This is a genomic window from Streptomyces sp. SID5469 (assembly GCF_009862865.1).
In the GTDB taxonomy this organism is placed as follows: Bacteria; Actinomycetota; Actinomycetes; order Streptomycetales; family Streptomycetaceae; genus Streptomyces; species Streptomyces avermitilis.
Map to the genome: position 1 here is coordinate 3,665,714 of NZ_WWIN01000001.1, position 57,671 is coordinate 3,723,384.

General features: G+C 68.4%; 45 protein-coding genes, 4 pseudogenes and 2 riboswitches (2 of these 51 running past the window's edge). Of the genes and pseudogenes, 22 read left to right on the top strand and 27 right to left on the bottom strand.

Annotation, left to right across the window (positions count from 1 at the left end; all coding sequences use genetic code 11):
• The 8 genes from GTY58_RS15370 to dndB all read right to left on the bottom strand — a co-directional run.
• A protein-coding gene (locus GTY58_RS15370) for an AAA family ATPase (protein ID WP_010984358.1) crosses the window boundary here: on the bottom strand, nucleotides 1-1,021 show its 5' portion. It extends 1,034 nt beyond the left edge of the window; 1,021 of the gene's 2,055 nt are visible here — the first part of the coding sequence; its start codon is at nucleotides 1,019-1,021; its stop codon lies off the left edge, out of view.
• Nucleotides 1,018-1,182 (bottom strand): hypothetical protein, encoded by a 165-nt coding sequence (locus GTY58_RS15375; RefSeq protein ID WP_010984359.1) that lies wholly within the window; start codon nucleotides 1,180-1,182, stop codon nucleotides 1,018-1,020. Before GTY58_RS15375 ends, GTY58_RS15370 begins: the two co-directional genes overlap by 4 nt.
• 27 nt (nucleotides 1,183-1,209) lie before the next feature.
• On the bottom strand, nucleotides 1,210-3,354 hold the full coding sequence (locus GTY58_RS15380) for a DNA phosphorothioation system restriction enzyme (protein WP_010984360.1): 2,145 nt from the start codon (nucleotides 3,352-3,354) through the stop codon (nucleotides 1,210-1,212).
• On the bottom strand, nucleotides 3,354-5,243 hold the full coding sequence (locus GTY58_RS39620) for a histone-like nucleoid-structuring protein Lsr2 (protein WP_197586468.1): 1,890 nt from the start codon (nucleotides 5,241-5,243) through the stop codon (nucleotides 3,354-3,356). The genes GTY58_RS15380 and GTY58_RS39620 overlap by 1 nt, the downstream gene beginning before the upstream one ends.
• A 1,509-nt stretch (nucleotides 5,244-6,752) precedes the next feature.
• Nucleotides 6,753-7,133: a DNA sulfur modification protein DndE gene (gene dndE, locus GTY58_RS15390; RefSeq protein WP_037648948.1), complete on the bottom strand. Its 381-nt coding sequence runs from the start codon at nucleotides 7,131-7,133 to the stop codon at nucleotides 6,753-6,755.
• A complete protein-coding gene (gene dndD, locus GTY58_RS15395; RefSeq protein WP_010984362.1) occupies nucleotides 7,123-9,150 on the bottom strand; it encodes a DNA sulfur modification protein DndD in 2,028 nt (675 codons plus the stop codon). The genes dndE and dndD overlap by 11 nt, the downstream gene beginning before the upstream one ends.
• Complete coding sequence (gene dndC / locus GTY58_RS15400) at nucleotides 9,137-10,714, bottom strand: DNA phosphorothioation system sulfurtransferase DndC (RefSeq protein WP_010984363.1); 1,578 nt, start codon at nucleotides 10,712-10,714, stop codon at nucleotides 9,137-9,139. Before dndC ends, dndD begins: the two co-directional genes overlap by 14 nt.
• Entirely contained in the window at nucleotides 10,711-11,850 is a 1,140-nt protein-coding gene (gene dndB / locus GTY58_RS15405) for a DNA sulfur modification protein DndB (RefSeq protein ID WP_010984364.1), read from the bottom strand. Before dndB ends, dndC begins: the two co-directional genes overlap by 4 nt.
• A gap of 244 nt (nucleotides 11,851-12,094) precedes the next feature.
• Here dndB and dndA point away from each other — a divergent pair, with 244 nt between their 5' ends.
• Nucleotides 12,095-13,249, top strand: a complete 1,155-nt coding sequence (gene dndA / locus GTY58_RS15410; protein ID WP_010984365.1) for a cysteine desulfurase DndA — start codon at nucleotides 12,095-12,097, stop codon at nucleotides 13,247-13,249.
• Nucleotides 13,250-13,254: 5 nt separating this feature from the next.
• Here the strand turns inward: dndA and GTY58_RS15415 are convergent, their stop codons facing one another.
• The gene (locus tag GTY58_RS15415) at nucleotides 13,255-14,691 is read right to left on the bottom strand and encodes a DNA phosphorothioation-associated putative methyltransferase (RefSeq protein WP_010984366.1); all 1,437 of its coding nucleotides are present in this window, start codon (nucleotides 14,689-14,691) and stop codon (nucleotides 13,255-13,257) included.
• 15 nt (nucleotides 14,692-14,706) lie between these two features.
• The gene (locus GTY58_RS15420; protein ID WP_137865240.1) at nucleotides 14,707-15,453 is read right to left on the bottom strand and encodes a DUF6308 family protein; all 747 of its coding nucleotides are present in this window, start codon (nucleotides 15,451-15,453) and stop codon (nucleotides 14,707-14,709) included.
• 786 nt (nucleotides 15,454-16,239) lie between these two features.
• On the opposite strand from GTY58_RS15420, the gene GTY58_RS15425 reads away from it, so the two are divergent.
• Both GTY58_RS15425 and GTY58_RS15430 read left to right on the top strand, forming a co-directional pair.
• The gene (locus GTY58_RS15425) at nucleotides 16,240-16,665 is read left to right on the top strand and encodes a hypothetical protein (protein WP_137865239.1); all 426 of its coding nucleotides are present in this window, start codon (nucleotides 16,240-16,242) and stop codon (nucleotides 16,663-16,665) included.
• 899 nt (nucleotides 16,666-17,564) lie between these two features.
• The gene (locus tag GTY58_RS15430) at nucleotides 17,565-17,939 is read left to right on the top strand and encodes a hypothetical protein (protein ID WP_137865238.1); all 375 of its coding nucleotides are present in this window, start codon (nucleotides 17,565-17,567) and stop codon (nucleotides 17,937-17,939) included.
• Nucleotides 17,940-17,977: 38 nt separating this feature from the next.
• Here GTY58_RS15430 and GTY58_RS15435 read toward each other — a convergent pair.
• The 5 genes and pseudogenes from GTY58_RS15435 to GTY58_RS15455 all read right to left on the bottom strand — a co-directional run bounded on the left by GTY58_RS15435 (nucleotide 17,978) and on the right by GTY58_RS15455 (nucleotide 22,422).
• A pseudogene (locus GTY58_RS15435) lies at nucleotides 17,978-19,268 on the bottom strand (site-specific integrase).
• A pseudogene (locus GTY58_RS15440) lies at nucleotides 19,265-19,434 on the bottom strand (helix-turn-helix domain-containing protein). Before GTY58_RS15440 ends, GTY58_RS15435 begins: the two co-directional pseudogenes overlap by 4 nt.
• Nucleotides 19,435-19,445: 11 nt before the next feature.
• A pseudogene (locus GTY58_RS15445) lies at nucleotides 19,446-20,150 on the bottom strand (replication initiator); the annotation flags it as partial.
• A 329-nt stretch (nucleotides 20,151-20,479) separates the two neighbouring features.
• Nucleotides 20,480-21,133: pseudogene (snpA, locus tag GTY58_RS15450) on the bottom strand (snapalysin); the annotation flags it as partial.
• Nucleotides 21,134-21,879: 746 nt separating this feature from the next.
• Nucleotides 21,880-22,422 carry a DUF6882 domain-containing protein gene (locus tag GTY58_RS15455; protein ID WP_037648952.1) on the bottom strand — a complete coding sequence of 181 codons (543 nt, stop codon included), beginning with the start codon at nucleotides 22,420-22,422 and terminating at the stop codon, nucleotides 21,880-21,882.
• Nucleotides 22,423-22,955: 533 nt separating this feature from the next.
• A riboswitch (SAM riboswitch) is annotated at nucleotides 22,956-23,064 on the bottom strand.
• Between the two features lie 86 nt (nucleotides 23,065-23,150).
• Nucleotides 23,151-23,267: riboswitch (SAM riboswitch) on the top strand.
• Nucleotides 23,268-23,312: 45 nt separating this feature from the next.
• On the opposite strand from GTY58_RS15455, the gene GTY58_RS15465 reads away from it, so the two are divergent.
• Both GTY58_RS15465 and GTY58_RS15470 read left to right on the top strand, forming a co-directional pair.
• Entirely contained in the window at nucleotides 23,313-23,810 is a 498-nt protein-coding gene (locus tag GTY58_RS15465) for a DUF3293 domain-containing protein (RefSeq protein WP_010984373.1), read from the top strand.
• Nucleotides 23,811-23,869: 59 nt separating this feature from the next.
• Complete coding sequence (locus GTY58_RS15470; protein WP_010984374.1) at nucleotides 23,870-24,085, top strand: hypothetical protein; 216 nt, start codon at nucleotides 23,870-23,872, stop codon at nucleotides 24,083-24,085.
• A gap of 138 nt (nucleotides 24,086-24,223) precedes the next feature.
• Here the strand turns inward: GTY58_RS15470 and GTY58_RS15475 are convergent, their stop codons facing one another.
• A complete protein-coding gene (locus GTY58_RS15475) occupies nucleotides 24,224-25,762 on the bottom strand; it encodes a hypothetical protein (protein WP_037648955.1) in 1,539 nt (512 codons plus the stop codon).
• 340 nt (nucleotides 25,763-26,102) lie between these two features.
• Here GTY58_RS15475 and GTY58_RS15480 point away from each other — a divergent pair, with 340 nt between their 5' ends.
• Nucleotides 26,103-27,905, top strand: coding sequence for a beta-ketoacyl-[acyl-carrier-protein] synthase family protein (locus GTY58_RS15480; protein WP_037648958.1), 1,803 nt, complete (start codon nucleotides 26,103-26,105; stop codon nucleotides 27,903-27,905).
• Nucleotides 27,906-28,035: 130 nt separating this feature from the next.
• Here the strand turns inward: GTY58_RS15480 and GTY58_RS15485 are convergent, their stop codons facing one another.
• Nucleotides 28,036-29,136 carry a Ku protein gene (locus GTY58_RS15485; protein WP_010984377.1) on the bottom strand — a complete coding sequence of 367 codons (1,101 nt, stop codon included), beginning with the start codon at nucleotides 29,134-29,136 and terminating at the stop codon, nucleotides 28,036-28,038.
• A 42-nt stretch (nucleotides 29,137-29,178) separates the two neighbouring features.
• Here GTY58_RS15485 and ligD point away from each other — a divergent pair, with 42 nt between their 5' ends.
• Nucleotides 29,179-30,060: a non-homologous end-joining DNA ligase gene (ligD, locus tag GTY58_RS15490; protein WP_010984378.1), complete on the top strand. Its 882-nt coding sequence runs from the start codon at nucleotides 29,179-29,181 to the stop codon at nucleotides 30,058-30,060.
• A gap of 81 nt (nucleotides 30,061-30,141) precedes the next feature.
• On the opposite strand, the gene GTY58_RS15495 is transcribed toward ligD, so the two are convergent.
• Entirely contained in the window at nucleotides 30,142-30,945 is an 804-nt protein-coding gene (locus tag GTY58_RS15495; RefSeq protein WP_010984379.1) for a nuclease-related domain-containing protein, read from the bottom strand.
• A 97-nt stretch (nucleotides 30,946-31,042) separates the two neighbouring features.
• Between GTY58_RS15495 and GTY58_RS15500 the strand changes: the two genes are divergently transcribed.
• The 5 genes from GTY58_RS15500 (at nucleotide 31,043) to GTY58_RS15520 (ending at nucleotide 36,793) form a co-directional block, all read left to right on the top strand.
• A complete protein-coding gene (locus GTY58_RS15500) occupies nucleotides 31,043-31,549 on the top strand; it encodes a dual specificity protein phosphatase family protein (protein WP_078234444.1) in 507 nt (168 codons plus the stop codon).
• Nucleotides 31,550-31,729: 180 nt separating this feature from the next.
• On the top strand, nucleotides 31,730-32,620 hold the full coding sequence (locus GTY58_RS15505; RefSeq protein ID WP_010984381.1) for a hypothetical protein: 891 nt from the start codon (nucleotides 31,730-31,732) through the stop codon (nucleotides 32,618-32,620).
• On the top strand, nucleotides 32,617-33,912 hold the full coding sequence (locus GTY58_RS15510; RefSeq protein ID WP_010984382.1) for an ATP-binding protein: 1,296 nt from the start codon (nucleotides 32,617-32,619) through the stop codon (nucleotides 33,910-33,912). The genes GTY58_RS15505 and GTY58_RS15510 overlap by 4 nt, the downstream gene beginning before the upstream one ends.
• 36 nt (nucleotides 33,913-33,948) lie before the next feature.
• The gene (locus GTY58_RS15515) at nucleotides 33,949-35,316 is read left to right on the top strand and encodes an FtsW/RodA/SpoVE family cell cycle protein (protein ID WP_010984383.1); all 1,368 of its coding nucleotides are present in this window, start codon (nucleotides 33,949-33,951) and stop codon (nucleotides 35,314-35,316) included.
• A 19-nt stretch (nucleotides 35,317-35,335) separates the two neighbouring features.
• The gene (locus GTY58_RS15520; protein ID WP_010984384.1) at nucleotides 35,336-36,793 is read left to right on the top strand and encodes a penicillin-binding transpeptidase domain-containing protein; all 1,458 of its coding nucleotides are present in this window, start codon (nucleotides 35,336-35,338) and stop codon (nucleotides 36,791-36,793) included.
• A gap of 75 nt (nucleotides 36,794-36,868) precedes the next feature.
• Here GTY58_RS15520 and GTY58_RS15525 read toward each other — a convergent pair whose 3' ends face one another.
• A complete protein-coding gene (locus GTY58_RS15525; protein WP_010984385.1) occupies nucleotides 36,869-37,975 on the bottom strand; it encodes a ferritin-like domain-containing protein in 1,107 nt (368 codons plus the stop codon).
• A gap of 150 nt (nucleotides 37,976-38,125) precedes the next feature.
• Here GTY58_RS15525 and GTY58_RS15530 point away from each other — a divergent pair, with 150 nt between their 5' ends.
• From GTY58_RS15530 to GTY58_RS15545, 4 genes are all read left to right on the top strand, one after another.
• Nucleotides 38,126-39,061, top strand: coding sequence for a diiron oxygenase (locus tag GTY58_RS15530; RefSeq protein ID WP_010984386.1), 936 nt, complete (start codon nucleotides 38,126-38,128; stop codon nucleotides 39,059-39,061).
• Nucleotides 39,062-39,390: 329 nt separating this feature from the next.
• The gene (locus tag GTY58_RS15535) at nucleotides 39,391-40,116 is read left to right on the top strand and encodes a TetR/AcrR family transcriptional regulator (RefSeq protein ID WP_010984387.1); all 726 of its coding nucleotides are present in this window, start codon (nucleotides 39,391-39,393) and stop codon (nucleotides 40,114-40,116) included.
• A gap of 10 nt (nucleotides 40,117-40,126) precedes the next feature.
• Complete coding sequence (locus tag GTY58_RS15540; RefSeq protein WP_010984388.1) at nucleotides 40,127-40,492, top strand: hypothetical protein; 366 nt, start codon at nucleotides 40,127-40,129, stop codon at nucleotides 40,490-40,492.
• A 142-nt stretch (nucleotides 40,493-40,634) separates the two neighbouring features.
• A complete protein-coding gene (locus tag GTY58_RS15545) occupies nucleotides 40,635-42,011 on the top strand; it encodes a C40 family peptidase (RefSeq protein ID WP_078936673.1) in 1,377 nt (458 codons plus the stop codon).
• Nucleotides 42,012-42,015: 4 nt separating this feature from the next.
• On the opposite strand, the gene GTY58_RS15550 is transcribed toward GTY58_RS15545, so the two are convergent.
• The 5 genes from GTY58_RS15550 to GTY58_RS15570 are packed head-to-tail and all read right to left on the bottom strand — an operon-like array spanning nucleotide 42,016 to nucleotide 47,729.
• Nucleotides 42,016-43,269, bottom strand: a complete 1,254-nt coding sequence (locus tag GTY58_RS15550; protein WP_010984390.1) for a styrene monooxygenase/indole monooxygenase family protein — start codon at nucleotides 43,267-43,269, stop codon at nucleotides 42,016-42,018.
• A 27-nt stretch (nucleotides 43,270-43,296) separates the two neighbouring features.
• Complete coding sequence (locus GTY58_RS15555; protein WP_010984391.1) at nucleotides 43,297-43,923, bottom strand: ATP/GTP-binding protein; 627 nt, start codon at nucleotides 43,921-43,923, stop codon at nucleotides 43,297-43,299.
• Nucleotides 43,904-44,320, bottom strand: coding sequence for a DUF742 domain-containing protein (locus GTY58_RS15560; RefSeq protein WP_010984392.1), 417 nt, complete (start codon nucleotides 44,318-44,320; stop codon nucleotides 43,904-43,906). The genes GTY58_RS15555 and GTY58_RS15560 overlap by 20 nt, the downstream gene beginning before the upstream one ends.
• Nucleotides 44,317-44,820 carry a roadblock/LC7 domain-containing protein gene (locus GTY58_RS15565; protein WP_037648963.1) on the bottom strand — a complete coding sequence of 168 codons (504 nt, stop codon included), beginning with the start codon at nucleotides 44,818-44,820 and terminating at the stop codon, nucleotides 44,317-44,319. The genes GTY58_RS15560 and GTY58_RS15565 overlap by 4 nt, the downstream gene beginning before the upstream one ends.
• Entirely contained in the window at nucleotides 44,817-47,729 is a 2,913-nt protein-coding gene (locus GTY58_RS15570) for a nitrate- and nitrite sensing domain-containing protein (RefSeq protein WP_062804693.1), read from the bottom strand. Before GTY58_RS15570 ends, GTY58_RS15565 begins: the two co-directional genes overlap by 4 nt.
• 372 nt (nucleotides 47,730-48,101) lie before the next feature.
• On the opposite strand from GTY58_RS15570, the gene GTY58_RS15575 reads away from it, so the two are divergent.
• Complete coding sequence (locus GTY58_RS15575; RefSeq protein ID WP_010984395.1) at nucleotides 48,102-48,890, top strand: protein phosphatase 2C domain-containing protein; 789 nt, start codon at nucleotides 48,102-48,104, stop codon at nucleotides 48,888-48,890.
• Nucleotides 48,891-49,205: 315 nt separating this feature from the next.
• Here GTY58_RS15575 and GTY58_RS15580 read toward each other — a convergent pair whose 3' ends face one another.
• The gene (locus GTY58_RS15580; protein WP_255253740.1) at nucleotides 49,206-49,661 is read right to left on the bottom strand and encodes a MarR family transcriptional regulator; all 456 of its coding nucleotides are present in this window, start codon (nucleotides 49,659-49,661) and stop codon (nucleotides 49,206-49,208) included.
• Between the two features lie 328 nt (nucleotides 49,662-49,989).
• Between GTY58_RS15580 and GTY58_RS15585 the strand changes: the two genes are divergently transcribed.
• A complete protein-coding gene (locus GTY58_RS15585; RefSeq protein WP_010984397.1) occupies nucleotides 49,990-50,808 on the top strand; it encodes a lysozyme in 819 nt (272 codons plus the stop codon).
• A gap of 91 nt (nucleotides 50,809-50,899) precedes the next feature.
• On the opposite strand, the gene lon is transcribed toward GTY58_RS15585, so the two are convergent.
• Nucleotides 50,900-53,314: an endopeptidase La gene (gene lon / locus GTY58_RS15590; RefSeq protein WP_042493107.1), complete on the bottom strand. Its 2,415-nt coding sequence runs from the start codon at nucleotides 53,312-53,314 to the stop codon at nucleotides 50,900-50,902.
• A gap of 258 nt (nucleotides 53,315-53,572) precedes the next feature.
• Here lon and GTY58_RS15595 point away from each other — a divergent pair, with 258 nt between their 5' ends.
• Nucleotides 53,573-54,256 carry a GNAT family N-acetyltransferase gene (locus GTY58_RS15595; protein WP_037649055.1) on the top strand — a complete coding sequence of 228 codons (684 nt, stop codon included), beginning with the start codon at nucleotides 53,573-53,575 and terminating at the stop codon, nucleotides 54,254-54,256.
• Nucleotides 54,257-54,347: 91 nt separating this feature from the next.
• Here GTY58_RS15595 and GTY58_RS15600 read toward each other — a convergent pair whose 3' ends face one another.
• On the bottom strand, nucleotides 54,348-55,223 hold the full coding sequence (locus GTY58_RS15600; RefSeq protein ID WP_242432315.1) for a rhomboid-like protein: 876 nt from the start codon (nucleotides 55,221-55,223) through the stop codon (nucleotides 54,348-54,350).
• 161 nt (nucleotides 55,224-55,384) lie between these two features.
• Between GTY58_RS15600 and GTY58_RS15605 the strand changes: the two genes are divergently transcribed.
• The 3 genes from GTY58_RS15605 to GTY58_RS15615 all read left to right on the top strand — a co-directional run.
• Nucleotides 55,385-56,062 (top strand): spermidine synthase, encoded by a 678-nt coding sequence (locus GTY58_RS15605; protein ID WP_010984401.1) that lies wholly within the window; start codon nucleotides 55,385-55,387, stop codon nucleotides 56,060-56,062.
• 113 nt (nucleotides 56,063-56,175) lie between these two features.
• Entirely contained in the window at nucleotides 56,176-56,913 is a 738-nt protein-coding gene (locus GTY58_RS15610; protein ID WP_010984402.1) for a response regulator transcription factor, read from the top strand.
• On the top strand, nucleotides 56,910-57,671 hold the 5' portion of the coding sequence (locus tag GTY58_RS15615; protein WP_010984403.1) for a HAMP domain-containing sensor histidine kinase. The gene runs 345 nt beyond the window's last position; 762 of the gene's 1,107 nt are visible here — the first part of the coding sequence; its start codon is at nucleotides 56,910-56,912; the stop codon falls past the right edge of the window. Before GTY58_RS15610 ends, GTY58_RS15615 begins: the two co-directional genes overlap by 4 nt.

Consider the following 57,671-nt stretch of genomic DNA (forward strand, 5'->3'; position numbering starts at 1 on the left):
TGCCGCACATGCACGTGCCTTCGTCGAGGAGGCCCTCGATGAAGTCGCGTTGGATTCCAGCGGGCAATTGGCGGCGCTCGCGCATGCCCTCTGCCAGCCCGATCACGGTTTCGTCGATGTGCGATGTGAAGGCGAGGAAGCCTCCTTTGGAGAGGACCTCACGCTTGCGTGCGTACCGGTCCTGCAGTTGCCCGCCCATCTCGTTGATTTTCCATTCGAGTTTCTTTCGGGCGTTCTGTAGAGGCTTGGACTCCGAGTGGCTGCGCAGCGCTCTTTCCATCTCCCGGACTTCGCTCTCGTAGCTGCTGATGTCGCGGGAGACTTTCTTCGCACGCCGGTCAGCGTCATCGCGCTGCCGTTCGAGTCCTTCTTGTTGATCACGCAGCTGCTGGAGGCGGCTGTCGCCACCCTTGTCGATCTCCTTGGCGAGGCGTCGTGCGGCTGCGGGAAGGTGCTCGGTGATCGCACGCTCCATCGGTTCAAGATCCATCAGGGTCTTGATGGCGCGTTTGACCTCGTCGTTGTTCTCCTCGCCGGTGAACATCTTCTCCATCCGCTCACCGTTGAAGAAGAAGAAGCGGCGCAAGCCTTCAGGGAGGATCTTCTCGATGCGGTCCTGACCGTTGGCTACGGGCTTGCTCTCGCCGTTTTTTATCTCGTTCAGGGTGAGCTTGGCTGCGACAGCTATCTGCTCGTCGGTGTTCTTGACGGTGGCCACCTCACGCAACACGGTGAAGATCACCCCTGCGTGTTCGAATTTCAGCTCCACCGAGGCGCTGACTGGGGTGCCATGCGGGGTTTCCGCCCATTTGTGGTCATGGATGACGCGCTGCTGTTGCTCGACGTCGGCGGAGAACTTTCCGTACAACGCCCAGGCGAAGGCGTTGAGGAGGGTGGTCTTTCCCGCACCGTTATTGCCGAAGATCAGCACCGCCGGCTTGGAATCGTTGACGGCGAGATCCAGCGTCTGACGGCCGTAGAACGCACGGAAGTTGTCCAGCGTCAGCCTCAGGAGCTTCACTTGATCAGTCCCTTCACGGCCGCCACGATCTCGTTGACCACGGTGGTGGAACTTCTGATGTGCAAGTTTTCACGCTCCAACTCGATGACGCGCCTGGCGAGTTTGACGCCCTCAGGCGACAGCTGACTCAGCACGTCCTGCGCAGTTTTCTTCTCGCTCACGTCTACTCCGTTTGGTGATGCAGTGGATCAAGTGTCGAGCAGGCCATATCGCAGGCGCAGCGGACGAAGGAGGTCGAGGGTCTCGGCTTCGTTGTCCGCCAGTTGTGCGAACTCCGTCACGCGGGCCAGCTCGCGGGCCACCATGCTGCGTTCGGTGCGGTCCTGCAGGTCGGGCATGTTGGTCGGGGGCACCACGATGAAGTCGACGATGTCGGCCATGGTCTTGCCCGGTGCCTGTCGCAGCACTCGGCCGCGGCGTTGAATGAACTGCCGGGGGTTGGAGGAACTGGCCAGCAGGTATGCGGTGCGGGCGGCGGGCACGTCGACACCTTCGTCCAGGCAGCGCATGGAGGCGATGACTTGCAGCTTGCGGTCGGTGAACCGCTGCAAGACCTGGCGACGCTCGGGCCGTTTGGTCTCGGCGGTGTAGCGAGCGGCGGGCATGTGCAAGTGATTGCCGACGAGATCCAGTACTTGATCGATCTGCGCTGGCTCTGCCGCGGCACCGTCTTCGTAGGACAAGGGGTGCTGTCCCTCTGCGCAGTACAGCAGCTGATACCACTCCTCCCTGCGTTGGCTGATCTCCCGTCGCAGCGCGGGAAGTTTGGCGCGGGCATGACCGAGCAGGTTGGCCCGTTTGCGCAGCAGGTGGCCCAGAGGGCTGTTGTCGTCGGCTTGTTCGGAGAACTGCTGCATCGCGAACAGCTTGCCGATCTTTTCGGTGATCTCTATGTAGAGGTCGGTCTCGTCGGCATTCAGTTCCACGATCACGGGCTTATAGGTGTAGCGGCACAGTGCGCCGGCTTTGATGGCGTCGCCGAGTCCGAGCTCGAACACCACCGGGCCGAAGTAGTCGGTGAGTGCGGCGGTGCCTTCGTCGTCAAACCAGCGTTCCGGGGTGGCTGACAGCCCGAGGCGAAACTGCGCGCTGTCAGGCAGCTTGGAGCGGATGTGCCGGGCGCCGAGGTTGTGTGCCTCGTCGGCGATGAGGAGGAGCTGGCCGCGATAGCGCTGAAGGATGCTTTGGAAAGCGGTCTCGCCGAAGGTTTTGTTCGTGGTGATGATGACGCCGCCGCGGGTGGTATGCAGCGCTAGCGCATCCAGCAGTTGGGAGGCGTGGGGGAACCATGCGGCGGTCGACTCGTAGGCGCGCAGGGGGTGCACGCCGAACCACTCGATGTCTTTCGCCCACTGGTCGACCAGGTGCTGGTAGGGGGCGATCACGACGGTGAGCAGTGGTTCGCCGACCTTGTGGAGCATCTTGGTCACCTGCGCGGCCGCGGACAGGGCGGTGAGAGTCTTGCCTGTGCCGGTCGCCATGCGCAGGATGCCGCGGCCTCGCTGCGCGAACCACTGGGTGACGGCTCGCTTTTGGTAGTCGCGCACTTCCAACAGCGGAGGGATGGTCAACATGCCGGCGAGGTCTTCGCGCGCGATAGTGATCGGCGCACCGGACGGGGGGATCGCTGTGTCGTCGCTAGGGTCGACTGCAGCGCGGGTGCTGCGCTCGATGATCTGCTTGGCGGCATCGGTGAAGGGCATGACACGCAGCAGTGGCGTCCTGTCATGCCACAGGTCATCGAAGTCTTTGCTGATACGCAAAGCCCGTTCACGGTCTCGGTCGTCCCAGCTACGGAAGACCTCGATGGATTCGAAGTTGCCAACCAGGCCAGACAGAGTCTCATTCGCGCTGCCTTTGAACGCGACGAGGTCGTGGTCGTCGCGGAAGACGCCGATCTTCTCGTGATACATGCCGACCCGGCTGCCTGCCGTGACGTAGGCGAGCTTCACGTCCAGTCGCCCCTCGGCGATGAGCACGCCGAGCTTGCCTAGTCCGCGCACCGCCCTGGCGTCTTCCGTCGCACGCTCCAGGTCGCGTAGAGCAGCCTTCTCCAGGACGGCGCGAAGTTCGTAGCCGGCTTCGATCTCGGTGATGTCTTCGGCGAGAAGATAGGGCGAGGCCACGATGCGCATCGTCCCGGCGCGCCGGGTGAATTCTTCTATGCCCTCGCCAATGACGGCCAGGACAGAAGCCGTGAAATACCCGACAGCACGGTCGTACGCGGTTGATGCCCGCAGAGCCGGGACGTAGAACTCATCGACAACGTTGCCGCGATCGCTACGGTATTCTCCCCCGAGATCGGCGTGCCGGAGAGCTTCAAGAGCGTGCACTAGAAGTCCAATCCGAGATCCCGAGCAAGCTGAACACCCACCGTTTTATCGGTGGGCTCGTCGGCCCCATGCGTGTCGCGTTGTTCCCCCTTGCTCTCAAGGTCGGTGAGGCGTTGCACTCGTCCCCCGCGAGCAGTGAAGGGAGCGGAGGAGACCACCTGTCGCAGGGTGGACTCTTTGATGGAGAAGGCTTGTGTCAGCGCCTTCACGAGCTCGTCACTTTCTATGCTGCCGCCCGCCTTATCGACTTCTTCTTCCACCAGTTCACGCACACTGGTGTAAGGGCGCAATTGCCATTCGGAAAGCGCCCAGGAGTCGATATCACTGCGCGTAAAGCGCAGGTCAGCAGCAAGTTGCGCCTTCAGGGATCGCTCATTTACAGCGTCGCCCATGCGTGAGGTGAGTTCGCCGGTCGAGAGTGGATGGTCCGCTTCCTGGAGCACGACCCAAGCACGCTGCTTAAGCGTTTTCTGTGCAGGGGCGGCACTATCGCTAGCCTGCGGGACTTCTTCCGCATCCGTGATCCACCCGTTTTCCCCCAGCGTGGCGTTCAGGATACGGTGGACAATAGCCTGTGCCTGCGGCGGAAGTTCTTCTCCGAATCGCAAGAGAAAACCAAATGTCACGCCCTGCTCATCGGGGTTCATCAGACCAGCGAGCAACGCGAACTCTTCGGCAAGCTCGTTATCCAGTGAACGGGAGGGATCAGTACGGGTGAGGGGCAGCGGTGGCGTCTCCCGCGAAGAGGCAGCAGGCAACATGTCGCCGAGTGCCGCAGCATAGGCGTCTTGAACAACCTGCGAAATACGTCCGCGCTCTGCTATGACAAAACCATTGCTGCGTGCCCATGCTCGAATAGTGACGGCATCCGCCTGCGCTGGGGTACGGCTAGCCGAAGTAGGCGACTCCGACTCCCCGTCGTGATCGTGCATGCCCGGCTGTGGTGCACCGTCGAGATTCTTCGCAACTGCCGGGTGATCAGTTGTCACCGACTGGGCGTCCTGCCGCAGAAGATCACCCATCTTGGGGGTGATGGACATGCCACTGAAGTGCAGCTGACCCGATCGGGAAGAAATTCCGCAAAAATCGAGCCAAGCATCGATGTATGACGCAACCCATCCCTGCTGACTCAATATTCTCCGCGCAACGGAGAGCGCCATCACCTCATCCTTTTCAAAATCAAGGATGTGCAGCGTTTTTTTCACTTGCTCAAGCATATTAGGGCGGCATATCCATTGTTCCTGCACTTCGGCATGACGCAAGAAGGACAGCAGCGACACGAAACTCACATCGCTGTCCAGCAAGCAGCTGAAAAGCCACGGGCGGCGCTGCTGGAGCTGTGCCACAGGTGTCGGCGCATAGGTGACATGGTCGAAATCTGCCACAGCTGCCCGCAAAGCGGAGGATGTTGCCATGGCGGCGTCGAGGCGATGGGGTAGCTCGTCACAGAGTTCCTGCAAGCGCTCCAACGGCATGCGTTGCTGCGTTGCCAGCGTGGACAATTCCTGAGGTTCTGGGGCACATCGATACAGGAGCAGCAGGCTTTGCTCTTCGCTGTTCAGCTCACTGAACCACTGTGTTACTGCCATGGCGTGCGAGGTCTCGTTCGGCAGGGCGACCGCACGCATCACAACGCTCAGGAGGGCGGCTACCTCATCCCGCGTCAGGGGAAGGAGCAAATTGAGATCATGCGGTGTCATGTTCCGCATATCGCCCAGCGCGAGAATTCCGGACTCCGCCAATGTTGCGGCAGCACCCCTATTTCCCAGATCGAGGTCTTCAATGACAGTGGAGGCATCCAAAGTCGGAAATAGTGTTTTGCACTCTTCTTCTACGAGGTTCCTGCTAGATAGCAGAATGCTGCCCAGCAGGTCAAAGACTTCTTCCATGGAAGCCCGTCTCATCGACGTCTGCGCCGGACTTTCCTTTCCCCACCAATGGACGGGTCCCCCGAGTCGCTGGAGGTCGATAAGGTCTGGCGCACGGAGATACTCGACCCACGGAAGAACATCAATCCATGTGTCAACATGCTGCGACGACTCCGCTGGAAATGCTGACACTTATGCTCCCACCATGGTTACTTTACTGCCATACCGAATACGAAATCCGCCCGGACGGCAGATCAGCGGACCGGCAAGTCGACCTTCATTTTCAATAAACCCGCGATTTTCATCGCAGGAAGAGATCACCCCTAGGCTTCGCATGCGGTAAATCCCCCCGCCCCGATAGTCCGTTACATCGCCGAGCTCCTCAACGGGCCAGGGTCCGGCTCCCCTTAGCCTTGGTATGCGGGGTGGGTTGTCGCCTACTGTGAGGCAACGACGCGAGTGCGATGGCGGTAGACCGTGCTTATCGCACCGCGCTAGCATGTGCCGGCCATGTTCGGGGTGGCTGGGCGTGGGCAGCCGGGCTGCTACAGCGCAGGCGGAGGTCAAAACCACGCCCACGAGGCAGCACACAACCTGAGGGCGCCCTGCTGGCCGGCCTGTGCCGCCCCTACAGGGCCACCGTCATCGCCGGGTACGGGATGCATGGAAGGCGGCGCGCACGCCCTCTCGGCGGCTCGATCCGCCGGTGTGTGGTGCAGCATGGAGAGTTGAGCCCTGCCCTTTCGCTCGTGCCAATCACCGAAGGCGACGTACCGTCGCTGGTGCGACGAGCCAGCGCGGGCAACGTCACGCTTTGCTCCGTACTTTGCGTCTCGGTAAGGGGAACGTGGCGGTGGGGGGCGTCCACTTTCTGCCCGGCATCGTAGCGGAACGTGCAGGTGGGCGTCTTCTCTTCGATGTATCACGGTTCAACAGCATCCCCCCAGAGGCTGAACCGGGACCTCCTGCGCACCGGGCGCTCGGGATGTGAACGGCGCCGCTGGGGGATCACCCTCAATGACCTGGGCTTCCAAGACGTGGCATACCGGCGTGTTCTCTATGTGGGGCTGACGCCATCCCGTCGCATGGATGACTCCCGGTGGGCCAATAGGTGACACGGACGGAGCGCCATGTGCGTGCAGCCCCCTCGGTGCCTGCACGGAGCCGATGACGCGCTCGGGGACCGAAAAAGGGGCTAAGCAACCGGTATTCACGGGCAGCTTCGCCGCCTGCATGAGCTGCCCGCTGGAGCAAGCTCACGGCAAAGCAGGGCGGTCCCGGTGGCGTCGGCGCCGTGTCCGTGGGTCGGGCAACGTCTTCTCCCTGCTGTGACTGCGCCGGGCGAAGGATGATGCGGAGGCCACCAGGAAGGTGCGGCTCGCCGGACATGCAGCTGTCGGGCATGCGAGGGGTCGCATGCCCGACAGCGTGGGGGATACGGGTCTGTCCTCTCTTTGAGGACAGACTTTGGGGCGTGCCAGGGCGGGGCGATTGTGCGCCCTCGGCAAGCGCGGGGGGTGGGTGAAAGCGTCAGGTGGGCACGACGGCGCCGACCATTCCTTCGACCGTGGCCATCTGCTTGTCGGCACCGAGGTAGCCGATGCCGCGGTGCACGTGGACGGTCAGGACGCGCTGGATGTTCTCGTCATTGGGCTCCTCACCGATGGCGACACAGCGCTGCTTGAGCAGGGCCAGGTAGAGGTCGCCGTACTGGCCGGCGAAGGTCCTCCAGCTCATCTCAACGTTGGAGTCAGTGACGATGTCCTTCACCAGCGGGGTGGAAGGGTCCCTCAGCGACAGCAGCAGCGCCCAGCGGCACAGCACGTTCCACTGAGTGACGCCGGTGGTGCGCTTGAGGTAGGACAGCCGATCCTTGGCCGGCTGAGACAGACGGACGTGGTCAACCGGCATGCGAGGCTCCTGCACTCCACCAGTAGCCTTCGACGACGGCGGTGGTGAATTCGGTGTCGTCGTGGACGAGCGTGTAGGTGTGGGCGACGGACTTCTCCAAGCGGCCCAGCAGATACTCGTCGATCTCCTCGTCGGTGGACAGCAGGAGAACCTGGTCGCTGGCGTTGGGGAAGTAGCGGTCGACGAGGTGCTCGCGGTGACGGCTGTCGAGACGGCCCAGAGGGGTGTCGATGACGCTGGGCAGCCGGTTGCCGGCGACGCGCATCAAACCCCAGAGCAGCGAGACAGCCAGAAGCTGGCGCTCACCCGCACTCAGACGCGCCGGATCGATGGCCTCGCCATCGGCGTCAGCCAGGGTGAGGATGAACTTGTCGGTATCGATGCGCAGGTCGCGCACGAGACCCTGCTTGCGCATGAGGACCTTGAAGCTCTGCAGAACGGCCACTTCGAGCCGACTGATGTGCCGCTCAAGGAGCGCGGAGCCGAAACGCTCGAGAGTGTCGCGGGCCTTCTCCGAGTACTTGATCACCCGCTCGACTTCTTCCGCCTTCACCTTGGTGCGGACGAACTCTTTGTGCGCACGCTCCAGCAGCGTGGTGACGTGTTCACGGCGCCGCTTGAGGTCCTCAAGCTTGGCTGTGGCACGGTCGCGAGTCGTCTCACAGCGGGTTACCTCTACGATCTGCTCGCCCCGGGCCGCCTGGAGGGCTTCGACCTTGTCCTGTGCGGGAACGCCGGCAAGCTGCCGATCCAGCTGGTCCAGATGCTCGGCCAGTTCAGCGGCGCTATGAAGCAGCTGCGCGGAGCGCTGGGTATCCCGCTGGAGCAGTTCGTCGAGGACGGTGAGCTGGGCCAGCGCGTCGTGCGGCAGGCGCAGATCCACCGCCAGCTGCGTCTTGGCGGCGCGCTCGGCGCGGTCGTCGTCCAGCCGCTTGAGGACCTCGGCTCGGGTGGCGTCGGGCATCAACTCCAGCAGCCACCGATCGCGCTCTTCGAGGACCTCGAGGACCTGGGCGGACTGCTGGGCTTCCTGCTCGATTCTGGCTTGCTGCCGGACGTCGTCGAGAAGCGGTGCGACCATCAACAACGGCAGGGGTCCTGCTGCAAGTTGCGTGAGCTCCGTGCGCACCTGGGCCAGGCGGACGAGGGCCTGCTTCCTGTCGTTTTCCAGCTCGACGCGCCGGGTGAACAGATCGCCACCCTCGTCAGCGAACGCCTTCTCCAGGCTGTCCAGCTTGCGCTGCGCCTTGCCGAGTTCGCTGCGGGAGTGGGCCAGTTCCTGGTGCGCGATGTCGTACTGGGACACCACCGCTTCGCGTTCGGCTTCCTGGGCACGGATGTTGTCCAGGAGATGCTGTTCCTCCTCGGACAGCTTCTGGCGCCGCTGGAGGGCCAGAAGATCGTTGCGCAGCTGCTGGACGGTGCTGACGCCCAGCAGGGAGTGCACGGCCGACTCGATGACGGACGCCGCCCGTTCGGGGTTGGCCAGCGACTCAATCTTCTCGCCGTCGAAGAAGGCGAGGGAGGCGATCTCCAACGGCAGCAGCGACTCGACGTGGTCTGCCCAGCCCTCACTGAGGAGGCGGTTGAACTTGCCTTCCGGCTCCGCGCTGCGCTGCGCTTTCACCCGCTCGCCATAGGTCTCGTCGACGTAGACGTTGAGGAACTCTTTGAGGGTCTTACCGCTGATGTGCCAGCTGCGGACGAGACGGTAGTAGTGCTCGTGCCCACCGGTCATGACGGTGAATTCGAGGGTGATGGCAGAACCGCGGCTGGGGTCGGCCTTGCGGTTGATGCTCTCCCGCAGGTACGTCTCGTAGGCCTTGGTGCCACGACCGCTGCAGCGCGCCCGGTTGCCGTAAAGCACCAGCTGGATGGCGTCGAGCAGAGTCGTCTTGCCGCACCCGTTCAACCCGCCGATCAGGATGATCGGCTTGTTCTTCTTGGGGGTAAGGTCGAGAGACTGCTTTCCGCGGTACGCCCCGAATTCTTCGAGGGTGATCTTACGCAGGAGCATCGAGTTCGTTTTCGTCGTCGAAGGTCAGGTTCTCGGCGATGTCGTCTCGCCACTTCTGTTTGCGGGTGGCGAATTCCACGGCGTCTTCGTGGTCTTCGTAGTAGCCCTTCTGCACAGCCTGCTCGAGTGCCTGGAAGAGGCCTGAACGGCGCGCCATGGTGCGGTACTTCCGCTCAACGGCGAGGAGCTCGCGGACCATGTTGTAATGCAGGTCGTCGCCATCGCAGACCTGCTTGAGGACGTCCATCTCGTCGGACCCCATGACGAGTTGCTCGTCGAGCGGGCCACCCGGGAAGGACTCGCCGGTGGCCTCCTGGTAGATCCGCGGCAGGCTGTCTTCGACCTCGTGCTTGTCGAACACCCAGATCCGGCGGATCTCGTGCAGTTCCTCAAGCGTGATCAGCTCGATGTTCTGCACGTGCTCCGGAGCATGGGCACGGATCCAAGTCTGGGCGTCCAGCAGGTCCTTCAACCACTCTTCGCGGAAGGACTGCAGATAAGGCCCGTGGATGGCGTCGTCCTTGAACAGCATGACCTTGCCGTTCATCCGACGGAAGTCGCGAGCCGGCTTGTCAGGCTTAGGATCGCCAACCTTGCGGCCAGCCGGAATTTCCTCGCCCTCTTTCCATTCATCAAATGGGGCGTCGAGCTTATTACGTAGCTCCAACAGAGGGGTCATCCACTCCTTTTCCTCGTCGTTCTGGATCATGGCGGACATGGACTTGTCCTCATCGACGAGGGTGCAGGTCCAGCAGCCGAAACGGCTTGAGCCACAGGAAGGAGTAGTGGAGTCGACCACGAGCGGGCATTCGCCATCACTGGAAGCGCCCTGATACATAGTGAGCAGGTCCTGATTGGTGTAGCCCCAGGGATTGGGCTTTTGCATCAGGAACTCCCACACGTCGTCGTTGGTCCAGTCCTCAACGGGGCTGTAGACGAGGGAGTTGGGCAGGTTTGCGTTGGGTGAGAGGCGGTCGCGGACGCGGCGCTTCTCGTGCTTTTCCATGGCGCGGGCGCGGGCTTGGCTCTCCGTTTTACGGATACCCAGGACCATAATCGCCTCGCCGTGAGCGGCGACCACACTGCGGATGAAGGCGTTCGACGGCTTAATCTTCAGACGTTCGGTGCACCAGCGGAACTTCGGGCGCGGGGCGGGATAGCCCCGGCCAAGCAAGTTCACCCAAAAGGTGTCCTTGATCTCCGGAGTCAGGCGGTGCGGCTCGACCGGCAGACCCTGCGCCTGCGCCGCATCCTGCATGGTGCCCAGCGAGGCGGACACCCAGGCGGCAACGACCGGGTTCTCCACAAGCGTGTCGGTGCTAATGACATGCACAGCCTTGGTGCGTTGCTCGGCAGGCAGGCCCTTGAGAGCCATCCACACCAGCTGCAGGACAGCAGTGGAATCCTTACCCCCGCTGTAGCCGATGACCCAGGGCACCTGGTCGGCGGTGTAGAGCTCCCGGATCTCCTCCGTCAGTTCGTTGACGACCTCCTCCAGGGAGCGTCCACCGAACGGCTTGCGACGTACGGGGGTAAGCCCGAGGTTGAGGGGGATGGTGGTCATGCCTCGCCTCGCAGATATGCGTCTTCCACGCGCCGCTCTTCCGGGCTCAACTCCAGGCCCAGATGCTTACGCAGGTAATTAACGGTCAATGTCACGTTTTGATGGCTTTTGGAAACGCGGCCGCCGACGATGGCACGCCCCTCCCAGTCGATGTTGCCCCGGGTCCAGTCCACATCCGTCAGCGGAACCAACCGCCTCTTCCATGCAGCCTCCTTGACCGACTCCCGCAACAGCGCGTTTCCAACGCGGCCCAGCGCATGCAGGGCGATGCCGTGGCTGTGGATGAAGTCCCGACGCATCTCCTGGGCGGAAAGCTGCTTACCGCGGACCATCGCCCACTCCGGCAGCGCCGTGTCCACGGCTTCCCAGAACGACTGCGTCAGCTTGATCGCCTCGTCCTGCTTGAGGTCGAGGCCTTGAAGGAGGGACTGGTTGCCGTAATACAGGGCGCTAAGAGTGAACAGCTTGCGCGAGCGAGCGGAGAGCGTGCTCTTCTCCATCTCAACAAAGCCCTTGAAGATGGCTGAGCGTTCCGTGAGGGCGCGCGTGATCTGAGCGTTGAGGTCCCGGTGGTCGTACAGGACCCCGATGGAGCGCGCCGGGCGGACGGCATGCCGGTTGAGGTCGGCGAACATCTGCTGGGAGCGAGAGAGGCCAGTGTCATGGAAGAAGACGACAGCGATGGTCTCGTCCCCGAGGTCAGGCTTCTCCTTCAGCGCGAGCTCGATGGCGGCGCGGCGATGCTGTCCGTCGTTGATCAGGAAGCGGGCATCCATGGGGATGCGCAACTGCCCCGTGCGGTGCGCAGAACCCTCTGCGCCCTGACATTCGAAGGCCATATCCCCGTCCACGGACGCGGTCAGGGCACTGAAGACGTAATCGTCGGGATTGTCCAGAATGTAGCGAGCGAGCGCCGGCAGGCGTCCCTTATTAAGCACCCGCTGGGCTCTCAGCTCAGCGGAAAGATCATCTTCGTCGAAGAGGAAGATCTTCGGGATGAGCCGCAGCGGGCACATCGACGCATAGAACTCCCGCCCCGCCTGCACTCCACGGATCGCAGGAAAGGTGTATTCAAAGCCCGTTGACGCTCGCGTGGCAGCCCGCCCCGCAGTCTTGCTCGCCGCTTCAGTCTGCACCCGTGCACTCTAGCGTGTACGTACGTGTCCCGAGAAACGTACGTCACTTCCATCTCAACGTACCCTGGTACGCGGGATGACGTACTACACAGGGGTGGCACAACCGAATCAGCCAGACACATCCAGGAGGAAACCCTCCAGGGGCGGCGCTAGCGGTCCCTGTGTCAACTTCGCGCACCGAGAGTCCACCGTGTACGTTAATCGCTTGACGTACGTCGTGTAGTGGAAGCGTGCAAAGAGGCGGGTGAGCGCCGTGGTGGCGTATCTGGATGTTGCGGCGACGACACGGGTGGATCCCCGGGTAGCCGAGGTCGTCCTGCACTGGATGACAGAGGACTTCGGCAACGCCGGCAGCCGCACCCATGAATACGGCGCCCGCGCCAAGAAGGCTGTCCAGCAAGCCCGTTCCTATCTCGCGGACACCGTAGGCGCGAAGACCGAGGAAGTGATCTTCACCAGCGGGGCGACGGAGTCCAACAACATCGCCCTGCTCGGCCTCGCTCCACATGGCGAGCGGACCGGCAAGAAGCACATCATCACCTCCGCCATCGAACACAAGGCCGTCCTCGAGCCCCTGTTGCACCTCGCGGAAACCCGCGGCTTCACCGTGGACGTTCTTGAGCCGGGTGCGTCAGGCCGAATCACTGTCGAGCAGGTCATGGAGCACGTGCGCCCCGACACACTCGCGGTGTCTCTGATGCACGTCAACAACGAGACCGGAGTCATCCAGCCGGTCGCCGAGCTAGCCGAGCGCCTGCGGTCCACGCCGACCTACCTCCACGTGGACGCCGCCCAGGGATACGGCAAGATCGCCGGCGATCTGACCGCGCCAATCGACCTGATCAGCATCAGCGGCCACAAGATCGGCGCACCGAAGGGGGTCGGAGCGCTCATCACACGACGTCGCGGCTGGGATAAGGCTCCACTGGAGCCGATCATGTTCGGCGGTGGCCAGGAGAGGAAGCTGCGTCCCGGAACTCTGCCGGTCCCGCTGATCATGGGCCTCCACGAGGCCGCGCGGATCTTCCACGAGAGCCGGGATAACTGGGAGCGCGAGGCACGAGCGATGCGTGAGCAGATCTTGGAAGCGCTCGGCAAGACACGCTTCCGGGTCAACGGAGATCAGGCTCACACCGTGCCGCACATCCTCAATGTCTCCTTCGACCAGCTCAACGCTGAAGCCTTGATTGTCCGACTCAAGGATCAGGTCGCCATTGCAACAGGTTCGGCGTGCACCAGCGCCTCCTACACCCCTAGCCACGTGCTCCAGGCTATGGGCCTTCCCGATGACGTGGCTGCCAATGGGCTGCGGTTTTCCTGGTTCCCTCCGCAAGCGAGGGACTTCGACCCTCTTCCCATTGCCGAAACCATTGCCCGCATGCAGCCTCAGGAAGGCTGATCAGCCTACGTCTCCGTGCGACGCACCAGGCGGTGCCCGCGCAGTTGCCGGCCGCATCTGACGAGCTCGGCTTCCCAGCCGTTCTCGGTCCCAATCAGGTGCGGCCGTTTATACAGCCCGGCCCGCATTTCAGACTCGGTCAACCGGCGGTATCGCGGCACGTCCGGATCATCCGGTGCCAGAAACTCATGCTTGCGGTGGAGCAGGGGGCGGTTGGCCGAGTTCTCATAGGAGAGATGGGACGTCTGAAGCGTCTGCAGGTCCACCATGTAGGAGGACCAGATCCGTGGATGCGGGTCTTTGTCAAAGTCTGGGTAGTCCAGCCAAGACACTGCCCTCCCCTGATGCTTGAGCTTTGCCACCGTCCACTGTTCCGGGCGACCAGCAGCGATCGATGCGCAGTGCTCGTACAAACGCAACACCGTCGGGATTCGCCCCAGCGCGCGTCGATGCACATACAGAGCCGTCGGTGTTATCTTACCCGCAGCAGACGCATTCATGGCATTGCGTACATAGCCGTCGTCGCGGAGCTTGAACAACAGCCGATCAGCGCGTTGACACGCCTCTTTGTAGGAACTGAAGAACGTACGCACGTCCTGCTGCAAGCCCACCGGCAGACTCGCGAACGGCCCCCGACCGTTGAACAGTTCCACCGCCAAATAGAGCAAGGTGTTCAGCGTCGATCGCTTAGCCCCCGCATCAGCCCGCTCAGCATCAGCACCGTCCCTCAGCAGGCGCTTGACCTCGCCTGGCCGCAGATGAGCCAACAGCTCTGCAACGGTCCGCGGCATCTCCTCAATACGGGGCGCACGTCCCCGACGTTCGAAGAAGTCCACCACCGCACTCACCGCCGAGGCAGTGTCCTCGGAAGCAAGCCACGCGGCATCCGGGATCACACGCTGTGCCAGATAGCTCAGCCGGGCACCCTCGTCCCGGAACGCGTAGATTACCCCGGGCGCAGCCGCCACCACTCGCGCGCCGGTCACTTGCTCCACGTACTCCCGCAGCTCACTCGTGGCATACAGATGCTGGAACGTCTGCCGGCTCGTCAGCAGCCCGTCACCGAACCCCTCACCGTGAACTTTCGACTTCTCCCATGTCAGGCGCGCTGAGACAACCAGCAGCGTCGAGGTCAGCTCCCACGCCTGCTTCAAGGTCTGCCGACGCTCCGCCGGATCCTCGATCACGTTCAACACGTAGGTCAGCAGCACCACATCGGTGGCGACTAGTTGCGTATCGGTGCGGTAGTACGGATCCCAACCCACCACCTGGCAGTCCAGTTGCTGCAAAGCTCTGACGTCGTCGCCACGGCCACAGCCGTAGTCGAGGATCGTCCGCTCAGCCACCAACTGGCGATCCGCCAAAGCCTGACGCGCGGGCACCGACAAGGCCATCCGCCCGATCGCTGTCCGGCGACGCTCACTACCCCAGATTTGCTGCATCTCAGACACCTGCGTCTAGGTAACGACACCATTCAGCAGGGTAGAAGACGCCCGCCGGGTACACCCACGCAACGGCGAACGTGCCCCCAGTCTCAGCAGAGCACCATCAGGCGTCGCTTCGCTGGCAGTGTGCTCCCAGATAATGATGTCTGCCGCTCGAAGAAGGCTGAGCGGTCTGTCGTCAGGCGTACGGACGGGGGCGATGAGGTCTTGGACCCATTGCTTCTGACGGCGCAGATCTGCTTGCAGGAGCGGCCATAAGCGACGAGGGGTGTCCTTATAAGCGCCGGAAATTGGCTTTTCTCCCAGGTAGAACTGGTAAATATTCCTGTCGAAAATCGGCACAAGATTAGGTCGCTTACGGTGGAGGATTTTTGTGACGGCAACGGCCTTGAGATCGGGCAACCCTGTACCGCCGGCTTCACCTGTAGCAACCAATGCTCGATCGACCAGAGACCAGGGTCCCGTCGACGGATCCAGCGTCACGTCCAAGAAATCCGCTGTCGCACACGCCTGATTCGCAAGCACCGCCTCCATGGCGTGTAGAACTTCAGCCCCCGGGCCGTCGGGGCGGAACAACGGAACCACCTGCCTGTAGCCGATACGAACGCTCAGCAGAGACGGCGCCAAGCAGTCCAACGGGCTCAGTCGTTCCGGATCGCCCTGCCAGTCATACGTACGGAAGGCTCGGGGACCTCGAGGATCTGCGTAGGTCCGCAGGTGCTTCTCCGCGCAACCACGCAGTGTTCCGATGGTGCTCACGTAATCCTCCCCGCGGCCTCACCGATTCGCACCGCAACGCAGCCGCTCTGAACAGAGCAATATTCGTGCGCATGCTACGAGCTGTGGACCATACGTGGACCCGTACTCGCCTAACAGCCTTCCGTAGGGCTGCGACCTGCGATGACGCCTGGCAGTCAAGCCCCCTCCGCAGCCGTGTACGCAGGTTCGAATCCTGCCGGGGGCACCTTGAATTAGGTGCCCAAGGACCCGTCACCAGCGGAAACGCTGAGGCCGGGGTCTTCGCGTATATGCAGGCGTATGCGTCGCCGAGCGGCCCTATGACGGCCCCTGTGGACTATTTGTGGACAGGGCCTAGGGGCGTCCGCCCAGGTCAGCAGACGAGAGGCACCGAGCGCGGCTCTGATACCGGGTAATACCGCACAATGGCGCGCTGCAAATGCAGCCCCCGCAACTCCTCCCGGACGCCGGCAGCGAAGCATGGCAACCAGGTCGCGGCGCCCAGCAACGGTGTCACACAGATAGATCGTCCAGTATCCTCCCGGCGTGCCATATGAGATTAGCCATGCGGAGAGATGGGCGCTCTATACCCTTTGGGGCGAAAGGTGCGTTTGGTGCAACCTTCCTGTTTTCTGGTCTGAATACGAAGTAGAGCACCCCATCCCTAAACACCTGGCTTCACGCGCAAACGAAGCGAAGCGACGCGAGGCACTCGAAAGGCACGGCCTCCCAGCGACTTACGATCTCTACTCGATCGAAAACCTCGCTCCAAGTTGCCGTCCCTGCAACTCAGGGAAAGGCCGAAGGGTGCCTACACTGGCCCCAGCCATCACAGAGTTGCTACGCAAGGCGCAGGAGTTGGCCCCGAAGGTGCGCAAAAAGGCCGCCGCATTCGCCAAGAAGCGCGACACGGAAAAAGCGCTTGCGATGATTATGGCATCAGATGACATCGAGCAGCTAAAAGCCGCCGCCGATTTCATTCAAGGGAAACTCAAGGAGGCTTCCGAGTCCCTGCTGACACGGATGCACCCGGCACTATCCGGCCTGTACGATCCCGAGCGCTGGGATCTGGTTACCCCACTCTCCGCGGAGGTAGCTTTTGTGGCGGACGGGAAGACGGGAGGGGTGACGGGTAAACACATCAGTTGGCAATGCCCCTTCTGCTCATCTTACGGTCCGTGGAACGGGAACAGATGCCTAACCTGCGGACACATGGACGAAGCAGACTGGTGAAGCCGCAGCATGAGGCAGCGAACCCTGAACTCATCAGGGGTTCGCTGCCTCATGCTGCGGCTTCAGTCGTATTGACGCAATAGCTCCTCAATCTTACGGTTGGCGATTTCCTGTCGTCCGTCGATGCACTCGGCGTACCGGCTGAGGAGGACCTCGACGCTGTTGCGGAGATCACAGCCATGCCGCACAGGTGGACTCCTGAGCCGGGCGCTTTCGTCCGTGGTGAGGTCCTCTGGCACGCCCACAACCACTAGGTCAGGAGACGAGTAGCTGGAAGTCCACAGGTGATCACTGCTGGGCCGTCGGTAGGCCGTCCGCGGCCGCTCAGTGGCGACCGGTGACGCCTACTAACGACAGTCGTAGGACCGGTAGCCGCAGGTCACCCAAGTGGATCTACGACACTGGTACGGCCATGCCAAAGCCCGGAGAACTTAGCTGAGGTCGGTTGAGCCCGCGCATCGGGATCCGCCCCGGGTGAGTGTCCAACTGCGTGACAACGGCCGAGAGCGCGGACGTTTGCGGACCGCCAGCGCAGGTGAAGGACACTCCCTCGCTCGCCCAAGTTGCTTCGGGACGAAGAAGTCGCCGCGCTAAAGCTTCGTCACCGCGCTTCTGCCGTCGCTCCTTGCTCTGATCGACGGCGTCAGCAGCGTGGCTGAGACCGGTGGGGGTGCGGCGAGGCACACACGCGCCTGGTCGGTCGGCGCACCCACCATCGTGGCTGACTTTCGTCGGCTGAGGTTCAGGCGGGCGCAAAAGAGTTCGTCTCCGCCTCGGTGTGCGATGTGTCTGCACCAGGTCGGCACAGCTCGACGGGGAGGGGAGACCGGGTTGGTCCAGGGAGGCGTCACCGCGACACGGAACCGTCTACTCCCCCAAGCCCGGGGAATGCGGTGCTCATGACACTGGCGCGCTCACTGCCCGACAATGCCACCGAGTGGTGGATCTTCCTGGGAACGTTCGTCCTCTACGTGCTCGGACGCTGGTTCTTCGCCTGGCAGCGAGCCAGGCGCGAGGGCGACAGCCACCCCATGCGTACCGCGTTCGCCGAAGAAGACGATCCTGCCGCAAGCCACGCGGCCATGGTCGGCGGCTTCCGCTCCTACCGGCAGTTCTTCGGCTTCGTCGGAAGCGCCGTCGCAGTGGTTCTCGTCGCTGCCCTGACCGAAGGCTGGCTGCGCCACGCCCTGCTATGGATCATTGTTCCGCTTCTGGTCATAGCGCTCTCGTACCTCGACTTCCGCCAGGCCCTGAAAGCGCGCTCAGAAGCCTGACAGGGACGCGGGCAAGCGACAAGGCACACCGCCCGGCCTCACTCATACTCGCGCAACAACTCCTCGATCTTCCGGTTGGCGATCTCCTGCCGCCCGTCAATGCACTTGGCGTAGCGGCCCAACAGGACCTCGACACTGTTGCCCGCCCGTTCGGCGACCTCGGTCGGGTCGACCCCGGCGTTGAGCCAGGTCGACAGGGCTGAGTGGCGAAGGTCGTACGGCCGACGCGCCAACGGCGAAGCCACCGCGGCCGACGGGAGCGCCAGCGTGCGGGCTTCCTGCCAGGCTCGCGAGTAGGTCGAGGAGGCAACTACTCCTCCGCCCTCGCTATAGAACAGGCGCCCGTCTGAAGCGGTCCCGAAGGTGTCGAGGGGTTCAAGGAGCATCGACACAAGTTGGGGCGGGATCGGCACGGGGCGCATGTCTTCGGCCGGCCGGTTCTTCAGCCCTCGGTCGTCGTGGCTCTCCCCCGAATCCGTCCACTGCTTGCCGACGCTCGGACGCGTGCGGTGCAGGAGCACAGTGCCCCAGCCGTGTTCCGGCAGTGTCAGGTCAGCTTCGGAGAGGCCGATATCCTCGGCAGGCCGCAGGCCGGCGAAGTACATGCAGGCAAAGAGCCCGACCAGTCGACGACCGCGGGCCCTTCGGTAACCGCCCACGTAGGACACGGCGTGGAGTAGCGAAACGGCCTGCTGCGGATTCACCACCAAGCGCGGGTCTACTTCACTGGAAACCTTGGGCTTCTGCCAGCGCACGGCGATCAGGGGATTTTCCTTGAATTCGCCTAGGTCAACGGCGTAATGCAGGGCGTTGACGAAGCTGTACCGCTTTCGGCGCACGGTCTCGGCCGCAGCAGCCTTCCCGTCGAGATGGATCTTGAACGAGTCGAGTACCTCCCGTGCCGTCACAGGGTCAGCCAGATCATTCAACGGGCGCGACGCCTTGGCGATCCAATGCAAGGTGTCCTCGATCTCCGTAGGCACCTCCCGCTCACCCGGTCCAGGCAGCACGAAAGCCCAGTTGCGCAGGGTTTGCCGGATCAGCGGAGCGCTCGGCCGTCCATTTCATTGCCAGGTACTTCAGCGTGAAGGCGTACCAGCTCAGTTCGGCTCTTGTCTCGGCCATCGAGTCCGGAAGCCCGGTGACATCGTCGAATTCATCACCATCACGCGCGGCGCGCATGAGCTTGGTGCGGTAATGATCTGCCAGAGCCTTGGTTCGGAACGTCTCGGAGAAGACCCTCTCCGCAACCGACCAACGCACGTCGTATGAGGGCCGCTTCGAAGGGCGCTTGCGAACCCCCCAGATCTTGACGTCCAGGGACTTCACGCGGCTTCCTCCCGCTCACGGAGCCACGCGGTGAAGTCGCTTCGCCACACCCGCAGCTCACCGTTGGGGAGCTTCAGGGCTTTCGGCGCTTGGCCCAGCTCCCGCCAGCGGTAGAAGGTGCGCCGTGACACTTTTTCAACTCACTCAGGATGTCTGGGACCGTCATCAGTTCATCCCTCACAGGTGCGCTCCTTCCAGGGCTAGTTGGTCGGACAGGGCTTCACGTGCGGTCTCGCGGTTGAGTTGGAGGTCTCGGGCGATCGTCGCGGCGAGGGCGGATTCTCCGGGGGTGTGGCCGTGGCCGGCGTACTGCCAGGAGGCGAGGACGAGCACGGTGTCCGGCTCGGTGTCCTCGAGGCCGCGGTCCTGGCGCCCTTGGGCGGCGCGATAGTCGGCGCGGGTCCGGCGGAGGGTGCCGAGGGTGGTGGAGTAGTGGCGAGATTTGGAGGAGAAGTGTCCGCGGAAGCCCAGCATGTGGGCCCAGGCGCGTAACCGTCGGTCGGGGTAGAGGGGTTCGAGGTCGAAGCATGCGTCGATGAGCCGGCGGGCGTGGTCGGGGACGCCGAGCAGAACGGCGGCTTCGCGGTTGCCGATGGGGCGGTCGAGGGTGCCGGTCGTTTCGGCGGCTTTGGTGGCGTACTTGGTGACGTAGGAGGCAACGGCCTGTTCGGTGATGTCCGTGCCGTCGTTGAATGCCTTCACGGGCCGGATGTCGAGCTGTGTGCCCCACTGGAAGGTGCGGGCCGGCTCGTCGCCCGCGGCGGGCACTGACACCGTGGTGTAGCGGTGCAGGGCGGCGGCGCGGATCGCGTCGGTGAGGAGGCCGACGTTGGCCCAGGACGGGGGCGGATCGTCGGGGCCGTCGAGGCGGATCACGGCGTGTGTCGAATCTCAGTTGATGGTTGACGGGTTGGCGTCGGGTGATGCTTGACGTCTGACCTAGACGATCCTCGCCAGGCGATCACCAAGATCGACTAGTGAGTTCCCACCCGCCCTCACGCCTGGGCGCGCGATGAGTGGGAACGCAATCAATTCCAGAGCGTACGGAGGTGCGGACGCCACGGACCCTGACCCGGCCCCACGGGCCGTACCGGCAGTGCAGCACTCGGGCCGCCAGCAGGCTGGTTCCCCGTACCCGGAGCCACCGACGGTGCCGACGGTGCCGACGGTGCAGCACTCGGGCCGCCAGCGGGCTGGCTCCCCGTGCCCGGGGCCTGCGCGCCTCCGCCGGCCCACAGCTCGTCGACACGCGCGCGCTCGGTGGCGTTCGGGTAGCGGTTGGTGCAGGACGGGCCGGGGCCGCCGCCCGACATCAGCTCACTGCACGGCCCGCTGTAGTTGTCCGGCAGGCCCAACACGTGCCCGGTCTCGTGGGTGACGACGCGGATCGAGTCGTTCTGCTGGGCCTGGGTGTAGTCGAGGAAGATCTGGCCGCTTCCGTGGCCGTCGGTGGAGGCGTGGGACCCGCGAGGGTCGTTGCCCTCGTAGTAGGAGAAGTCGGCCCCGCTCGAAGCCTCCTCGAGCTTGACGTTGGACTCGGAGCTGTTCCAGGTCGCGGCCGCGCTCGCTATCTGCGAACGGAAGCTCGGCGCCTTGGAGGCGTCGTAGTGGAGGGTCACCGCCTGCCCGCTGGGCTGGGCGGCGCGCTTCTCAGCGACCGACTTGAGCACAGCCTCGAAGAACGCCTTGTTGTTCGCGGCCTCCTCAGCCGACCCGTCGTACCCCGCCACGGAGGTATCGGCGGAGTCGGAGGGGGTGGCAACCGTCTGGGCGCTCGCCGGCACCGCCACGGCCAATGCGCTGGAGGCCAGACCCAGGCCGAGAGCGAGGGCGAGGAATCTCGGGGACGTTCGGGACGACTTCATGTGGGGGGCTCCTACTCACTCGGTGACGCCGAGCGCCACAGCGCGCGGTCGACTCGGTGAACACCGGTTCCGAACTGCAGCGACGTCCTGTGGGTCGACATTCTTAGAACGGCCCGACAGGGCACGCAATGGGTCCCACCACTACGTCGCTTCGTAGATCTCAGGACCTCGCCAAGGCCGTGCGCGGGCCTCCGGTCCCCACACAGCGACAGGAGGAAAAGATGTCGCGGCGTCAGAAGCCTTACAGCGCGGGGCAATGGGCGTGCCTGTCGGCCGGGCGGAATTCCGACACACGCCGCAGGATCCACATCCAGGCCAAGACGGACAAATACTCAGATGTACGCCATGCCGTATCTACTAAGTGCACCGGTTGATTGGCAGAGCGTTGTGACTGACGTCACGAAATAATGGGCTTCCGCTTCTTTTGCGCCCCACTGGCACCGAGTCGCCCTCCCCAGACGTCACTCTCGGCGCAGGGCAGAGCCCCTCTCCGCTGAGCCGCCACCGCTCAGTCCTGATCAGGATGGAAGCCGGGCCCGCCGTGCGGCACGGCGAGCGGCGCAGGAAGAGGTCGGTCGGTTCCTCGCCCGCCTCCAGCAGCGCGTCCGCCGCACTCAGCAAGCGTCCCAGGAACCCCACCGACAAGAATGGAACGGCGACCGCGAAGGACAGCTGACCGCAGGAGGCTTCCGCTCGGCGCCTGAGCACTGAGGCCCAGGCGTCGAGCTCCGCCCAGCTCTCCGGCGCTAGTCGATATTGATGTTGAAGTTGGAGACGCTGCCGTCAGCGGCGGTCAGAGTGACCGGACCGAACGTGATGATCACGGCGGAGTTGCCTCCCGGGCCCCGGTAATAGCCGGTCGCCTTGGTGACCCGAACAGCCAAGGCCACAAGCGTCGCAGCGGCCTTCTCATCGGCCTCGATCTTCGGCTGGGCGAGAGCGGGATGCCCGTTGTCGTCTGCCCAGTCCCGGAAGCTGCGGGCGTCACGGCTCATGTCGGGGAGGATGCTCTTGTTGGCCCAGGCCCACAGCCACGAGCCCGAGCCGGGGCTGAAACTGCCGAGGATCTGCGCGGGTGCTGCCGCCGTCTTGTCAGGGAAGGTCCAGGTGATGATGCCGGTCGTCTGATCCAGATCCCAGCGGTCCGCTGAACCCAGCCCCCAGGACATGTGGGCACGACCCAACTGTTCGATCATGTCTTCGCCCTGCAGCAGCAGGAGGCTCAAGTCGGCTCGCTCCCCGGCCTGATCAGCACTCTCCGCCTCATTGGCCCGCTTGAACATTCCCATGCCGCGGAGTCTGCCAGAGGCCACTGACCAGTCGACGATGACCCCTCACACCTGACACCTCGCCACCGACAGGGTGGGGAATTACGTGACCACACGGCCGGGGCATTACGTGATCGTCCACACGGCTCCGGCACCATCCCTTCGGTGAAGTCGTCCACGACTGACAGGACACAGACCCCGTCGTGGTTCTCCACCTTCGCGTACTGCTCCTTGTCCTCGCCGCCGTCATGCCCCCAGCAGTTGCCCGGCGTACTGGCACACGTCGAGGTGTCTTGCCGGTCGGCCGCGTGCTCGTGTTCCGCGGGCACCGGGCCGGGCTCCCGTTGGACGACGGGGGCGAGCGGCGAGGGGTGGGGGTAAAACGCTTCCGGACGGGCCGAGATCGTTGGCAGGTCGGCACCCGGCTCGGCAGCTTCGGGCTGCGTGGGGAGGGCGGAGCCGATGTGCTGTGGCAGGGCGGGGATCGCGTCGGACGCGGGCATGGGCGGACGGCCTTCCGGAGTCGGTGGACCCCGGTAGTGCCACACCCCGGTGATCCGCGGTTCCCCGTGCACCGCGCACGGGGCCGGTCGTCACCCGGGGCACCCGTAGCGGGCGGGATGCCGTCCAGCAAGCCGGGGCTTGACGCTGGAACTCGTGACCGGGCGTGAAATTAACACCCGTCACGGATCTTCACAAGGTGCTCCCGCCTCTGGATTCGAGCCCGAAACTGTGAAAGCCTCCCGCTTGGTCACGAAGCCGATCGCGCCCCTGGACGATCATCGGCTGGCAACCTCGCACACCGCGCAAGGTGCCTTCCAGGGAAGACCGGGCCCCCACTGTCCAGTTGGGGGTAAGCGCGGATCTCCCTGCACGACGCGTAAGGGGGTCCCCGATTCTCAGGAGACCCCATGGACAACACCCGCGCATCAGCCACGCCCCGGAACTGGGCGGGCTACCAGCAGGCAGTCGTGGACATCCGACTCGCCGACCGCACGGTGAGGGTCGTGCCGGGCCCGCAGGGTACAGCCGAAGGCCACTTCCCAGAACCGGCCGGGCGCACCATCCATGTGATCACCGCATGCAATCCCTATGGCCGTACGGCCTCTGCCGAGGACAACGGCCGTGCCCAGGCGCTGCTGTTCGAGGAGATCGGCCGGCGTCGGCTCGCCTGGTGGCCCGCGGCAGGAGGCACCGTGTGCGGTGCGCACGTCGAGGAGAGCGCCGCCCTCGTCGGCCTGAGCGACGCCGAGGCGCGTGAACTGGGCCGGCACTTCGGCCAGGACGCGGTCTTCGCCTGGACCCCTGACGCCTGGCGTCTGCTGTCGTGCTCCAGCGATGAGACAGCCGTGTCCGGGTGGACCATGTCCACGCAGCAGCCCAGGGACCCGGGGTCCTGCCTCACCTGACGGACTCAAGGCCGCGTCTTTCAGTACGCAAGGAGTCAGCACGCAAGGAGGAGGTCCCGATGGGCATGCATCCCATGCCGACCCCGGCCCGTTGCCCGCGCTGCGGCAGAACCCTCGTCGGCCCACCGGCCGAGCGGGTCAAGGCCGACGGCTTCCCGGCGGAGGTGACGTACGAGACGGACCCGCTGTGCGGAGCGCGCTGGCACGTGTGGGACAAGACGTCCCCGCTGCGCCGCCGGGCCCGCCCCTATGTGGATGGCACGGGACCACGCTGAACTCCGGGCTCGGCGGAAGTGAGTGACGTGACAGCCGAGTTCACGATGTCGCCGAGCCAGCAGCGGACCGGTGGGGTGGCGTGCCGGGAGCGGACGGGCCCGGGAGGATGAGAAGGCGTGTGGGCCTGGACGGCCGTGTCATGAGGCGCCCGTGGTCGGTTTCGTGCACCGGGTCGTCCCGGACTCGGCCGGTGTCAGGCGGATCTGGGAGGACTGGAGTTTGAGCGGTTCGTGGGTTGTTCGGTCCCAGAGGATCGCGGTGCCGGCCGTTACGCCGAAGGACAGGTACGGGTGTTTCGGTGACAGGTGTGGGCCCTCGCCGGAGAGGCGGGTGAGGGGTACGGCGGGTTCGACGCAGGTCCATTCCGGTTCGACGCCGAAGTAGGACGGGGGATCGTCGCCGCGTTCGGCGGCCTCGGTCGTCCTGTGCACCGCCGTGCTCGCCGAATCGAGTGCCTGCAAGGTGACCACGCCGAGCATCAGGAGGAAGAAGCAGGCGTTCAGGGCTACGTTCAGGCGTTCGCCGGGCGCCGCGTAGGAGTGGTGCCGGTGCCGTGCGATTCCCCACCACGCGGGAACGACGAGCAGCGGGCTGAGCAGTGTGAGCAGCTTCGCGGCGGCCAGTACCTGCCAGACCGCAGGCACCTCGAGGTCGTCCGGCGAGAGCGACAGGCCGTCCGCGTACAGGGCGTGGAGCACGGATCCGGCGGCCAGAAACGAGGACAGGGCGAGGGTCGCCACGAGCGGGACCGCCCAGGCGACCCACTCGCCCCAGCTCCACTGGCGTACGAGGAGCCACAGACCCGACATCACACCGAGCACGAGTGCCGTCATGAGTATCTGGCGTCGTGTCCAGCCGTGCCCTTCGCCGTCGACGAGACCGAGCCCGGAAGCGGTGAGGAACGCCATCAGCAGCAGGACCGTCACCACGCCGAACCGTCGGCCCTCCCGTGCGAGCCGCGCTCCCGCACGCACACCACCCGCCGCGCCGAGGCCGGCCACCGTCACCCAGAACCACCAGGCGAACCCGGACCGACCGGCCGCGAAGACCAGCGCCGCGGCCGTCAGCAAGGACCACGACACCGCGTGGAACAAACGGTGTTCGGTCTCCTCCTCCGGCCAGTACCTCACCGTGCCGCGCCAGCGACCGTCGAGGGGCCGCACTCCCGCTCCGGCGATCTGAGGGGTGTGTGTCCGGGCCAGTCGAAGGGCCTGCCGCGGGTGTCCCGATACGACGCCGCCCGCGTCGTACCATCCGCAGCGCAGGGCCAGGCGCGAGACAGTACGACGCCAGGAGTGCGGTGGACGGGCGCGATGCCGCGCGCTGTCGACGACCCGCCAGTGCGAGAACATCTCGCGATCGCGCCGGACGGGCTCCGCGAAGCGCACGTACGCTTCGAGTCGGGCGCCGCGCATGGCCTTGCGCACCCTGTGCGCCGCCCCTCGGTCGCATGCCTTGGCGGCACCGAACAAGCGGACCTCTATCTCGTACACGCGGGCTTCGGGGTCAGGATCCAGCGCCGGCCCTCGGGGCGGTTCCCCGCCTGTCTCTGTGGAGAAGCCGCGCACCGGCCAGCCGTGCTCCTCGAAACACCGCTGCGCCTCCTCCCAGTCGTCGGGGCCTCCACGGACCTCGACGAGAGCCCGGACCCGTTGGTCGTAACGCGCGTGCGGCATGCGGGGCTTGCTCCTCCTGTGCGGCTCGGTTCGCCACGTCGGCTTGCGGGCGGCTCGGGTTTCGTCCGGCGGGAGCGTACCGGCCGCCCGGGGCTCGGAGGTCATCGGACTCTCGATGCGAGATCCCTTTTGTCATGGGACTGAACATTTGGCAGGTGAATCGACCGGCTGAAGCGCGAACCAACCCTGGGGTCCGGTGAGTTGTGCACGCGTGGACTGCGTACGGGAAACGAGGGCGGTGTCGCGGGCCGGGCACGCTGCGACGCGGCCCTCGTGTCGGGCGTACCACCGGCTCTCCCCCACAGATCCGTCAAGTCGCAGACAGAAAGCAGCCGCTCTCATGCGTCACTCCTCGGAGATTCCCTACTTCCACCCCCACGCCGTCACCGTCGCCGAGGTCAGGCCGGGGGATCTGCTCGCTCTGTCGGAGGAGGACGTCGCCGGGGACCGGTGGTTCGTGGTGATACACGTCGTGCCCGCCGATACACCCGGGATGCCCGGGGCACTTGAGACGCCCGGGACGCCCGGGACGGTCCGGGTGACGTTGCGGCCGCCGCTCGGTGGGGCCGATCGCGATGAGGTGCTGGGGCGGGTCCGGCAGGTCACGGTCGCCTGTCGGCGGATGGATGTGGGCCGGATTCCGGTCGTCACGTCGGTCGATCTCGCGGGCGTCGAGTTCCGCGACGGGGACCGGGTCACCACGCTGCGCGTCGTCGATCCCCATGCCGTCGAGGAGACGTACGTACGGCGGTGGGGTGTGTGGCATCGCGACCTGGAGAGTCTGCGCGAAGAGCCGCTCTCCGACGGGGCGTTGCGGGAGCTGGCCGGGGAGATCGCCGGGCGCGACCATCTCGTACGGCATCATCCGCGGCCGCGCCGGTCGGCGGGAGGCATGGCGCCGCGTCGGGTCGTCGTCACCGGGCTCGGTGCCGTCACCCCGCTCGGGGTCGGTGTGGGTGAGCTCTGGCGGGGGCTCCTCGAAGGGGAGTGCGGCATACGGGAGTTGGACGGGGAGGAGTTCGAGGGGCTGCCCGTGCGGGTGGCCGGGACCGTGCCCGTGGACCCCGCCACGCTGCTGCCCCGGCCGCAGGCGCGGCGGATGAACCGGGCCGCCCAGTTCGCCGTGCTCGCCGCGCGGGAGGCCTGGCGGGACGCCGGGTTCGACGGGGCCGGGACGGCGGAGAGCGGGCTCGACCCCGCGCGGGTCGGCGTGTCCGTCGGGGCCATCCTCGGGGACGCGTCCGTCCTCGTCGGAGGCGACCGCAAGCTGCGCGCCAAGGGGCCGCGCTCGGTGTCGCCCCTCACCACCCCCATGACGGTGCCCTCGCAGGCCGCCTCGCAGGTCTCTCTCGCGTTGCGCATCACCGGCGAGGCCCGCACCGTGACCAGCGCGTGCGCCTCCGGCACCGAGGCGATCGGGCTGGCCATCGACCGGATCCGGTACGGACATGTGGACATCGCGCTGGCCGGGGGCGCCGAGGCCGTCGTCACGCCCGCGATCATGGCGTCGTTCGCCGCGATGCGGGCGCTGTCGCACCACGGTCTGACGGAGGGCTCGCCCTCCCGGCCCTTCGCCAAGGACCGCGACGGGTTCGTCAACGGGGAGGGTGCCGGGTTTTTGCTGCTGGAGACGGAGGAGCACGCGCGGGCGCGCGGGGCGCGGATCTACTGCGAGGCCGCCGGCTGGGGGCTGTCCGCCGACGCCCACCACATGGCCGCGCCCGACCCGTCCGGCAGCGGCGTCGCGCTCGCGCTGCGGCGCGCGCTGAAGGACGCCGGGGGTCATGTCGTGGACGTCGTGCACGTCAACGCGCATGCCACGGCCACCGTCGAGGGCGATCTCGCCGAGGCGAACGCGTTGCGGGCGGTGCTCGGCGGGCCGGTGCCGGTCACGGCCCTGAAGGGGCACCTCGGTCATCTCCAGGGCGCCGCGGGCGGGGTGGAGGCCGTCGCGACGGCCCTCACGCTGCACCACGGTCTCATCCCGCCCACGATCGGCTGCGCGATCCAGGACGACGAGATCGGCCTGGACGTCGTGACCCACAGCGCGCGCCCGCTGCCGGCCGGCGGAGACCTGGCCCTCAGCAACTCGTTCGGCTTCGGCGGCCACAACGCGGTGCTGGCGCTGCGGCGAGTGGGGTAGGCGGGTGTGGGCGGGTGGGCCCCGGCTCACGCCGAGCGGGTGGGCCCCTGGCTCACACCGAGCTCGTGGGCCCCCGGCTCACACCGAGCGCGTGGGCCCCCGGCTCACACCGAGCTCGTGGGCCCCCGGCTCACGCAGAGCGTTTCCGTGGCGTCGCCTTCTTGGCCGGGGTCTTCTTCGCCGTGGTCTTCTTCGCGCTCGTCGCCTTGGCGGTGGTCTTCTTCGCCGTCGTCTTCTTCGGAGCCGCCTTCTTCGCCGTCGCCTTCTTCGCCGTGGACGTCGACTTCTTGCCCCCGACCTCCTTGGGCGCGGCGCGGGCCGTCTTGCGGCGCAGCCGCGTCACCTCCGCCTGCGCCTCCTTCCCCGTGTCCTTCCCCGTCGCCTTCCCCTTCTTCGCGCCCGTGCGGTCGCGCGTCTCCGAGCCCGTCTCCGAGCCCGTCCCCTCGCCTCGCGACTCCTTCGCCGCGCGGACGCTCTTCTCCAGGGCGGCCATCAGGTCCAGCACCTTGCCGCCCGGCTCATCGGCAGGCGCGGACGGGACCTTCTCGCCGGAGGCCTTCGCCTCGATGAGTGCCTCGACCGCCTCGCGGTAGCCGTCGTGGAGCTCGTTCAGGTCGACCTCGCCGAGCGTGTCCATCAGCGCGTCCGCGAGGTCCAGTTCCTTGTCCCGGACGGTGACGCTCGCGTCGGGGGCGACGCTCTCGGGGGGCCGGATCTCGTCCGGCCACAGCAGCCCGTGCATCGCGATGACGTCCTCGACGACCCGCAGCATGCCGAGCCGCTCCCTCCCCCGCAGCGCGAACTTCGCGACGGCGACCTTCTGGCTGCGCTTGAGGGCCTCGCGCAGCAGCGTGTACGGCTTGGCGGCGGGGACGCCGTTCGCCGACAGGTAGTACGGCGTGTCCATCTGGAGCGGGTCGATCCGGTCCGCCGGGACGAAGGCCACGATCTCGATGGTGCGGGCGGTCGGGATGGGCAGCTGGGCCAGATCCTCGTCGGTGATCGGAATGATCGTGCCGTCCGCGTCCTCGTACCCCTTGCCGATCTCGTCCTGCGTGACCTCACGGTCCTCCAGCTCGCAGAACTTGCGGTAGCGGATCCGGCCGCCGTCCTCCAGATGGATCTGGCGGAACGAGATGGAGTGGCTCTCCGTGGCGTTCACCAGCTTGATCGGGATACTGACCAGGCCGAACGAGATGGCGCCGTTCCATATGGATCGCACGTGCAGCACCTTTCCGATCGGTATCAGCCGATTTCGTGGGATTCTCATCGTATGACGCCGATCACGGAGGTGGCGGGGCGACGGCTGGCCCTCTCCAACCTGGAGAAGGTCATCTATCCGGCGACCGGCTTCACCAAGGGCGAGGTGCTGCACTACTACGCCACCACCGCCGACGCCCTCCTGGCGCACCTGCACGACCGTCCGATCTCCTTCCTGCGCTACCCCGACGGCCCGGACGGTCAGGTCTTCTTCGCCAAGAACGTGCCGCCGGGTACGCCCGACTGGGTCGTCACCGCCGAGGTGCCCCGTTCGGAGGGGCCCGCCCGCATGGTCCTGGTCCAGGACCTGGCGAGCCTGATGTGGGCGGCGAACCTGGTGACCGAGTTCCACACCCACCAGTGGCGGATCGGCACGCCCGGCCAGGCGGACCGGCTCGTCTTCGACCTCGACCCGGGCCCGCCCGCGACGATCGTCGAGTGCTGTGAGGTCGCGCTGTGGCTGCGGGAGCGGCTGGCGGCGGACGGGATCGAGTCGTACGCGAAGACGTCCGGGTCGAAGGGGCTGCATCTGCTGGCGGCGCTGGAGCCGACGCCGTCCGGGCGGGCGACGGAGTACGCCAAGGAGCTGGCCGTGGCGGCGGAGAAGGACATGCCCCGTCTCGTCCTGCACCGCATGACGCGGAGCCTGCGCCCCGGCAAGGTGTTCGTCGACTGGAGTCAGAACGCGGCGCGGAAGACCACGGCGGCCCCGTACACCCTCAGGGCCCGTGCCGAGCCCACCGTCTCCACTCCCGTGACCTGGGAGGAGGTCGCCGACTGCACTGCCGCACGCCCGCTCGCCTTCCAGGCCCCCGACATCGCCCCCCGCCTCCAGGAGCACGGCGACCTGCTGGCCCCCCTGCTCGACCCCGGCCACGCCGCGCCCCTGCCGTGACGCCGCGCGAGGGCGGCCGTCAGCCGGGGCGGCAATCAGCAGCGTCTGAGCGCCTCAGCGGCGCCTGCTCGCCGGCGCGTCTCACACCTGCAACCACGTATGCCGGTCCCGGGCCATCGCGTGCAGCGCCTCGGCATCCGCCGGCTTGAGCACCCCGCCCAGCCGCGCCAGCCCGGACAGGTCCGCCTCCCGCAGGACCCGCACCGCCCGCAGCGGAGCCGTGACATCAAGGGCGGTCGGCCCCACCACCGCCAGCACCGGACGGACCTCGGCCGTCAGCGCGTACGAGGCGCGGTCGGCGTCGGCCCGCACCCACCGCAGCACCGGCCGCGGCTCCCGTCGCCCCACCCCGACCATCGGGTCGGCGACGAGCACCCGCTGCTTGCGGGCGTACAGCGCGTGGACCGAGAACAGGCCGCCCGGCCCGATCACCAGATGGTGGATGCGATCGCCTCCGGGCAGCGGCACCGAGTGCAGGGTGTGCCACCCCGCCCCCTCGAGCCGGTCCAGCGCCTCGCCGACCGCCTGCTCGGCGGCCAGCGCCCGCCGCCGCGGATCCGGCCGCAGCCGGTGCGCAGGACCCGGGTCGCGGTCCAGGTCGATCACCAGCGCCTCACCGGGCCGGTTGGGCGCCAGGTCGTCGTCCGGATGGAGGGTGAGGCGGGCCAGCTCCGCGGGCGTCGGCACCGGTGGCGGACCCACGGTGACCGGCCCGGTCAGGAAGGGCCCGAGCGCGTCGAGCACGTCCTCCCGCCAGTCCTCGCCGAGCACGTTGACCCGGGCCGCCTCACGGTCGTACCAGGCGACGTTCCTCCCGTCCGCCAGGCAGACGTACAGCCGCTCCTGACCATGTCGCCAGGTCGGTACGACGCGGAGTCCGCTCATGCACCATCACCCCATGACCATGGGACCAGGCGGGTGCTCCAGGAGCAAGAAGGCGGCTACCTTTGGGAGCAGTTGGGGGAGTGAGTGGGAGGCGCCGTTGCGGACCCGCAGGAAGCGACCCGATATGCCGGCCCCGGACAGCCCGTGGAGCGAGATCGTGCCCGGTCTGTGGATGGGCGGGCACGAGTTCCAGGGCCCCGCCGGGCAACTGGAGTTCGCCGTCGTACGCGATGAGTTCGACCTGGTCCTGACGCTGCTGCGGCTGCCGGGCCACGGCCCCGACGAGGGCGTCGAGCACCATGTGTGGCCGATCCCGGACGGCCCGCTGGACGGGACGCAGCTCGCGGGCGTCATCCGGCTCGCGCAGACCGCGGCCGAGGCGCTGGAGCAGGGCCGCCGGGTGCTGGTCCGCTGCTACCACGGCTACAACCGCTCGGGGCTGGTCGTGGCGCACGCCCTGATCCGGTCCGGCCGCTCCGCCGAGGAGGCGATACGGCTCGTCCGCACCCGCCGCTCGCACTGGGCACTGCACAACGACCTGTTCGTCGCGTACCTGCGGGCGGGGCTGCCCACGGCCCGCCTGCTGGAGGAACTGACGGAGTGAGGCCCCGCCGGTGGACGTCGGTGGACGTCGGTGGACGTCGGTGTTCGCCGGTGGGCAATGAGCCCCCACTGGTGAACAAAAAGGACTTCCCTATGAATATGGTGTACGAAACCATTCAGCACGCCGACCTCCGCAGGTAAGCCCCCGCCGGGGCGGGGGCGGCCCGGACGCAGGAGTGCAGTGCCGCCCCTCCGCCACACAGGCGCCACCCGCAGCCCCTCACGCGCCGGCCTCAGCCCGTCACGCGCCGGCCTCAGCCCCTCACTCACCGGCCTCAGCCCCTCCCCCACCGGCCGCGCCCGCCGCGCCCTCCGCCGCGCCGGGCGCGCGGCCCTCGGCACCCTCACCGCGGCCCTGCTGCTGACGGCCGCGACCGGCTGCGGCGACTCCGGCGGGCTGCGCGGCGCGGGCGCGACCCCCACGGCCGTCGGCCCGACGAAGCTCTGGCCCCAGCTGCCGGCCGCCACCACCGCGGCCCTCGACTACGGCGAGGCGGACACGGAGACGGTCAAGGGGGTCACGGCCCCCGGCGACGACATCCACGAGGTGGACCCGGTCGACGTGATGCGCGCCGACATCGCCGCGCACCCGGCCCAGTACACCGGCCCGAAGGCGCCGTACCACGAGATCGTGCGGCAGATCGGGAACTGCGGAAAGAAGGGCGCGCGGGGCCGCGCCTGCCCGATCCTCCAGGCGTACTACCGAGATCTCACCGGCGACGGGAAGGACGACATGGTGCTCGGCATCCGCTTTCCCGGCAACCAGCTCGCCGTGCGCGCCTACACCTTCGAGCACCACAAGCTGGTGCAGGTCATGAGCACCACGGACGCCGTGGTCAGCGTGGAGGTGGCGGGCCGGGAGGTGATCATCCGCTCGCCGTCGATACTGCCGGGGTACGAGTTCCGTACGGTCTGGCAGTGGGACGCGCACCAGCACGCGATGCTGGCGGCCCGCGACGAGATCCTGCGCGTGGGCACCGCGCCGCCCGCCTCCCGGGGCACGCCGTCGCCGTCGCCCCCTGCGACACCGGAGCCGGCCCGGTCGCCGACCCCGTCGGAGAGCACCCGATGAGCCCGGCCGGACGGCGCGTGGGCCTCTTGGGACGTCTCCCCCGCTGGACCGCCGCCCTCGCCTGGAAGGCCGCCGTCTTCATCACGGTGATGTGCTGCGGCCTCGCCGCCCTGCTCGGCGTACTCGTCCATGTCTCGGTCACCGACCAGACCGTCGGCGAGGCCCGCGGCCGCGCGCTCGACCGGCTGACGCAGGCGGCGTCGGCGTACCAGGCAGGGGACCGGCTGCCGCCGGGCGCGGACATCGATCCGCCGGGTCTGCCCGCGCGGCTGAAGGAACTGGCCACCGACGGACGGCGCGGCACGATGGTCGGCCGGAACGACCCGGAGCCCACGATGTGGGCGGCGGGCCCCGCCGACGGCGGGCGCACGCTCGCCGTGCGGGTCGACTACGCGCAGGGCGCCCACACCATCGACGCGCTCGACCGGGCGATCGTGTGGTCGTCGGCGCTGGCGATCGGCGCGACGCTGCTGGTGGGCGCGTTCGCGGTGACCCGGGTGACCCGGCGGCTGCACGGCACCGCCCAGGTGGCGCGGCGGATCAGCGCCGGCGACCTGGACGCGCGCGTGAACGACCCGCGGACGAAGGATCCGACGCGCCCCCAGGACGAGGTGGCCGCGGTGGCCGGCGCCCTCGACACGATGGCGTCGACCTTGCAGAGCAAGCTGCTGAGCGAGCAGCGGTTCACCGCGGACGTGGCGCACGAGCTGCGCACCCCGCTGACCGGACTGCACGCGGCCGCCGAACTGCTGCCGCCGGGCCGCCCGACCGAGCTGGTGCGCGACCGGGTCGCCGCACTGCGCACGCTCACCGAGGACCTGCTGGAGATCTCCCGGCTCGACGCCCGCAGGGAGCGGCTCGAGCTGGACTCGGAGCCGCTCGCGCCGCTGGCCGAGCGCGTGGTGCGGGCGTCGGGGACGCGGACGGAGGTCCGGGTCGTGCGCGACGCGCGCGTGGAGACCGACCGGCGCCGGCTCGAGCGGGTGCTCGGCAATCTGGTGGCGAACGCGCACCGGCACGGGCGGGGTCCGGTGGTGCTGACGGTCGACGGACCCGTGGTCACGGTGCGGGACCACGGGGACGGCTATCCGGCGTACCTGGTGGCGCACGGGCCGCAGCGGTTCCGTACGGAGGGCGGCGCGAAGGGGCACGGGCTCGGGCTGACGATCGCGCTCGGCCAGGCGGAAGTGCTGGGCGCGCCGCTGGAGTTCGCCAACGCGCCCGACGGCGGGGCGCTGGCGACACTGACACTCCCCCACATGCACCGCAATGGACCGATTGTCGCGACATAACGGGACATCAGGTCGCCCGCTTGCTACGTTCCGGACATGATCCAGCCCGGATGGCCCGGAACGAAGGCGGTGGCGGACCCGCTCGCTCCCGACCTACGCCTGCCCCGGCGCCGTGGCATCGAGTTCAGCCTCCTCGTCGTCGCCGTCCTGCTGTCCGTGTACGGCTACTGCGCCGTCGGTCTCGCGAAGCGGGGCACCGTCCCGCCCGGCGCCGCCGGTTACGGCGCCGGGCTCGGTGTGCTCGCCCTCCTCGCCCACCTCGCCGTACGCTTCCGGGCCCCGTACGCCGATCCCCTGCTGCTGCCCATCGCCGTGCTCCTCAACGGCCTGGGCCTGGTGCTGATCTACCGTCTCGACCTGGAGACCCCGGCCGACCACGCGGCGCCGGCCCAGCTCAACTGGTCGACGCTCGGGGTCGCGCTCTTCATCGCGGTCGTGGTCCTGCTCAGGGACCATCGCGTCCTCCAGCGCTACGCGTATGTCAGCGTCGTCGGCGCGCTCGCGCTCCTCACCCTGCCGATCTTCTTCCCGGCCGTGAACGGGGCCCGCATCTGGCTCCGGATCGCCGGATTCTCCATCCAGCCGGGCGAGTTCGCGAAGGTGCTGCTCGCGGTCTTCTTCGCCGGGTATCTGGCGGCCAACCGCCATGCGCTGACGTACGCGGGCCGGCGCGTCTGGAAGCTCCAGTTCCCCACCGGGCGGGTGCTCGGCCCCATCGTCGCCATCTGGCTGCTGAGCCTCGGCGTGCTGGTCCTGGAGCGGGACCTCGGCACCTCGCTGCTGTTCTTCGGCCTGTTCGTGATGCTGCTGTACGTCGCCACGGGCCGCACCGGCTGGATCGCGGTGGGGCTGCTGCTCGCGGTCGGCGGCGCCCTCGCCGTCGGCCGGCTCGAACCGCATGTGCACAGCAGGGTCCAGGACTGGCTGCACCCCTTCGCGTCGATCGACGCGGGCCAGGGCCCCAACCAGCTCGCCCAGTCCCTCTTCGCGTTCGCCTCCGGCGGGATGCTCGGCACCGGACTCGGACTCGGCCACTCGATCCTCATCGGCTTCGCCGCCAAGTCGGACTTCATCCTGGCGACGGCGGGCGAGGAGCTGGGCCTGGCCGGCCTGTCCGCGATCTTCCTGCTGTACGCGCTGCTGGTGGAGCGCGGCTACCGGGCCGGCCTCGCCCTGCGCGACCCGTTCGGACGGCTCCTCGCCATCGGCCTCGCCTCGATCGTGGCGCTCCAGGCCTTCGTGATCGCGGGCGGGGTGACCGGGCTGATCCCGCTCACCGGCATGGCGATGCCGTTCCTGGCCCAGGGCGGCTCGTCCGTCGTCACCAACTGGATCATCGTGGCGCTGCTGATCCGGATCAGCGACTCGGCGCGCAGCCAGTACGACGGCACGGCGGCGCCGTGAGCCGCGGGAAGGCCGGGCGATGACCCGCTACATCCGCCGGGCGGCGGCCCTGTGCGCACTGCTCCTGGTCGCCCTGCTGGTCAACGCGGCCCGGGTGCAGATCGTCCAGTCGTCCACGTACGACGACAACCCCGCCAACCGCCGTCCGACGATCGCCCGTTACGGCCAGCCGCGCGGCGACATCGTCGTCGGCGGACAGCCGGTCACCGGCTCCAAGGACACCGGCGAGCAGCTCCGCTACGAACGGACGTACCACGACGGCCCCCTGTACGCGCCGGTCACCGGCTTCGCCTCGCAGGTGTACGGGACGACGGGCCTGGAGAACGCCGCGGACGGCATCCTCGCGGGCACCGACCCGATGCTGTCGCTGCTGCCCTTGTGGAACGGCGTCTCGCGCGACCGGAACCCGGGCGGCAAGGTCGTCACGACCCTCGCGGCGGGCGCACAGCGCGCGGCGTACGAGGGGCTGGCCGGCCGGCGGGGCGCGGTGGCGGCGATCGAGCCGTCCAGCGGGCGGATCCTGGCGCTGGTCTCGGCCCCGTCGTACGACCCGGGCGAACTGTCCGGGACGAACTCGGCCGTCACGAGCGCGTGGGACCGGCTGAACGGCGACCCGGCCAGGCCGATGCTCAACCGGGCGATCCGGCAGACGTATCCGCCCGGTTCGACGTTCAAGGTGGTGACGGCCGCAGCGGCGCTGGACGCGGGCGTGATCAGGGATCTGGACGCGCCGACGAGGTCCCCGGACCCGTATCCGCTGCCCGAAACGAGGATCTCGCTGACGAACGAGGCGGAGGACTGCGAGGACGCGTCCCTGCGTTATGCCTTCGAGTGGTCGTGCAACACGGTGTTCGCGAAGCTGGGCGTGGACGTGGGCCTGAAGGACATGACGGCCACGGCCGCGCACTTCGGCTTCAACGACAAGGGGTTGCGGATCCCGTTCCCGGTCGCTCCCAGCAACTTCGACACGAAGCTGGACGCGCCGCAGCTGGCGCTGTCGTCGATCGGCCAGTTCGACACGCGGGCGACCCCGCTCCAGATGGCGATGATCGCGGCGGCGGTGGCGGGCGGGGGGTCGGTGAAGTCGCCGTACCTGGTGGAACGGACCACGACAAGCGCCGGCGGCACGGTCTCGGCGACGTCGCCCCGCACCCTGCACCAGGCGATGAACCCGTCGACCGCCGCGCGGCTGCGGGAGATGATGACGGACGTGGTGCGAAAGGGGACCGGCAAGAACGCGGCGATCCGCGGTGCCACCGTGGGCGGCAAGACGGGCACCGCCCAGCACGGCATCGGCAACTCCGGTACGCCGTACGCCTGGTTCATCTCCTGGGCGCAGGCGGACAACGCGTTGGAACCCGCGGTGGCGGTCGCGGTCGTGGTGGAGGACGCGTCGGCGCGCCGCGGGGACATCAGCGGGGGCGGGGACGCGGCGCCGATCGCGAAGGCGGTGATGGAGGCGGTGCTCAGGTCGTGAGACGGGGCGGGAGTACGCCCCCTGGACCGGGCTGCCGCCCGGTCCATGACGGAAGCAGCCGGGTGTCGGGGCGCGTCAGGACTCCGTGCCCGCCTCGATCGCCTCCGTCACCTCCGCGACCCGCTCCTTCTCCTCCGCGGCGAAGCGTTCGGCGTCCAGTCGTTCCGCGATCTCCTCGTCCTGGGCCATCAGGAGGTCCAGGTTGGAGTTGCCCATCTCGAAGACGCCCATGTCGACGTACGCCTGCTGGAGGCGTTTGCCCCACAGGCCGATGTCCTTGACGCACGGGACGATGCGGCTGAACAGCAACTGGCGGAAGAGGTGCAGGAATTCGGACTGCTCGCTGTACCGCTCCGCCTCCGCCCGCGGAATGCCGAAGTTCTCCAGCACCTCGATGCCGCGCAGCCGGTCGCGCATCAAATAGCAGCCCTCGATGACGAACTCCTCGCGTTCGCGCAGTTCGGCGTCGCTGAGCTGGCTGTAGTAGTCGCGCAGGGCCATGCGGCCGAAGGCCACGTGCCGGGCCTCGTCCTGCATGATGTACGCGAGGATCTGCTTCGGCAGCGGCTTGTCCGTGGTGTCGCGGATCATCCCGAACGCCGCGAGCGCCAGGCCCTCGATCAACACCTGCATCCCGAGGTAGGGCATGTCCCAGCGCGCGTCACGCAGGGTGTCCCCGAGGAGCGCCTGAAGGTTGTCGTTGACCGGGTACAGCATGCCGATCTTCTCGTGCAGGAAGCGGCCGTAGATCTCCGCGTGCCGTGCCTCGTCCATCGTCTGGGTCGCCGAGTAGAACTTCGCGTCCAGGTCGGGGACGGACTCCACGATGCGCGCCGCGCACACCATCGCACCCTGTTCGCCGTGCAGGAACTGGCTGAACTGCCAGGACGCGTAGTGCTTGCGCAGCTCGCCCTTGTCGCGGTCGGTCAGCTTCGCCCAGTACGGCGTCCCGTAGAGGGTCATCGCCTCGTCGGGCGTGCCGAGCGGATCGTGCGGGTCCACCTCCAGGCCCCAGTCGATGCGCCGCTGACCGTCCCACTGCTTGTCCTTGCCCTTCTGGTAGAGGGCGAGGAGCCGGTCGCGTCCGTCGTCGTACTCCCAGCTGAAGCGTGCCGCGCCCGAGGCCGGCACCTGCCAGTGGGAGTCTCCCGGGTCCTTGGCGTACAGCTCATGCGTCGGCATACATCCCAAGCTCACACGCGGTAGACGAGTCGTCAACAAGTCGCGCACAGGGGATTGACGACCTTGCTGACAAGCAGTCTCATAAGGGGGTGCCCGGAGGTAACCCGTGAGCCCCGGTACCGGTGACCCGTACGACGAGGTGGGACGGCGATGACGACTGTGACGGAGGGCGTGGCCGATGGGTTGCGCGACGCGCTCGGCCTGCTCAAGGACCGCGAGCAGGTGGCCGAGCGGCTGCTCGACTCTTCCGCCAAGCACTCCTTCGACCCGGACAAGGAGCTGGACTGGGAGGCGCCGTTCGAGGAGGGCAAGTGGTTCTGGCCGCCGGAGCTGGTGTCGCTGTACGACACCCCGCTGTGGAAGCGGATGGGCGAGGAGCAGCGGATGGCCCTCGCGCAGCACGAGGCCGCGGCGCTCGCCTCGCTCGGCATCTGGTTCGAGATCATCCTGATGCAGCTGCTGGTGCGGCACATCTACGACAAGGCGGCGACGAGCGCGCATGTGCGCTACGCGCTGACCGAGATCGAGGACGAGTGCCGCCACTCGAAGATGTTCGCGCGCCTGATCAGCCGGGGCGGTACGCCGTACTACCCGGTGAGCCGGCTGCACCAGAACCTCGGCCGGCTCTTCAAGACGATCTCGACGACCCCCGGGTCCTTCACGGCGACGCTGCTCGGCGAGGAGGTGCTCGACTGGATGCAGCGGCTGACGTTCCCCGACGAGCGGGTCCAGCCGCTGATCCGCGGGGTCACGCGCATCCACGTCGTGGAGGAGGCCCGGCACGTGCGCTACGCCCGCGAGGAGCTGCGCCGCCAGATGGTCACCGCCCCGCGCTGGTCGCAGGAGTTCACCCGGGTCACGTCGGGCGAGTTCGCGCGCGTCTTCTCGCTGGCCTTCATCAACCCCGACGTCTACACCAACGTGGGCCTGGACAAGCAGGAGGCGCTGGCCCAGGTACGGGCGAGCGGACACCGCCGGGAGGTCATGCAGACGGGCTCGAAACGGCTGACGGACTTCCTGGACGACATCGGGGTGCTGCGGGGCGTGGGGCGGCGGCTGTGGCAGTCGTCGGGGTTGCTGGCCTGAGCACGTTCCGGCACAGGCCTGCCTGGCGGTGCGGGTCCGCCTGGCGGCGCGGCGGCCGGTGGGGTGCGGGCCCGCCTGGCGGCGCGGCGCCCGGTGAGGCCCGTACTTCCGCCACGGCCCGCCTCGGGGCGCAGCCCCCGGCCGGACCCGCACCAATTCCGGATGCCTGAGCCCGGCGCCTCCCGGCACGAGCCTGCCCGGCGGCACAGCCCCCGATGAGACCCGCGCTTCCGGCACGGGCGGGGCCCGCCTCGGGGTGCGGTCCCCCGGGCGGGCCCGCACCGGCGCCGGGTGTCTGGGCCCGCGACGGCACGGTTACGCTGCGGTACATGACGTCGCAGGCCCCACCCCCCGCATACCGCCGGCTCAGCGTCGAGGAACGGCGCAGTCAGCTTCTGGAGGCCGCGCTGGCGCTCTTCGCGCACCGTGCGCCCGAGGAGGTCTCGCTGGACGACGTCGCGGAGGCCGCCGGGGTGTCACGGCCGCTCGTCTACCGGTACTTCCCCGGCGGCAAGCAGCAGCTGTACGAGGCCGCCCTGCGGTCCGCCGCCGAGGAGCTGGAGCAGTGCTTCGCGGAGCCGCCGCAGGGGCCCCTGTCCCGACGGCTCGGCCGGGCACTCGACCGCTATCTCGCCTTCGTCGACCAGCACGACACCGGTTTCAGCGCCCTGCTCCAGGGCGGAAGCGTCGTCGAGACCTCCCGGACCACCGCGATCGTGGACGGGGTGCGGCGGGCCGCCGCCGAGCACATCCTCGACCACCTGGAGGTGCGGGAGCCCGGCCCGCGGCTGCGGATGACCGTCCGGATGTGGATCACCGCCGTCGAGGCGGCCTCGCTCATCTGGCTCGACGAGGAGAAGAACCCGCCGCTGGACGAGTTGCGGGACTGGCTCGTCGAGCAGTTCGTGGCCTGTCTGGCGGCCACCGCGGGACGGGACGCCCAGACCGCCGACGTCCTGCGCGCGGCGCTGGCGACGGAGCCGGCCGACGGGGCCGCGGGCGAACTGGTCCGGCGGGTGCTGCCCGTGCTCGGCGACGCCACCCACCTGCTGTGACACTGGTGCGGTGAAGAGCGAAGACACCCCCTTCGTCGGCGGCCCCCTGGACGGGCGCGTCCTGCCGATCCTGCTCGGTCCGACCGGCCACCCCCCGAAGACCTACCGGGTCCCCGTCCCGGACGCGGCGGGCGGCCCGCCCACCGTGCTCGTCTACCGGCGCGAGCAAGCGGCGCAGAGCAAGCGGCTCGGCCTCCACAAGGGCTGGAAGTACGTGTACGACCCCGAAGGGGACAGCGGGGGCGGCCGCATCAGATGGCCCTGGTCCAAGCCGGCCCCCACGCCCGCCACGCAGCCGGACGGCACACCGGACTCCGCGCCCGACAGGAAGCCAGACGCCACGCCGGACGGCAAGCCGGACGCCGCCGACGGGTGACTTCCTTGGGCCGAACCGCCCACACACCGCGCGCGGACCGTCCCCACCCGTCTGATGCTCACCGTGCGGGACGGAGGGGCCGTCCCGCAGCGGAGGTGATGAAGTGTCAGGAAGGTTGCTGCGACTGGTATGTACGGCGGCGATGACGGCCGGCGCACTGCTGTCCCCCGGGCAAGCGACGGCGGCCCCGCCCCCGGACCCCGACTCTACGGCGACCGCTCCGGACACCACGGAGACCGCTCCGGACACCACGGCGACGGCACCGGACACCACGGAGACGGCTCCCGACCCCACCGCGACCGCTCCCGGTTCCGCGGGCCCCGACGTCTCCGACGCCACCTCCATGGGACGCCTCCTGACGGATCTTCAGCGGCTGTACCGGCAGGCCGAGCAGGCCACCGAGAGCCACAACGCCACCACGGAGAAGCTGAGGCGGCAGCAGGCCGAGGTCGCGCGCCTGGACAGGCAGCTCACCCAGGCCCGCCTCTCCCTCCAGGACAGCCACGGCGCCGTGGGCCGGCTCGCCCGGCAGCAGTACCAGGGCAGCACCGGCATCTCCCCCTACGTACGCCTGCTGCTGGCCCGCGATCCGCAGCACGCCCTCGAAGAGGGCCATGTGATCGGGCAGTTGGCGCAGGCGCGGGCCAAGACGGTGGAGCGGCTGACCGGGAACGAGCAGCGCAGCGACCGGCTGGCCCGCGAGGCCCGGGCGGCGCTCGACCGGCAGCTCACCCTCGCCGAGCGTCAGAAGAAGGAACGGGACGACGTCCAGGGACGGCTCGACCAGGTCGAGGCACGGCTCGCCACGCTCAGCACGGACCAGCGCGCCGAGCTGGTCGAGTTCGAGAAGAACGGGGAGGCCCAGGCGCAGCGGAAGTTCGTGGCGTCGGGCTCGCTGAGCAGCGCTCGCATCCCCTCGCGGCAGGGCGACAAGGCCCTGCGCTATGCCGTGCAGCAGCTCGGAAAGCCGTACGAATGGGGCGCCGAGGGGCCGAAGTCGTACGACTGCTCGGGCCTGACCTCGCAGGCCTGGGCGCACGCGGGCCGCGCCATCCCCCGCACCAGCCAGGGACAGTGGGCCGCGCTGCCGCACGTCCCGCTGAAGAAACTGCGCCCCGGAGACCTGGTGATCTACTTCCCCGAGGCCACGCATGTGGCCCTGTACCTCGGGAACGGGATGGTGGTCCAGGCGCCCAGACCGGGAAGCCAGGTCAAGGTGTCCCCCATCGCGGCGAACCCGGTACTGGGCGCGGTCCGCCCGGACCCGCGGGCCAAGCCCCTGAGGCACTACGCCCCGCTGGCGCTCCCCGGAACCACCGCGAAGGAGCCCGCCCTTCCCGAGGTCCCCGCGAAGGGCAGGGGCGGCCCGAAGGGACACGGGGCCGTACCCCATGTGGTTCCGCCGCCCGGGCACACCGTGGCTCCGCCGCGCGGGCACGCCGTGGCTCCGCCGCGCGGGCACGCCGTGGTTCCGCCGCGCGGGCACGCCCGGCCGCAGCCGGCCCGCGCCCGCGTCTGAGCCGTCAGCTCCCGGCCACCGAGGCCAGGTACGCCTCCGTCTTCTCCGGCTCGTAGAAGAAGTTCTCGAAGTCCGCCGGATTGTCGAAGCCGTTGGCGAAACGATTGGCCACCGGCTGGAGGGCGCCCGCGGCACCGATCAGGTTCAGGACGTGCTCCGGCGGGACGCCGAGCATCGCGTTCGTCCACTTCGTCACGTGCTGAGCCGTGTCCCAGTAGCGGTCGAACGTCGCCCGCATCCAGGTCTCGTCGAACTCCTTCTCACCGTGCTCCACGATGGACGCGAGGTACGCGGCCGCGCACTTGGACGCCGAGTTGGAGCCCTGGCCCGTGATCGGGTCGTTCGCCACGACCACGTCCGCCACGCCCAGGACCAGGCCACCGCCGGGCAGCCGGCCGACCGGGTTGCGGACGGTGGGGGCGTACCGCCCGGCCAGCGTGCCGTTCCCGTCGGTCAGTTCGACCTTGGTGGCCCGCGCGTACTCCCACGGCGTGAAGCGTTCCATGAGTTCCAGGGTCAGGGAGAGGTGCTCGCCCGGGTCGTTGACGCCCTTGAAGACGTCGAGCGGGCCACCGGGGATGCCCTCCCAGAACAGGATGTCCGCGCGGCCGGAGGTGGTGAGGGTCGGCATCACGAAGAGTTCGCCGACGCCGGGGACGAGGTTGCAGCGGACCGCGTCGTAGTCGGGGTGCTCGGGGCGCGGGCCCAGGCCGTGGACGTAGGCGACCGCGAGGGCGCGCTGCGGCTCGCTGTACGGCGAGCGCGAGGCGTCGCGGCCGAACATCGACACCAGCTCGCCCTTGCCCGCCGACACCAGCACGAGGTCGTAGGCACGGGAGAAGTAGTCGAGGTCGGAGACGGCCGCGCCGTGGATGACCAGTTGGCCGCCGCGCTGCGCGAACGTCTCCATCCAGCCGGCCATCTTGACCCGCTGGTCCACCGACTGCGCGTACCCGTCGAGCTTGCCGACCCAGTCGATGGCGCGCTGCGAGGGGCCGGGGTCGAAGGAGCCGGGGGCCGCGACCGAGACGCCGAGTCCTTCGATCTTCGGGGCCTGGGACTCCCAGAAGTTCAGCTGGAGATCACGCTCGTGCCCGAGCGCCGTGTCGAACATGCACTGGGTCGACATGACCCGGCCCGACCGGATCTCGTCCGCCGTCCGGTTGGACATCAGGGTGACCTCGTACCCGTGCGACTGGAGGCCGAGGGCGAGCTGGAGTCCGGACTGGCCGGCTCCGACGACGAGTATCTTCCGCATGCGGGTGCTGCCTCCTACGTACCGGCCCTATTCCGGGCTTACTTCCAGCGCGTGGCCGACCAGGGCCAGCAGGGTCTCGATGACCGAGATCCGGCGACGCGCGTCCATGATCATGACAGGTATGTGTGCAGGCACGGTGAGGGCTTCGCGCACATCCTCCGGCTCGAACTTCTCGCTGCCGTCGAAGTGGTTGACCGCCACGACGTACGGCAGTCCGCAGCTCTCGAAGTAGTCGAGCGCGGGGAAGCAGTCGGACAGGCGGCGGGTGTCGGCGAGGACGACCGCGCCGATCGCGCCGCGCACCAGGTCGTCCCACATGAACCAGAACCGCTGCTGGCCCGGCGTGCCGAAGAGGTAGAGCACCAGGTCGTCGTCGAGCGTGATGCGGCCGAAGTCCATGGCCACCGTGGTGGTGAGCTTGTCCGGCGTCCCCGTCAGGTCGTCGGTGTCCTCACTGGCCTGGGTCATCAGCGCCTCCGTCTGGAGAGGCGTGATCTCCGAGACGGCGGTGACCAGCGTGGTCTTGCCGGCGCCGAAGCCGCCCGCCACCACGATCTTCGTGGCGATCGGGGCGCGCGTGCGGTCCGTCTGCCAGGCCTTCAACTCCTCGTCCGGTTCGACGAGATCAGAGACGTCAGAGACGACGGAGTCCACTCAGCACCCTTTCCAGCAGAGCGCGGTCAGGCTGTCCGGGGCCATGACCGGTTCCGTACACACGGATCTTTCCCTGGTCCGCGAGGTCGCTGAGGAGCACACGGACCACGCCGAGCGGCATCCTCAGCAGCGCGGCGATCTCCGCCACCGTGCGCATACGGCGGCAGAGCTCGACGATGGCCCGCATCTCGGGCATCACTCGGGTGTTGAGTGAACCATTGGTGAGTTCGCGCCGCTCAGCCGGGGCCTCCAGTGCGGCCACGAAGGTCTCGACGAGCAGGACGTGGCCGAAACGGGTGCGGCCGCCGGTGAGCGAGTAGGGGCGTACGCGGGCGGGCTTGCGGCCGCCACCGCGGACCGGGAGCTTGTTCGCGGAGGACTTGTCGCTCGTACTCATCGGGCACTCCCGGTCGACTCGTCCTCCAGTGATTTCCGAAGCTCGCTGCGGAGTTCGGGCGTCAGCACATGTCCGGCCCGGCCGACGAAGAGCGCCATGTGGTACGCCACCACGCTCATGTCGCAGTCCGCGGAGCCGTGCACGCCGAGCAGTGAACCGTCGCTGATCGACATGACGAAGACGCTGCCCTCGTCCATCGCGACCATCGTGTGCTTGACGGCTCCGGAGTCCATCAGCTTCGCGGCGCCGATGGTGAGGCTGCCGATGCCGGAGACGATGGTGGCGAGGTCGGCGGAGGAGCCTCGCGGGCCCTTGGGCCTGCCCTCCAGGCCCGCCCGTGCCTCCGCGTTCCGCCCGGGGTCGGAGGAGAGCAGCAGCAGGCCGTCGGAGGAGACGACCGCGACCGACAGCAGCCCCGGCACCTCCTCGACGAGGTTCGTCAGCAGCCAGTGCAGATTGCGGGCTTCGCTGCTCAGGCCGAAGGTACTGGGCGCGGTCAACTGCTTGCCTCCTCGACAGTGCCCCCCGATGCTTCTACGTCCTGTGCGGTGCCGTGTGGTGCGGTGTGCTCGGGTGCCGGCCGATCAGTGGGCCGGCCCGTGGACCGGTCCGCGGGCCGGTCCGTGGGCGCCTTCGTCTCGGCCGTCTTCTCGGCGATCTCGGCCTCGATGACGCGCTGACCGCTCCTGGCGCCCTGGTGGAAGCCGCCGAGCCTGCGGCGCAGGGCCTCGGCGTCGACCCCGCCGGGCCGCTGGCGCGGTACCGGAGCGGGAGCGGAGATCTTGGGGGTGCGCTTGGGGAGACCCTTGGCGGTGAGGCGGGGGGTGCCGGGTTCCTCGGCCGCGGACGGCGCCTCCCCCTCGTCGACAGTGCGCTCGTGGGCGTCGGGCCCGATGGCGAAGGGGTCGGTGGCGGTCCGCGCGGGCAGCCCGGCGGCCGGGGCGGGTTCCTCGGCCGCGGGTACCGGGGCCAGCAGCTCCATCGTGGTCTCGGGGGACGTGGGCTCGGGCACCTGCTCGGGCTCGGGCTCCGGCTCGCGTCCGGCGCTTTCTCCCGTTACGGCGTCCTCGTCACGCTCCCGCACCGCCCGCTCGGCCGCCGCGATCAACGGGTCCTCGCCGGCCGCGGGCTCCGGCACGACGGCCGTGGAGTCCGGAGAATCCGGGGAATCCAGGGAATCCGGGGAGTCCTGTTCGGCGGCCGTGGAGTCCGGTACGGCGACCGTCGAGCGGGCGTACAGGACGTTGGAGTTGGCCTCCGCGTCGGCGCCCGGCAGTGACAGTGAGGCGGCGCCGCCGGCCAGCGGTCCGGTGGTGGACACGACGGCCTCGGGGGCCGAGGCCAGCAGTGTCCCGGGCAGCACGACGACCGCGGCGACACCACCCTGCTTCTGCTCGCGCAGCTGCACGCGGACGCCGAGCCGGTGAGCGAGGCGGGCCACCACGTACAGACCGAGGCCGAGGCCCTCGCCGCTCTCCTGGTCGTAGGCGTCCTCCGGATCGAAGTCCGCGAGCCGGGAGTTGAGCTGGCGCATCCGCTCGGTGGTCATGCCGATGCCCTCGTCCTGCACGGAGAGCATCACCTCGCCGTTCTCCAGGAGCCAGCCCGAGACCTCGACGGAGACGTCCGGCGGTGAGAACGACGTGGCGTTCTCCAGGAGTTCCGCGACCAGGTGCGAGAGGTCGTCGGCGGCGAAGCCGACCAGGTGCGCGTGCGGCGGCAGCGCCGCGATGCGGACGCGCTCGTACCGCTCGATCTCGCTGACCGCGGCGCGGACGATGTCGACGAGCGGGACCGGGCCCGCGTGCTGCTGTACGTGCTCGGCACCGGCCAGGACGAGGAGGTTCTCGCTGTGGCGGCGCATGACCGTGGCGAAGTGGTCGAGCTTGAAGAGCGTGGCCAGCCGGTCCGCGTCCTGTTCACGCTCCTCCAGGCCCTCGATGACGGCGAGCTGGCGCTCGACGAGGCCGAGGGTGCGCAGGGCGAGGTTGACGAAGGTGCCGTGAATGCTCTGCCGGACCTGCTCCAGGTGGGCGGTGGCCGTCGCGATCTCGGCGCGCAGCTGCTCCCGGTCGTCGGCCATCGTCTGCCGCTGCCCGATGAGGTGCTTGCGGTCCGCCTCGAGGGTGGTCTGCCGCTCGTGCAGGGCGACGGCGTGCGCGTGCAGCGCGTTGACGGAACGCACCACCTGGGCGAACTCGTCGTTCCGACCGGTGAACTTGACCGGTTCCTCGGCGGCCGGGTCGGCGGCGAGGCGGGCGGAACCGCGGCGCAGGACGGAGAGCGGTCGGGTGAGCGTGCGGGCCATGGCGGTCGCGATGCCGAGGGTGACCAGTATCAGGGCGCCGAGCAGGGCGACGCGGATCTCCAGCGCGGTGACGTCGTCGTCGCGCAGCTGGGCGAGGTCCTTGCCGCGGTGCTCGTAGAGGGACGACTCGACGCCGCGCATCAGCTCGACACGGGCGGACAGGGCCGCGTCGAGCTTCTTGACGCTGATGCCGAGTTCGGAGTCGGAGAGGGTGGGCTGGTCGGTGAGGCCGGCGAGGTACTTCTCGGCGGAGGCGACCTCGGGGCCGTTGACCGTGGAGTCGTACGAGGCGCGGGCGGCCTGGGGCGCGGTGTCACGGAAGTCGGCGATCGCGGCGTCGGAGCGGACGGCGGCCTGCTGGGCGGCGGCGGTCAGGGCGTCGCGCTGCTTGGTGTCGGCGGCCGAGGAGCTGTCGCTGGTGGTCGGCAGACCGGTCGCCGGGTTGATCGTGGTCTGGGTGGAGCGCGGGATGTTCAGGGCGGCCAGCAGCAGACCGCGGGCGGCGGCGGACTGCTGGACGGCGCCGTCGAGTTCGGCGAGGGCGTGGGCGCCGGAGCCCGCGCGGGGCGGCAGTCGCTCGGCCAGCTCCTCGGCGAGGGCGTGGAGTTCGGTGATGGTGGCCGAGTACGCCTGATGCGCTTCGAGAGCGGTGCTCTTGCCGGTGAGCGCCGCTCTGCGTACGGCGTCGATGGCGTCGAGGTCCTTGCGCAGCGCGGTGGGCGCGTCAGGGTCCGCGCGCACTTCCTCGACCTGCCGGTCGACGCGGGCGCTCTGCTGCTCGGCGGGGGCCTTGGACTTGGGGCGCCCGGCGGCCACGTAGGAGGTGACCTCGTCGCGCTCGTCGGCCAGGGAGTGGGCGAGGGTGAGCGCCTGCTGGGTCTGTCCGGTGAGCGTCACCAGGTTCTGGGAGTCGTTCAGTTGGCCGGAGGCCGCGACGACCGAGGGGGCGCCGGCCCCCGCGACGGCGGCCGCGACCACGGCGACGGCGATGATGAGCCGATTGCGCACATGAGCAGCACGACCCTTGCCCGCGGACTCGGACGAGGCGCCCTCTTCGGGGGCCGTCTGCTTGCCTGTGCGCCGAGGCCGCGTCTTCTGCACCGGTGCTCGCATTCCTGACTCGTATTGCTCATGGGCCCGGGTGACGTTCCGTCAGCTGGGGTGTAGTCGTCCCGGTACGGCTCCCGACCCTCCCAGTGCCGGTGGGCAGTGATCTCACTTCACCTGACCCGCCACCCGAAGGAGTGAACCTCGGTGGGGAGTTGCCGGGCAAGTTCCTCTGGCGCGTGCGGCGGCCTTGTACGGCGGGCCGGTTGGACGTCGGCGGCGCGCTTTGGCAGTATTCGCCGCCACGCTCCACCGGAGTAGATCATTCCATGGCAAAACCGGCGGTTGGCCTGCGGGGTCGTTCCCGTTCGGCGACCGTTGCCAGCCTTTCGTGAGCCTTGTGAAGAGCTCGTGCAGACTGGCCGGATGCGTACTGAACTCGTCTCGGAATCCGGTGATCCGGCCCGCCCCAACGAGGACTTCGCCGCACTCGCGCTTCCGGCCTCAGGACAGGGCGGCACGCTGATCGTCCTGGACGGCGTGACGCCGCCGCGGGGGGAATACGGCTGTCTGCATTCCGTTCCGTGGTTCTGCGCACGCCTCGGCGGAGCACTGACCGAACTGTCCGTTTCCCGCCAAGATCTGGCGTTGCCGGAAGTCCTCGCGCACGCCATTCGCGCCACCGCGCGGGCCCACGCGGACACCTGTGACCTTTCTCACCCGCGCACACCGCAGGCGACCGTCGTCCTGGCCCGCTGGTCCGAGACCGTCATGGAGTATCTGGTCCTGTCGGACTCGGTACTGCTGACCGAGGCGCCGGACGGCACGGTCACCGCCGTCCTGGACGACCGCCTGTCCCGCCTGCCCCGCACGTCCCTCGTCACGGACGCCGTCGCCGACGCGACGGTCCGCAACAAGGAGGGCGGCTTCTTCACGGCGGCGGCGGACCCGTCGGTCGCGGCGCGCGCGGTGACCGGCACGCTGGACCGCGGCGCGGTCCGCGCGCTGGCCGCCCTGACGGACGGTGCGACCCGCTGGACGGAGAAGTTCGCCGAGGGCGACTGGAAGGCTCTGTTCACGGTCGTGCGCAAGGAGGGCGGACAGGCCCTGGTGGACCGGGTGCGGGCGCTGGAGCGCGCGGACAGCGAGCGGCGGGTGCACCTGCGCCGCAGCAAGACGCACGACGACGCGACGGTGGTGTTCGTGGAGTGGTGAGACCTGAGTGCCCGCGCCGCCCCCGCTGAGTACGCGTACTCATGGGCCGCGCCGCTCCCGCCCAAGGGCTATGTGCGCTACCCGAAGGACCGGACGCCGGCGCACGTCGGCGACAAGTGGGACGAGTACTGGAGCACGGTGTTCGTCGACGGCGACGGCAACATCGTGACGAAGTAGACGAAGTAGACGAAGTAGACGAAGTAGACGAAGTAGACGAAGTAGACGAAGTAGACGAAGTGGTCGAAGTGGTCGAAGTAGAAGAAACAGATGAAGTAGAAGGAGAGGCCGACGCGCTCGGCAGGGTCCGGGCGGCGGCTACTTCTCCATACCGAGATTCAACTGGTGCAGCAGCCGGGCCAGTTCCGCGACCTCGCGCTGGTCCCAGTGGGCGAGCTGGCTGACGTAGCGCGCCCGCCGGGCCTCCCGGACCCGGCCGACGCGCCGCCGGCCCTCCTCGGTGAGGTGGACGAGCCAGGCGCGGCCGTCGGCCGGGTCCGGTTCGCGGGCGACCAGGCCGAGGTCCTCCAGGGCGCGCAACTGGCGGGACATCGTGGCCTTGCCGACGCCGATGTAGGCGGCGAGTGCCGTGGCCCGCTGGCGGCCGCACTCGTCCAGACGCACGAGGAGTCCGTACGCGGCGGATTCCAGGTCCGGGTGGACTTCGCGGGCCATCTCGCCCTGGTTGGCGCGGGCGCGGCGCAGAAAAACGGTCAACTCACGTTCCAGGGACAGGAATTCGCGGTCCCCTTTCCGGCCCGTCCCCTGGTCCACACCACTCCCCGGCAAGCCGGTTCCGACCGGACGCCCGGCGCCGTTCCCGTCCTCGTGCACGTCAAGCCCCTGACCCGGTTTCCCGATGCTGAAAGTTTCCGCCAAAAGTGTCCATTGACGCAGCTCCCCCAGTATTTCGCAGGCGTAGACCAACGGCAGCCTCCGGCCCCTCTTCCCAGCCGGTCTTCTACGTGCGTAGCTTCTTTATCAGGCAACGACTGGCATGCCCACGCCATCACAGGTCGACAAGGACCTGACCCCCCACGAAGGCCGCATGCCCCCGCGCTTTCCCCCCACCGAGTTCCACCGAGCGCTTCGGAGGCACGCAATGTCCGTGCACAGATCCGGAACGGCCCACCGCCCACGCCTGCTCGCGGCAGGCATCCTGCTCGCCGCGTTCTCCCTCCTGTTCACCCACCCGGCTCCGGCGGCCACCACCCCCGCCCGCGGCTCCGCCTACATGGGCATGGGAGTCCTGGCCCACGACGGCCGGAACGGCACCCCCAGCACCGGTGACGCCACCCAGACGGAAGGGGTGGACGTCTCCAGCCACCAGGGCAACGTCGCCTGGTCGACCCTGTGGAGCAGCGGGGTCAAGTGGGCCTACGCCAAGGCGTCGGAGGGCACGTACTACACGAACCCGTACTTCGCCCAGCAGTACAACGGCTCGTACGCCGTGGGCATGATCCGCGGCGCGTACCACTTCGCCACCCCCGACACCACGACCGGCGCCACCCAGGCCGACTACTTCGTCGACAACGGCGGCGGCTGGTCCCGCGACGGCAGGACGCTGCCGGGTGCGCTGGACATCGAGTGGAATCCGTACGGCGCCGCCTGCTACGGCAAGTCGCAGAGCGCCATGGTCAGCTGGATCAGCAGCTTCCTCACCCGGTACAAGGCGCGTACCGGACGGGACGCCGTGATCTACACGGCCACCAGCTGGTGGACCCAGTGCACCGGCGACTACGGCGGCTTCGGCACCGCCGACCCGCTGTGGATCGCCCGCTACGCCTCCGACCCGGGCACGCTTCCGGCGGGCTGGTCGTACTACACGATGTGGCAGTACACGTCGTCCGGACCGACGGTCGGCGACCACGACAAGTTCAACGGAGCACTGGACCGGGTGCAAGCGCTGGCGAACGGCTGACGCGGCTCCTGAAGGACTGCTGACGCGGATCAAGACCGGGAAGGCCCGGGCCCCTCGCGGGACCCGGGCCTTCACCGACCGGTCACGTCCGTCACGCCGCGACCGGAACCTCCGGTGCCGCGCCGTTCGTCGCCGGGGACAGCGCCAGCTCCAGGACCTGGCGGACGTCCGTCACCGCGTGGACGTCCAGCTTCTCCAGCACCTCGGCCGGGACGTCGTCCAGGTCGGGCTCGTTGCGCTTGGGGATGACCACGGTCGTGATGCCGGCCCGGTGGGCGGCCAGCAGCTTCTGCTTGACGCCGCCGATGGGCAGCACCCGCCCGGTCAGCGAGACCTCACCGGTCATCGCCACGTCCGTCCGCACGGGCCGTCCGCTCAGCAGCGACGCCAGCGCCGTCGTCATCGTGACGCCCGCGCTCGGCCCGTCCTTCGGGACCGCGCCCGCCGGGAAGTGGATGTGCACACCCCGGTCCTTGAGGTCGCCGACGGGCAGTTCGAGCTCCGCGCCGCGGCTGCGCAGGAAGGAGAGCGCGATCTGCGCGGACTCCTTCATCACGTCACCCAGCTGACCGGTCAGGGTCAGACCGGCCGCGCCCGTCTCCGGGTCGGCCAGCGACGCCTCCACATAGAGGACGTCGCCGCCCGCGCCGGTGACCGCGAGCCCGGTGGCGACACCGGGAACGGCCGTACGGCGCTCGGCGGGGTCCTGGGCGGACTCGGGCACGTGGTGCGGCCGCCCGATCAGCCCGCGCAGATCCGCGTCCGCGACCGTGAACGGCAGCTTCCGCTCGCCCAGTTCGTGCTGGGCCGCGACCTTGCGCAGCAGGCGGGCGACGGCACGCTCCAGGTTGCGTACACCTGCTTCTCGGGTGTACTCACCGGCGAGCTTGCGCAGCGCGCTCTCGTCGAGCGTGACCTCGTCCTTCTCCAGTCCCGCCCGCTCCAGCTGGCGCGGCAGCAGGTGGTCCCGGGCGATGACGACCTTCTCGTCCTCGGTGTAGCCGTCGAGGCGGACCAGCTCCATACGGTCGAGCAGGGCCTCCGGGATGGCTTCGAGCACATTGGCCGTGGCCAGGAAGACGACGTCGGACAGGTCGAGTTCGACTTCCAGGTAGTGGTCGCGGAAGGTGTGGTTCTGGGCGGGGTCGAGGACTTCGAGGAGCGCCGCGGCCGGGTCGCCGCGGAAGTCGGAGCCGACCTTGTCGATCTCGTCCAGCAGGACCACCGGGTTCATCGACCCGGCCTCCTTGATGGCGCGCACGACCCAACCCGGCAGCGCGCCGACGTACGTACGCCGGTGTCCACGGATCTCGGCCTCGTCGCGAACGCCGCCGAGGGCGACGCGCACGAACTTGCGCCCCATCGCGTGGGCGACGGACTCGCCGAGCGAGGTCTTGCCGACGCCGGGCGGTCCGACGAGCGCGAGCACGGCACCGCCGCGCCGCCCGCCGACCACGCCGAGTCCCCGGTCCTGGCGCCGCTTGCGCACCGCCAGGTACTCGGTGATGCGCTCCTTCACGTCTTCGAGACCGGCGTGTTCGGCGTCCAGGATCGCCTTGGCGCCCTGGATGTCGTACGCGTCCTCGGTCCGCTCGTTCCACGGCAGTTCGAGCACGGTGTCGAGCCAGGTCCGGATCCACGAACCCTCGGGCGACTGGTCGCTCGCCCGCTCCAGCTTCTCGACCTCCTTGAGCGCGGCCTCGCGGACCTTCTCGGGGAGATCGGCGGCCTCGACCCGGGCGCGGTAGTCGTCGGACTCCTCGCCGTCCTGCTCGCCGTTCAGCTCGCGCAGTTCCTTGCGCACGGCTTCGAGCTGCCGGCGCAGCAGGAACTCGCGCTGCTGCTTGTCGACGCCTTCCTGTACGTCCTTGGCGATGGACTCGGCGACATCCTGCTCGGCGAGGTGCTCGCGCAGCTGCTCGGTGGCCAGCTTCAGACGGGCGACCGGGTCGGCGGTCTCCAGGAGCTCCACCTTCTGGTCGGTGGAGAGGAAGGGCGAGTATCCGGAATTGTCGGCAAGGGCGGAAACGTCGTCAATGGCCTGCACCCGGTCCACGACCTGCCAGGCGCCGCGCTTGCGCAGCCAGCTGGTGGCGAGGGCCTTGTACTCCTTCACCAGTTCGGTGACGTGTCCGGGCAGAGGGTCGGGCACGGTCTCGTCGACCTGTGTGCCCTCGACCCACAGGGCGGCGCCGGGGCCGGTCGTCCCCGCGCCGATCTTCACCCGTCCACGCCCGCGGATGAGCGCGCCCGGGTCGCCGTCGGCCAGCCGGCCGACCTGCTCGACGGTGCCGAGCACACCGGTGCCCGGGTACGCCCCGTCGACGCGGGGCACCAGCAGCACCTTCGGCTTGCCGGGCTCGGACCGCGCGGCGGCCTGGGCGGCCTCCACGGCGGCGCGCACGTCGGCGTCGTTCAGGTCCAGCGGGACCACCATTCCGGGCAGCACGACCTCATCGTCGAGCGGCAGCACAGGCAAGGTGAGCGGTGTGGACGTCGAAGCCATGATCTCCCCTTCGGCAGTCAAGTTGAGCTATACCGACTCAATGCAGGTGAGCCTTGGATTGTTCCCCGGGGAGTGTTCGCTCTCAGCGATCATCGGAAATCACCGGATGCGCGCCGACCGCAGGGGTGCGGAGGCGCGGAAGTTCTGCCAGGCGAACCAGGTGCTTCGCCACGGAATTCCGAGGACCGGCGCGCACGACCTCGCTATAGTCACTCCGTAATACCTAAACAGCTTAAGTGGCCATTACCAGGGGTGACGGTGAACGAGCTTGTACGGACCTGGGTGGACGGCTGGGTCGTCTCGCGCGGGGCGGCGCCGCCCGTCGTCGAGCCCTGGGGGTACACCGTCGACGTGGGGCAGCCGGAGCACATCACGCGGCACGTCCTCGCGGCGACGAACGACGGGGTCGAGCGGGCGGCGGTCCGGAAGGTGGCGGGGGCGGTGACCGGGGCCGGGGTGTGGCTCAAGGTTTTCGCGGACCCGGCGGTCGTCGGGCCGTGGCTGGGCGAGGGATGGTGGGTGGACCCCGAGCCCGCACACCTCATGTCGGTTTCTCTGAAGCCGGTCTCCCTGAGGGGTGCCGAAGCCTGCGCCGGGGCGGCCGCGGCGGACCGGGCCGTGCCCGAGGGCTACCGGCTGCGCGCCTGGTCTCGCGGAGGCGTCACCCGCGTGATCGTCGCCGCGCCGGACGGCTCCTGGGCCGCGCGCGGCCAGACCGCCCCGACCGGCGCGACGGCGGTCGTCGACCAGATCGAGACCTCCCCCGCCCACCGCCGCCGAGGACTGGGCACCCTTGTGCTGCGCGCGCTGGCGCGGGCCGCCGTCGATCAGGGCGCGGAGACCGGCGTCCTCGCGGGAACACCGGAGGGACGGGCGCTGTACGAGACGCTGGGGTGGACGGTGGCGGCACCGCTGACGAGTGCGAAGTTCACCGGGGCATGACGATCACGCCGCCGCAGACCGGCGACCGGCCACCGGCGACCGGCGCGAGGTTCACGAGAGTCGGGGCGGAAGGACAGAGACAAGGACGGGGCTAGCAGTCGGACGCGTTCGCCGCAGCGGCGGGACGGCTGGACGTACGCGCACGCTGCCACCGCCGCACCACCGGCCACATCCCGACCCCGATCGACAGCGCCATCAGGTGCCCCCAGTCCGTCATCGGATCCGCGAACTCGACCAGGTCGGCGACCAGTGACCCGCCGAAGACGACGAGGATCGTGCAGCGCGGCCAAGGTGTCAGCAGGCCCGCCAGCGCGCCGACGCACGCCGCGACGCCGAAGCTGATGCCGTAGTCGAGGCGGTGCAGGGAGCTGCCGGGCAGATGGCCGGCGAGGACCGCGAAGCCGACCGGGACCTCGGTGGCCAGGGTCGCGAGCACATGGCCGAGCAGGAACACGCCCGCCGTGCGCCGGCCCCCTGTCCGCCGCTCCAGAGCCGTGAGGACGAGCAGGAAGCCGAGCGCGTACGGCGACGTCACCCCGCCCGCGACCCACAGCGCGCTCGCCACCAGCACCAGCAGCGGATCCCGCATCAGATGCGCGACATCCGTACTGGATGCCTGGTGCAGGACATGCACGAACGACGGATCGGCGTACTCCGCGACCAGGGACGTGGCGACGAGGACGAGCGCGTACGCGAGAGTGAAGGGCGTACCGAGCGGGCTCGGCAGCAGCAGCCACAGGCGTGGAAGCCGGCGCGGCACCGACCGCGCGACGGACGGCGGCACCGGGGCCGGTCCGGCGGACGACGACGGCGCGGAGGCCGGGGACGGGACCGCTCCGGCGGACGGCGGCACCGCGAGGGGCGTCGTGCGCTGCCGCGGCAGGCCGTCCAGCGGGGGCGCGCCCGACTCCGGGGCCATGAGCGCGGCGTCAGCCGTCGCGACAGCGCGGTCCACAGTGCGGTCCACGTGCGGCGCTCCTTCCGTCGCGCCCCACACTTCGTGTCGCATGGCATCGCTGTCTATGACCGACACCACCCGCAACGCGATTCACAGCAGGGAGTTCCGGGTCGACGCACGGGAGTTGAAATTCCCGGGACCGTCCTGGTGAAAGTTGCCAGGATGGGCCCATGACCACCTCGTACGACTCTCCCGTAGTCATCGACCGTCGCGAGGGCCCTCACGGCGAGGTCGTGCTGCGCCGCCACGGAACGCTGCTTCAGATCATCGCCAACGGGTGCTTCCTGATGGACACCTCGGACGGACGCTCGGAGCGGCTGCTGGTGGACGCGGCCCGCGACGCACTGGACGAGCGGCCCGAGCCGAGCGTCCTGATCGGCGGCCTCGGCGTCGGTTTCTCGCTCGCCCACGCCGCCGCGGACGCCCGCTGGGGCCGGATCACCGTCGTGGAACGCGAGCGGGCCGTCATCGACTGGCACCGCGACGGACCGTTGTCCACGCTCTCCGCGCCGGCGCTCGCCGACCCGCGCACCGAGATCGTGGAAGCTGATCTCGTCGCCTACGTCAATGAGACATCCGCCACGTACGACGCCCTGTGCCTGGACATCGACAACGGACCCGGCTGGACGGTCACCGAGGGCAACGACAGCCTGTATTCGAAGGCCGGACTGGCAGCCTGCGCACGGGTGTTGAAGCCCGGTGGGGTGCTAGCGGTGTGGTCGGCACAACCCTCTCCGGATTTTGAAGGAACCCTACGGAATGCCGGGTTCCTAGGGGTGCGTACCGAAGAGGTCCCCGTTGCCCGGGGCGTTCCGGACGTCGTACATCTCGCTGTCAGACCTGGATAGCCGAGCGAAGGTGACTGCCCGTACTCTGCTCACCTGACGCAGATCATTCAAGCGTCAAGCGCAGTCATGGGATCACCCCACGGATTCCGGAAAGCACACCTCAGGGGCGGGCGATGGAGCAGACACACACCTCCCACAACGGCGCGGCGGCGACGCCCGGCGCTCAACGCCGGGTTCTGGTGGTCGAGGACGACCCGACGATCGTCGACGCCATCGCGGCCCGTCTGCGCGCCGAGGGATTCCTCGTGCAAACGGCAGGCGACGGTCCCTCCGCCGTCGACACCGCGGAGGCCTGGCAGCCCGACCTGCTGATCCTCGACATCATGCTGCCCGGCTTCGACGGCCTGGAGGTCTGCCGCCGCGTGCAGGCCCAGCGCCCGGTGCCGGTGCTGATGCTCACCGCGCGCGACGACGAGACCGACATGCTCGTCGGGCTCGGGGTCGGCGCCGACGACTACATGACCAAGCCGTTCTCGATGCGGGAGCTGGCCGCGCGCGTGCATGTGCTGCTGCGCCGGGTCGAGCGGGCCGTGGTGGCCGCCACGACGCCCCGCACCGGCATCCTGCGCCTCGGTGAGCTGGAGATCGACCACGCGCAGCGCCGGGTGCGGGTGCGCTCGGAGGACGTGCACCTGACGCCCACCGAGTTCGACCTCCTCGTCTGTCTGGCGAACACCCCGCGCGCGGTGCTCTCGCGCGAGCAGCTGCTCGCCGAGGTGTGGGACTGGGCCGACGCGTCCGGCACCCGGACGGTGGACAGCCACATCAAGGCGCTGCGCCGAAAGATCGGGGCCGAGCGCATCCGTACCGTGCACGGCGTGGGCTACGCGCTGGAGACCCCGACGCCATGAGCGACGGGCCGGCCGCACGGAGGGGCCCCGGGGATCCCTGGGGCGGAGTACGCCCGTTCTCGATCAAGACCAAGCTGGGCGCGCTGGTCGTCATCTCGGTGCTGATCACCACAGGCCTGTCGATGATCGCGGTGCACACCAAGACGGAGCTCCGCTTCATCACGGTCTTCTCGATGATCGCCACACTGTTGATAACGCAGTTCGTGGCGCATTCGCTCACCGCGCCGCTGGACGACATGAACACGGTGGCCCGGTCCATCTCGCGCGGTGACTACACGCGGCGGGTGCGCGAGAACCGCTGGGACGAGCTGGGTGACCTGGCCCACACGATCAACCTCATGGCCGACGAGCTGGAGGCCCAGGACCGCCAGCGCAAGGAACTCGTGGCAAATGTCTCCCACGAGCTGCGCACCCCCATCGCGGGCCTGCGCGCGGTCCTGGAGAACATCGTGGACGGCATCTCCGCCGCCGACCCCGAGACGATGCGCACGGCCCTGAAGCAGACGGAGCGACTGGGACGGCTGGTGGAGACCCTGCTGGACCTCTCCCGGCTGGACAACGGCGTCGTCCCCCTCCGCAAGCGCCGCTTCGAGGTGTGGCCCTACCTGTCCGGCGTCCTGAAGGAGGCCAACATGGTCGCCTCGGCACGCGCGAGCCTGGCGACGGGCTCCGGCAGCCACACCCGCACGGACGTCCATCTGCACCTCGATGTGTCCCCGCCCGAGCTGACCGCGCACGCGGACCCGGAGCGGATCCAC

What these genes read in the sequence shown, in the direction of transcription:
- ligD (WP_010984378.1), top strand. Translation starts at nt 29,179, where the DNA reads ATGACGCCGATCACGGAGGTGGCGGGGCGACGGCTGGCCCTCTCCAAC.
- GTY58_RS15550 (WP_010984390.1), bottom strand. Translation starts at nt 43,269, where the DNA reads ATGCGGAAGATACTCGTCGTCGGAGCCGGCCAGTCCGGACTCCAGCTC.
- GTY58_RS15465 (WP_010984373.1), top strand. Translation starts at nt 23,313, where the DNA reads ATGGACAACACCCGCGCATCAGCCACGCCCCGGAACTGGGCGGGCTAC.
- GTY58_RS15430 (WP_137865238.1), top strand. Translation starts at nt 17,565, where the DNA reads ATGACACTGGCGCGCTCACTGCCCGACAATGCCACCGAGTGGTGGATC.
- GTY58_RS15560 (WP_010984392.1), bottom strand. Translation starts at nt 44,320, where the DNA reads ATGAGTACGAGCGACAAGTCCTCCGCGAACAAGCTCCCGGTCCGCGGT.
- GTY58_RS39620 (WP_197586468.1), bottom strand. Translation starts at nt 5,243, where the DNA reads ATGGAAGAAGTCTTTGACCTGCTGGGCAGCATTCTGCTATCTAGCAGG.
- GTY58_RS15535 (WP_010984387.1), top strand. Translation starts at nt 39,391, where the DNA reads ATGACGTCGCAGGCCCCACCCCCCGCATACCGCCGGCTCAGCGTCGAG.
- GTY58_RS15470 (WP_010984374.1), top strand. Translation starts at nt 23,870, where the DNA reads ATGGGCATGCATCCCATGCCGACCCCGGCCCGTTGCCCGCGCTGCGGC.
- GTY58_RS15610 (WP_010984402.1), top strand. Translation starts at nt 56,176, where the DNA reads ATGGAGCAGACACACACCTCCCACAACGGCGCGGCGGCGACGCCCGGC.
- GTY58_RS15495 (WP_010984379.1), bottom strand. Translation starts at nt 30,945, where the DNA reads ATGAGCGGACTCCGCGTCGTACCGACCTGGCGACATGGTCAGGAGCGG.
- GTY58_RS15415 (WP_010984366.1), bottom strand. Translation starts at nt 14,691, where the DNA reads ATGCAGCAAATCTGGGGTAGTGAGCGTCGCCGGACAGCGATCGGGCGG.
- GTY58_RS15510 (WP_010984382.1), top strand. Translation starts at nt 32,617, where the DNA reads ATGAGCCCGGCCGGACGGCGCGTGGGCCTCTTGGGACGTCTCCCCCGC.
- lon (WP_042493107.1), bottom strand. Translation starts at nt 53,314, where the DNA reads ATGGCTTCGACGTCCACACCGCTCACCTTGCCTGTGCTGCCGCTCGAC.
- GTY58_RS15475 (WP_037648955.1), bottom strand. Translation starts at nt 25,762, where the DNA reads ATGCCGCACGCGCGTTACGACCAACGGGTCCGGGCTCTCGTCGAGGTC.
- GTY58_RS15520 (WP_010984384.1), top strand. Translation starts at nt 35,336, where the DNA reads ATGACCCGCTACATCCGCCGGGCGGCGGCCCTGTGCGCACTGCTCCTG.
- dndE (WP_037648948.1), bottom strand. Translation starts at nt 7,133, where the DNA reads ATGCCGGTTGACCACGTCCGTCTGTCTCAGCCGGCCAAGGATCGGCTG.
- GTY58_RS15525 (WP_010984385.1), bottom strand. Translation starts at nt 37,975, where the DNA reads ATGCCGACGCATGAGCTGTACGCCAAGGACCCGGGAGACTCCCACTGG.
- dndC (WP_010984363.1), bottom strand. Translation starts at nt 10,714, where the DNA reads ATGACCACCATCCCCCTCAACCTCGGGCTTACCCCCGTACGTCGCAAG.
- GTY58_RS15575 (WP_010984395.1), top strand. Translation starts at nt 48,102, where the DNA reads ATGCGTACTGAACTCGTCTCGGAATCCGGTGATCCGGCCCGCCCCAAC.
- GTY58_RS15455 (WP_037648952.1), bottom strand. Translation starts at nt 22,422, where the DNA reads ATGGGAATGTTCAAGCGGGCCAATGAGGCGGAGAGTGCTGATCAGGCC.
- GTY58_RS15515 (WP_010984383.1), top strand. Translation starts at nt 33,949, where the DNA reads ATGATCCAGCCCGGATGGCCCGGAACGAAGGCGGTGGCGGACCCGCTC.
- GTY58_RS15605 (WP_010984401.1), top strand. Translation starts at nt 55,385, where the DNA reads ATGACCACCTCGTACGACTCTCCCGTAGTCATCGACCGTCGCGAGGGC.
- GTY58_RS15480 (WP_037648958.1), top strand. Translation starts at nt 26,103, where the DNA reads ATGCGTCACTCCTCGGAGATTCCCTACTTCCACCCCCACGCCGTCACC.
- GTY58_RS15545 (WP_078936673.1), top strand. Translation starts at nt 40,635, where the DNA reads ATGACGGCCGGCGCACTGCTGTCCCCCGGGCAAGCGACGGCGGCCCCG.
- dndD (WP_010984362.1), bottom strand. Translation starts at nt 9,150, where the DNA reads ATGCTCCTGCGTAAGATCACCCTCGAAGAATTCGGGGCGTACCGCGGA.
- GTY58_RS15530 (WP_010984386.1), top strand. Translation starts at nt 38,126, where the DNA reads ATGACGACTGTGACGGAGGGCGTGGCCGATGGGTTGCGCGACGCGCTC.
- GTY58_RS15585 (WP_010984397.1), top strand. Translation starts at nt 49,990, where the DNA reads ATGTCCGTGCACAGATCCGGAACGGCCCACCGCCCACGCCTGCTCGCG.